General features: G+C 71.5%; 41 protein-coding genes and 1 pseudogene (1 of these 42 running past the window's edge). 22 read left to right on the forward strand and 20 right to left on the reverse strand.

Annotated features, from left to right (window positions below; genetic code table 11):
- Positions 1-59: 59 nt before the first annotated feature.
- From AB0389_RS26075 to AB0389_RS26105, 7 genes are all read right to left on the reverse strand, one after another.
- Positions 60-776 (reverse strand): ABC transporter ATP-binding protein, encoded by a 717-nt coding sequence (locus tag AB0389_RS26075; RefSeq protein ID WP_366397913.1) that lies wholly within the window; start codon positions 774-776, stop codon positions 60-62.
- Positions 773-1,789 carry an ABC transporter ATP-binding protein gene (locus AB0389_RS26080; RefSeq protein ID WP_366397914.1) on the reverse strand — a complete coding sequence of 339 codons (1,017 nt, stop codon included), beginning with the start codon at positions 1,787-1,789 and terminating at the stop codon, positions 773-775. Before AB0389_RS26080 ends, AB0389_RS26075 begins: the two co-directional genes overlap by 4 nt.
- Positions 1,790-1,794: 5 nt before the next feature.
- Positions 1,795-3,594, reverse strand: a complete 1,800-nt coding sequence (locus tag AB0389_RS26085; RefSeq protein ID WP_366397915.1) for a branched-chain amino acid ABC transporter permease — start codon at positions 3,592-3,594, stop codon at positions 1,795-1,797.
- A gap of 4 nt (positions 3,595-3,598) precedes the next feature.
- Positions 3,599-4,528, reverse strand: a complete 930-nt coding sequence (locus AB0389_RS26090; RefSeq protein ID WP_366397916.1) for a branched-chain amino acid ABC transporter permease — start codon at positions 4,526-4,528, stop codon at positions 3,599-3,601.
- A gap of 115 nt (positions 4,529-4,643) precedes the next feature.
- Positions 4,644-5,882: a branched-chain amino acid ABC transporter substrate-binding protein gene (locus tag AB0389_RS26095; protein ID WP_366397917.1), complete on the reverse strand. Its 1,239-nt coding sequence runs from the start codon at positions 5,880-5,882 to the stop codon at positions 4,644-4,646.
- A gap of 553 nt (positions 5,883-6,435) precedes the next feature.
- Positions 6,436-6,903 carry a hotdog fold thioesterase gene (locus AB0389_RS26100; RefSeq protein WP_366397918.1) on the reverse strand — a complete coding sequence of 156 codons (468 nt, stop codon included), beginning with the start codon at positions 6,901-6,903 and terminating at the stop codon, positions 6,436-6,438.
- Positions 6,904-6,983: 80 nt separating this feature from the next.
- Positions 6,984-9,290 (reverse strand): FdhF/YdeP family oxidoreductase, encoded by a 2,307-nt coding sequence (locus tag AB0389_RS26105; protein WP_366397919.1) that lies wholly within the window; start codon positions 9,288-9,290, stop codon positions 6,984-6,986.
- 198 nt (positions 9,291-9,488) lie between these two features.
- Here AB0389_RS26105 and polA point away from each other — a divergent pair, with 198 nt between their 5' ends.
- Positions 9,489-12,200, forward strand: coding sequence for a DNA polymerase I (polA, locus tag AB0389_RS26110; protein ID WP_366397920.1), 2,712 nt, complete (start codon positions 9,489-9,491; stop codon positions 12,198-12,200).
- A gap of 180 nt (positions 12,201-12,380) precedes the next feature.
- Entirely contained in the window at positions 12,381-14,120 is a 1,740-nt protein-coding gene (locus AB0389_RS26115) for a lytic transglycosylase domain-containing protein (RefSeq protein WP_366397921.1), read from the forward strand.
- 32 nt (positions 14,121-14,152) lie between these two features.
- On the opposite strand, the gene hrpB is transcribed toward AB0389_RS26115, so the two are convergent.
- Both hrpB and AB0389_RS26125 read right to left on the reverse strand, forming a co-directional pair.
- Positions 14,153-16,672, reverse strand: coding sequence for an ATP-dependent helicase HrpB (hrpB, locus tag AB0389_RS26120; RefSeq protein WP_366397922.1), 2,520 nt, complete (start codon positions 16,670-16,672; stop codon positions 14,153-14,155).
- Between the two features lie 71 nt (positions 16,673-16,743).
- Positions 16,744-17,571, reverse strand: coding sequence for a methyltransferase domain-containing protein (locus AB0389_RS26125; RefSeq protein WP_366397923.1), 828 nt, complete (start codon positions 17,569-17,571; stop codon positions 16,744-16,746).
- 333 nt (positions 17,572-17,904) lie between these two features.
- Between AB0389_RS26125 and rpsA the strand changes: the two genes are divergently transcribed.
- The 5 genes from rpsA to AB0389_RS26150 all read left to right on the forward strand — a co-directional run bounded on the left by rpsA (position 17,905) and on the right by AB0389_RS26150 (position 23,397).
- Positions 17,905-19,413, forward strand: coding sequence for a 30S ribosomal protein S1 (gene rpsA, locus AB0389_RS26130; RefSeq protein WP_114658664.1), 1,509 nt, complete (start codon positions 17,905-17,907; stop codon positions 19,411-19,413).
- 307 nt (positions 19,414-19,720) lie between these two features.
- On the forward strand, positions 19,721-21,250 hold the full coding sequence (locus AB0389_RS26135; protein WP_366397981.1) for an FAD-dependent oxidoreductase: 1,530 nt from the start codon (positions 19,721-19,723) through the stop codon (positions 21,248-21,250).
- A 91-nt stretch (positions 21,251-21,341) separates the two neighbouring features.
- Complete coding sequence (locus AB0389_RS26140; RefSeq protein ID WP_366397924.1) at positions 21,342-22,286, forward strand: PAC2 family protein; 945 nt, start codon at positions 21,342-21,344, stop codon at positions 22,284-22,286.
- A gap of 69 nt (positions 22,287-22,355) precedes the next feature.
- Positions 22,356-22,967: a dephospho-CoA kinase gene (coaE, locus tag AB0389_RS26145; RefSeq protein ID WP_366397925.1), complete on the forward strand. Its 612-nt coding sequence runs from the start codon at positions 22,356-22,358 to the stop codon at positions 22,965-22,967.
- A 49-nt stretch (positions 22,968-23,016) separates the two neighbouring features.
- Entirely contained in the window at positions 23,017-23,397 is a 381-nt protein-coding gene (locus AB0389_RS26150) for a tetratricopeptide repeat protein (protein ID WP_366397926.1), read from the forward strand.
- A 189-nt stretch (positions 23,398-23,586) separates the two neighbouring features.
- Here the strand turns inward: AB0389_RS26150 and AB0389_RS26155 are convergent.
- Positions 23,587-23,832: pseudogene (locus AB0389_RS26155) on the reverse strand (DUF6343 family protein); the annotation flags it as partial.
- A gap of 133 nt (positions 23,833-23,965) precedes the next feature.
- Here AB0389_RS26155 and AB0389_RS26160 point away from each other — a divergent pair.
- Positions 23,966-24,658, forward strand: a complete 693-nt coding sequence (locus tag AB0389_RS26160; RefSeq protein WP_366397927.1) for a methyltransferase domain-containing protein — start codon at positions 23,966-23,968, stop codon at positions 24,656-24,658.
- 67 nt (positions 24,659-24,725) lie between these two features.
- Here AB0389_RS26160 and AB0389_RS26165 read toward each other — a convergent pair whose 3' ends face one another.
- Entirely contained in the window at positions 24,726-25,067 is a 342-nt protein-coding gene (locus AB0389_RS26165; protein WP_366397928.1) for a hypothetical protein, read from the reverse strand.
- A gap of 257 nt (positions 25,068-25,324) precedes the next feature.
- Here AB0389_RS26165 and AB0389_RS26170 point away from each other — a divergent pair, with 257 nt between their 5' ends.
- From AB0389_RS26170 to AB0389_RS26185, 4 genes are all read left to right on the forward strand, one after another.
- Entirely contained in the window at positions 25,325-26,314 is a 990-nt protein-coding gene (locus tag AB0389_RS26170) for a slipin family protein (RefSeq protein ID WP_366397929.1), read from the forward strand.
- Between the two features lie 163 nt (positions 26,315-26,477).
- Positions 26,478-29,375, forward strand: coding sequence for a DEAD/DEAH box helicase (locus AB0389_RS26175; protein ID WP_366397930.1), 2,898 nt, complete (start codon positions 26,478-26,480; stop codon positions 29,373-29,375).
- The gene (locus AB0389_RS26180) at positions 29,372-30,655 is read left to right on the forward strand and encodes an SWIM zinc finger family protein (protein WP_366397931.1); all 1,284 of its coding nucleotides are present in this window, start codon (positions 29,372-29,374) and stop codon (positions 30,653-30,655) included. The genes AB0389_RS26175 and AB0389_RS26180 overlap by 4 nt, the downstream gene beginning before the upstream one ends.
- A 48-nt stretch (positions 30,656-30,703) precedes the next feature.
- Positions 30,704-33,190, forward strand: a complete 2,487-nt coding sequence (locus AB0389_RS26185; protein WP_366397932.1) for a tetratricopeptide repeat protein — start codon at positions 30,704-30,706, stop codon at positions 33,188-33,190.
- Between the two features lie 71 nt (positions 33,191-33,261).
- On the opposite strand, the gene AB0389_RS26190 is transcribed toward AB0389_RS26185, so the two are convergent.
- Both AB0389_RS26190 and AB0389_RS26195 read right to left on the reverse strand, forming a co-directional pair.
- Positions 33,262-35,052: a translation initiation factor 2 gene (locus AB0389_RS26190; RefSeq protein ID WP_366397933.1), complete on the reverse strand. Its 1,791-nt coding sequence runs from the start codon at positions 35,050-35,052 to the stop codon at positions 33,262-33,264.
- Positions 35,053-35,169: 117 nt separating this feature from the next.
- Positions 35,170-36,339: a S1 family peptidase gene (locus AB0389_RS26195; RefSeq protein ID WP_366397934.1), complete on the reverse strand. Its 1,170-nt coding sequence runs from the start codon at positions 36,337-36,339 to the stop codon at positions 35,170-35,172.
- A gap of 241 nt (positions 36,340-36,580) precedes the next feature.
- On the opposite strand from AB0389_RS26195, the gene AB0389_RS26200 reads away from it, so the two are divergent.
- Positions 36,581-37,312, forward strand: a complete 732-nt coding sequence (locus tag AB0389_RS26200) for a hypothetical protein (RefSeq protein WP_366397935.1) — start codon at positions 36,581-36,583, stop codon at positions 37,310-37,312.
- Positions 37,313-37,703: 391 nt separating this feature from the next.
- Here AB0389_RS26200 and AB0389_RS26205 read toward each other — a convergent pair whose 3' ends face one another.
- Positions 37,704-38,915 (reverse strand): pyridoxal phosphate-dependent aminotransferase, encoded by a 1,212-nt coding sequence (locus tag AB0389_RS26205; RefSeq protein WP_366397936.1) that lies wholly within the window; start codon positions 38,913-38,915, stop codon positions 37,704-37,706.
- Positions 38,916-39,001: 86 nt separating this feature from the next.
- Here AB0389_RS26205 and AB0389_RS26210 point away from each other — a divergent pair, with 86 nt between their 5' ends.
- The 3 genes from AB0389_RS26210 to AB0389_RS26220 all read left to right on the forward strand — a co-directional run bounded on the left by AB0389_RS26210 (position 39,002) and on the right by AB0389_RS26220 (position 43,102).
- Entirely contained in the window at positions 39,002-39,670 is a 669-nt protein-coding gene (locus tag AB0389_RS26210) for a helix-turn-helix domain-containing protein (protein ID WP_366397937.1), read from the forward strand.
- Between the two features lie 177 nt (positions 39,671-39,847).
- Positions 39,848-42,346: a SpoIIE family protein phosphatase gene (locus AB0389_RS26215; RefSeq protein WP_366397938.1), complete on the forward strand. Its 2,499-nt coding sequence runs from the start codon at positions 39,848-39,850 to the stop codon at positions 42,344-42,346.
- A 114-nt stretch (positions 42,347-42,460) separates the two neighbouring features.
- Positions 42,461-43,102, forward strand: coding sequence for a uridine kinase (locus AB0389_RS26220; RefSeq protein WP_366397939.1), 642 nt, complete (start codon positions 42,461-42,463; stop codon positions 43,100-43,102).
- 7 nt (positions 43,103-43,109) lie between these two features.
- On the opposite strand, the gene AB0389_RS26225 is transcribed toward AB0389_RS26220, so the two are convergent.
- The 4 genes from AB0389_RS26225 to AB0389_RS26240 form a co-directional block, all read right to left on the reverse strand.
- The gene (locus AB0389_RS26225) at positions 43,110-44,075 is read right to left on the reverse strand and encodes a PfkB family carbohydrate kinase (RefSeq protein WP_366397982.1); all 966 of its coding nucleotides are present in this window, start codon (positions 44,073-44,075) and stop codon (positions 43,110-43,112) included.
- Between the two features lie 71 nt (positions 44,076-44,146).
- The gene (locus AB0389_RS26230; RefSeq protein ID WP_366397940.1) at positions 44,147-45,085 is read right to left on the reverse strand and encodes a pseudouridine-5'-phosphate glycosidase; all 939 of its coding nucleotides are present in this window, start codon (positions 45,083-45,085) and stop codon (positions 44,147-44,149) included.
- A gap of 157 nt (positions 45,086-45,242) precedes the next feature.
- Complete coding sequence (locus tag AB0389_RS26235) at positions 45,243-45,794, reverse strand: methylated-DNA--[protein]-cysteine S-methyltransferase (RefSeq protein WP_366397941.1); 552 nt, start codon at positions 45,792-45,794, stop codon at positions 45,243-45,245.
- Positions 45,795-45,861: 67 nt separating this feature from the next.
- Complete coding sequence (locus tag AB0389_RS26240; RefSeq protein ID WP_366397942.1) at positions 45,862-46,734, reverse strand: glycerophosphodiester phosphodiesterase family protein; 873 nt, start codon at positions 46,732-46,734, stop codon at positions 45,862-45,864.
- A gap of 105 nt (positions 46,735-46,839) precedes the next feature.
- Between AB0389_RS26240 and AB0389_RS26245 the strand changes: the two genes are divergently transcribed.
- The 5 genes from AB0389_RS26245 to AB0389_RS26265 all read left to right on the forward strand — a co-directional run bounded on the left by AB0389_RS26245 (position 46,840) and on the right by AB0389_RS26265 (position 53,667).
- The gene (locus AB0389_RS26245) at positions 46,840-47,736 is read left to right on the forward strand and encodes an MHYT domain-containing protein (protein ID WP_366397943.1); all 897 of its coding nucleotides are present in this window, start codon (positions 46,840-46,842) and stop codon (positions 47,734-47,736) included.
- A gap of 51 nt (positions 47,737-47,787) precedes the next feature.
- On the forward strand, positions 47,788-49,917 hold the full coding sequence (gene uvrB / locus AB0389_RS26250; protein WP_366397944.1) for an excinuclease ABC subunit UvrB: 2,130 nt from the start codon (positions 47,788-47,790) through the stop codon (positions 49,915-49,917).
- 136 nt (positions 49,918-50,053) lie between these two features.
- Entirely contained in the window at positions 50,054-50,668 is a 615-nt protein-coding gene (locus AB0389_RS26255; protein ID WP_366397945.1) for a TerD family protein, read from the forward strand.
- Between the two features lie 116 nt (positions 50,669-50,784).
- On the forward strand, positions 50,785-52,605 hold the full coding sequence (locus AB0389_RS26260; protein ID WP_366397946.1) for a TerD family protein: 1,821 nt from the start codon (positions 50,785-50,787) through the stop codon (positions 52,603-52,605).
- A 69-nt stretch (positions 52,606-52,674) separates the two neighbouring features.
- Positions 52,675-53,667, forward strand: a complete 993-nt coding sequence (locus AB0389_RS26265; RefSeq protein ID WP_366397947.1) for a TerC family protein — start codon at positions 52,675-52,677, stop codon at positions 53,665-53,667.
- Between the two features lie 42 nt (positions 53,668-53,709).
- On the opposite strand, the gene AB0389_RS26270 is transcribed toward AB0389_RS26265, so the two are convergent.
- The gene (locus AB0389_RS26270) at positions 53,710-54,363 is read right to left on the reverse strand and encodes an MBL fold metallo-hydrolase (protein ID WP_366397948.1); all 654 of its coding nucleotides are present in this window, start codon (positions 54,361-54,363) and stop codon (positions 53,710-53,712) included.
- A 9-nt stretch (positions 54,364-54,372) separates the two neighbouring features.
- A complete protein-coding gene (locus AB0389_RS26275) occupies positions 54,373-55,059 on the reverse strand; it encodes a maleylpyruvate isomerase family mycothiol-dependent enzyme (protein ID WP_366397949.1) in 687 nt (228 codons plus the stop codon).
- Positions 55,060-55,317: 258 nt separating this feature from the next.
- Between AB0389_RS26275 and uvrA the strand changes: the two genes are divergently transcribed.
- Positions 55,318-57,671 carry the 5' portion of an excinuclease ABC subunit UvrA gene (uvrA, locus tag AB0389_RS26280; protein WP_366397950.1) on the forward strand. Its footprint extends 628 nt past the window's final position, so 2,354 of the gene's 2,982 nt are visible here — the first part of the coding sequence; the start codon lies at positions 55,318-55,320; its stop codon lies off the right edge, out of view.

Here is a 57,671-nt window from a genome sequence, read left to right on the forward strand (position 1 = left end):
GCCCGGTGCACCGCGTACGTACGCGGTGCACCGGGCCTCTTCCGTGTCGGCGCTAGCCGTCAGTCCTCGCCGAGGTACGCCTTGCGTACGGACTCGTCGTGGAGCAGGTCCTGGCCCGTGCCGGAGAGGACGATCTTGCCGATCTCCATGACATGGCCCTGGTCGGCGAGGGACAGGGCGGCCTGCGCGTTCTGTTCGACGAGCAGGATCGTCGTGCCGTCCGCCTTGAGCTCGGTGATGGTCTGCATGATCTTCTGCATCATGATCGGGGAGAGCCCCATGGAGGGCTCGTCGAGCATGAGCAGCTTGGGCTGGGACATGAGCGCGCGGCCCATCGCGAGCATCTGCTGCTCGCCGCCCGAGAGCGTGCCCGCCGCTTGCTTTCGGCGCTCTCCGAGGATCGGGAAGAGGTCGTAGGCGCGCTGGATGTCCTTCTCGATGCCGGCCTTGTCGGTCCGCAGGAACGCTCCGAGCTGGAGGTTCTCGGTGATCGTGAGGCGGGGGAAGATGTGCCGGCCCTCGGGGGAGTGGGCCAGGCCGAGCGCCACGATCTTGTGGGCGGGGACGGCGCCGAGGGGCTGTCCGTCGAAGGAGATCCGGCCCGCGGCGGGCTTGAGGAGCCCGGAGAGGGTGCGCAGGGTGGTGGTCTTGCCGGCGCCGTTGGTGCCGATCAGGGTGACGATCTGGCCGGCTTCGACGCTGAAGGAGATGCCCTTGACGGCCTCGATCTTGCCGTAGGCGACCTTGAGGTCCTCGACCTCCAGGAGCGCGGTCACTTGGAGTCTCCTTCCGAACCGGTGGTGCCGGTGGTGCCGGTAGTGCCAGTGGTGCTGGTGTCGTCCTTGGTGCTGGCCGAGGGTGCGTCGGCGGGTGCGTCGGCGGGCGGCTCGTCGGCCGTCTCGGCCGCTTCGGCCGCTGCGGCCTCGGCGGATGCCTCCGCCGCGTTCACCTCGGCGGCCTCCTCGGCTCCCGGGGCGCCCTCGAAGGGTGTGCCGAGGTAGGCGGCGACCACGCGTTCGTCGCCCTGGACGGTGGCGGGGCTGCCTTCGACGAGGACTTCGCCCTGGACGAGGCAGGCGACGCGGTCGCAGAGGTTGAAGATGAACCGCATGTCGTGCTCGATGACGAGGACGGCGATGCCCTGGTCGCGGATGGCGAAGATCAGCTCTTCCGCGGCGCGGGTTTCCTGCGGGTTCATGCCTGCGGTGGGTTCGTCGAGGAGCAGCAGGCCGGGTTCGCTGGCGAGGGCGCGGGCGATTTCGAGTTTGCGCTGTTCGCCGTACGGGAGGTTGCGTGCGAGGTGGTCGCGTTTGCCGGCGAGGCCGGTGAACTCGAGGAGTTCCATGGCGCGTTCCTCGGATGCGCGTTCGGCGCGTTTGAAGCTGGGGAGGCGCAGGAGTGCGGACCAGAGGCCTTCGTTGGTGCGGGTGTGGCGGCCGACGAGGACGTTTTCCAGGACGGTCATGTTGGCGAAGAGCCTGATGTTCTGGAAGGTGCGGGCGATGCCGGCTTGGGTGACGAGGTGGGATTTGTGGGGGAGCACCTTTCCTTTGTAGGAGACGGTGCCTTCGGTGGGGATGTAGAGGCCGGTGAGGCAGTTGAAGAAGGTGGTTTTGCCGGCGCCGTTGGGTCCGATGAGTCCGACGATCTCGCCGCTGTTGACGGTGAGTTCGACGTCGCGTACGGCGGTGAGTCCGCCGAAGCGCATGGTGACGCCGGAGGCGTGGAGTACGGGGTTTCCGGGGGTGCCGGTGGTTTCGGTGGTGGTGGTGATGGTGTCGGTGGTCATGTTGTTCACACCCCCGCCTTGCTGAGGCCGGTATCGCTCTTGGGCGTGTTTCCGGGGTCGGTCTGGTCGGCCGCGTGGAATTCGAGTTGCTTCCTGCGGTCGGCGATGAGGCCTTCGGGGCGGAATCGCATGAGGAGGACGAGTGCGATGCCGAAGAGGAGGAGTTGGTAGTCGGACATGAATTGGAGTTTGGCCGGGATGAGGTAGAGGAGGGAGGCGCCGATGAGGGGTCCGCTGACGGTGCCCATGCCGCCGAGGATGACGGCGGCGAGGAGGAAGGCCGAGTTCGGGGGGACCGCTTCGACGAATTTGAATTCGGTGGGGGTGACGGTGGTGGTGACGTGTGCTTGTACGGTGCCGGCCATGCCGGCGAGGGTGGCGCCGAGGGCGAAGGCGAGGAGTTTGAGCCGGAAGGCGTTGATGCCCATGGCGCGTGCGGCGGTTTCGTCCTCGCGGATGGCTACCCAGGCGCGGCCGATGCGGGATTGGTCGGAGCGGCGGAAGACGGTTACCACGATGATGGTGAAGATCAGCATCAGCAGGTAGTAGTTGGAGAATTTGCCGAGTTCGACGCCGAGGATGGTGTGGGATTCCCCGAGGTTGAATCCGAAGATTTCGAGTTCGGGGATGTTGGGGATGCCGTTGGGGCCGTTGGTGACGTTGGGGCCCGAGACGCCGTCCATGTTCTGTACGGCGAGGCGGAAGATTTCTCCGAAGCCGAGGGTGACGATGGCGAGGTAGTCGCCGTGGAGGCGGAGGGTGGGTGCGCCGATGACGATGCCGAAGACGAGTGAGGCGGCGGCTCCGGCGAGTACGGCTGCCCAGAAGGGGAGTTGGATGCCGATGGTGGAGGACGGTGATCCGGATACGAGGGCGGCGGTGTAGGCGCCGACGCCGAGGAAGGCGACGTATCCGAGGTCGAGGAGGCCTGCGAGGCCGACGACGACGTTGAGGCCGAGTGCCACGGTGGCGAAGATGAGGATGTTGGTGCCGATGGTGGCGTAGGCGTCGTTGGTCTGGGTGAACGGGAAGGTGAAGGCGGCGACGAAGGCCGCGGTCACGGTGACGTTCTTGTGTTTGGCGGTGTAGCTCGCGAGGCGGTGGTTGAGGCCGGTGCGGGCGAGTGCGGTGGCGCCGAAGCAGACGAGGAGCATGAAGCCGATGAAGAGTTCGGCGTACTCGGTGTCGATGCCGTAGGTGAAGACGAAGAGGCCGAGGCCGAAGGCGATCGCGATGATCACGATTTCGGCCCAGGAGGGGAGGGGTGCGGCGGGTTCGGGGGTGGGGGCTTTGAAGGTGTGGGTGAAGCGTTTCCAGGGGGTGGCCCGGTCGTCTTCGAGGGGGGTGTCGGCGGGGAGGCCGAGGGCGGCGATGAGGGTGGCGAGTGAGGTGAGGGCCGCGATCCAGCCGCCGGGTTCGAGGTTGGCGAGTCCGCCGAGGTTGGCGGCGATGGCGATGACCGCGTACCAGGTGGTGGCGAAGGTGCCGAGGGCGAGGAGGAGTACGGGGCTGTGCTTGCCGCCGGGGGTGAGCCAGTTGAGGCCGCGGATGCCGTGGGCGGAGAGGGTGAAGAGGAGGGTGAGGAGGGCTCCGGTGAGGGTGAGGACCTGGAGGCCGCCGGGGTAGCCGTTGACGGTGAGGTCGCCGGGGAATTCGGCGGTCCAGGTCCAGGCGAGGAAGGTGCTCGCGAGGGTGAGGAGGGCGCCGGCGGCGGTGGCTGTGCGGGCGGCGGTGGGGGGCAGGGGGATGATGCCGGTGGCCGGTCGCGGGGCGACGGGCGTGGTGGGGTGTTCGGTGGTGGTCATGTGGTCACGCCCTGTCCGCTACTCGTTGGCCGAGCAACCCCTGGGGTCGCAGCAGGAGGACGAGGATGAGGAGGACGAAGGCCCATACGTCCTTCCAGGCTCCGCCGCCGAGCTGGGACATGCCGGGGATGTTCTCGATGTAGGCGGTGGCCATGGCTTCGGCGACGCCGAGGACGAGGCCGCCGATCATGGCGCCGTAGATGTTGCCGATGCCGCCGAGTACGGCGGCGGTGAAGGCTTTGAGTCCGGCGATGAAGCCCATGCGGAAGTCGATGTTGCCGTAGCGCAGGCCGTGTGCGACGGCGGCGATGGCGGCGAAGGCGGCACCGATGGCGAAGGCGGTGACGATGATGCGGTCGGTGTTGATGCCCATGAGCTTGGCTGTGTCGGGGTCCTGCGAGGTGGCCTGCATGGCGCGGCCGGTGCGGGTCTTGGAGACGAAGACGCCGAGGGCGATCATGCAGACGGGGGCGGCGACGAGGAGGAAGAGGTCGCCGCGGCCGATGGTGAAGGCGCCGAGGTCGATGCGGCCGCCTTCGAATTCGGGGAAGGGGCGGGCTTTCTTGGCGTTGGGGTAGAAGGCCCAGATGGCTTGCTGGAGTGCGATGGAGAGGCCGATCGCGGTGATGAGCGGGGCCAGCCGGGGTGCGCCGCGCAGGGGCCGGTAGGCGAAGCGTTCCGCGCCCATGGCGACGAGTACGGAGCAGGCCATGGCCATGAGGATCATGACCGGGAGTGCGACGAAGAGGCTGGTGCCGGACGGCAGGATGAGGAATGCGGTCAGCGCGCCGAAGCCGCCGATCATGAATATCTCGCCGTGGGCGAAGTTGATGAGCTGGACTATGCCATAGACCATCGTGTAACCGATTGCGATGAGTCCGTACAGCGCGCCGAGTAGCAGGCCGTTGGCAAGTTGCTGCGGCAGATCGTTCACCGCGGGGCCTCCGTTGTGGGTGTCGTCAGATATACGGCCGCGCGGGGGGCGCTGTGGCGCCCCCCGCGCGGTCATGGGTGTACAGGTGTGTACGGGGTGGTCCGGGTGGGCCGGGTCAGCCCTTGAACTCGCCTACCTCGACGGCGACGTGCTTGCCGTTCTTGACTTCGTAGAGGGAGAGCTGCTTGTTGGTGGTGTCGCCGAATTCGTCGAAGCCGACCTTGCCGGAGACGCCGTCGAAGGAGACGTTCTGCATGGCTTCGACGATCTGGCCGCGGGCTTCCTTGCTGGCGGGAAGCTTGCCGTCGTTCTTCTCGGCGACGGCCTTGATGGCCTGGATGACGGCCCAGGTGGAGTCGTAGGCGTAGCCGCCGTAGGCCTCGTAGGCGTCCTTGTAGCCGGCGGCCTCGTAGTCGGCGATGAACTTCTTCGCGGTGTCGAGGGTTTCCAGGGGGGCGCCGACGGAGCTGGCGAGGTCGCCTTCGGCGTTCTTCTTGGCGAGGTTGATGTATTCGGCGCTGAAGAGTGCGTCGCCGCCGACGGTGGGGATCTTGGCGCCGGCGTTCTTGATCTGGCTGGCGAGCGGGCCGCCGGCGGGGTATTCGCCGCCGTAGTAGACGAAGTCGGCCTTGGCGTTGGCGACCTTGCTGGCGACGGCGGAGAAGTCCTTGTCCTCGGGGTTGATGTGGTCGGTGCCGACCACGGTGCCGCCGAGTTTCTTGAATTCCTTGGTGAAGGTGGCGGCGAGGCCGGCTCCGTAGGTCTTCTTGTCGTCGATGACGTAGACCTTTTTGAGCTTCTTCTTCTCGTACATGTACTGCGCGGCGAACGGGCCCTGGACGGCGTCGGTCGTGGCGGTACGGAAGTACGTCTTGAAGTCGCGCTTCTTGGTGCCGCTCTCCCAGGCCTGGCCCTGGGTGAGGGAGGGGTTGGTGGTGGCGGGTGAGACGACGACGAGGCCGGCGCTCTCGAAGACGGCCTGCATGGACTGGCCGACGCTGGAGTTGAGCGGGCCGACGACGCCGAGGACCTTGTCGTTGCCGACGAACTTGGTGGCGTTCTGCTGGCCGGTGGCTGCCTGGGCGACGTCGTCGAGGGCCTCCAGCTTGAAGGTCACGCCGGGGACTTCTTTGTTCTTGTTGGCGGTCTTGATGGCGAGGTCGGCGGAGTTCTTGATGCCCTGGCCGAGTGCGGAGAGGTCGCCGGACAGTGGTGCGTCGAGGCCGATGACGACGGTGGTGTCGCCGTCGCCGCTGCTGCCGCCGTCGCTGTCGTCGCGGGAGCCGCAGGCCGACAGCGTGAGGGCCCCTGCGGTGACCGCGGTGGTGATGATGAACAAGGAACGGTGACGCACGAACTGTCCTTTCCCCGGGCACGGCGTTCCTGACTGGGACGCCGGGTCGCGCCGGAACCGGACGGGAAGACAGTCCGGTGGCGCGGTGACTGGGCGTGACTCTAAGCGCAGTCACAGGGAGCGGGGAGCCGTGGGGACATGATGTGACTGTCTTGTTATGCCAGGGCCAACGGAGACTGGCCACGGGGGGCCGGATATGGCTTTTCTCCGCTTTCCGAATTGACCGCATAGTGAGAACCCGCAGTTCCGCTAAGGGACTTGCGGGTTTTTGGTACTGACGTGGCCGAACGGGCAGGTTGGAGCGTCAATGCGGGCAGCGGGGGTGTGGTGGTGTGCCCGGCGTCTGGATTCCCGTTCACACCGATGTTACGTAGAGTGACGTCGGGCGTGATGTGGGAGGTGTGGTGTGGGGCCGGGGCTGCCTTCCCGGACCGGGGCTTGGAGGGCACGTTAGGTGGTGTGTCCGGTGCGGACAAGAGGGTGGCCCGGCGCACACGGCGCCGGGCCCGTTTCTTGAGGTTTGTTTGAGGTTTGGGCGGTTCCGGGCGTGCCGTTACTTCTCCGTGCCGGGGGCGTCGCGCAGCAGGCAGGTGAGCCGGGCGGTGCAGATCCGCTTGTCCTGCTCGTCCATGATGACGATCTCGTAGGTGGCGGTGGAGCGCCCCAAGTGGACGGGGGTGGCGATGCCCGTGACGAGTCCGCTGCGGGCGCCGCGGTGGTGGGTGCAGTTGAGGTCCACGCCCACGGCGATCTTGCCGATGCCGCCGTGGAGCATCGCGCCGATGGAGCCGAGTGTCTCGGCGAGGACGGCGGACGCGCCGCCGTGCAGCAGTCCGTACGGCTGGGTGTTGCCCTCGACGGGCAGGGTGGCGACGATCCGGTGCACGGAGGCCTCGATGACGTGCATGCCCATGCGGGTGCCCAGGTGGCCGGCGGAGAAGAGTGAGACCAGATCGATGCCGTGTGCGGCGTACTCGTCGATGATCTCCTGCGGGAACTTGACGGTGGACTGCTCACCCATGGGTCCGGCTCCGTTGTGTTGTCGTGAGTGTGTTGTGTGTGCCTTCCTGCTTATCAGATGGCTGAGCGAACGCTTGGTCCTCAGTGCTTGTCCGTGCCGCGCTCGCCCGGTTCGAAGCGGATGACGACGGATTTGCTCGCGGGGGTGTTGCTGGTGTCGGCCGTGGCGCCGAGGGGGACGAGCACATTGGTCTCGGGGTAGTACGCGGCGGCGCAGCCGCGCGCGGTGGGGTAGTGGACGACGCGGAAGCCGGGGGCGCGGCGCTCGACGCCGTCCTTCCACTCGCTGACGAGATCGGTGTACGAGCCGTCGGCGAGGCCGAGTTCGGCGGCGTCGTCCGCGTTGACGAGGACGATCCGGCGGCCGCCCTTGATGCCGCGGTAGCGGTCGTCGAGTCCGTAGATGGTGGTGTTGTACTGGTCGTGCGAGCGCAGGGTCTGGAGCAGCAGCCGGCCTTCGGGCAGTGCTGGGAACTCGACGGGCGCGGCGGTGAAGTTGGCCTTGCCGGTGGCGGTGGGGAAGCGGCGTTCGTCGCGTGGCGCGTGGGGCAGGGCGAAGCCGCCGGGGTGTGCCACGCGTGCGTTGAAGTCCTCGAAGCCGGGGATGACGCGGGCGATCCGGTCGCGGATGGTCGCGTAGTCGTTCTCGAAGTCCTCCCAGGGGGTGCGGGAGGCGGGGCCGAGGGTGGCGCGGGCGAGGCGGGCGACGATGGCGGGTTCGGACAGGAGGTGGGGGCTGGCCGGCGGCAGGTTGCCCCTGGAGGCATGCACCATGCCCATGGAGTCCTCGACGGTGACGACCTGCCGGCCGCCGGCCTGGATGTCCTTGTCGGTGCGGCCCAGGGTGGGCAGGATCAGGGCGCGGGTGCCGGTCACGGCGTGCGAGCGGTTGAGTTTGGTGGAGACGTGCACGGTGAGGCGGGCGCGGCGCATGGCGGTTTCGGTGACGGTGGTGTCCGGGGTGGCGGCGACGAAGTTGCCGCCCATGGCGAAGAAGACCTTGGCCTTGCCGTCGCGCAGGGCTTCTATGGACCGTACGACGTCGTAGCCGTGGTGGCGCGGTGAGGTGATGCCGAATTCGCGGTCGAGTGCGTCGAGGAACGCGGGGGCGGGGCGTTCGAAGATGCCCATGGTGCGGTCGCCCTGGACGTTGGAGTGTCCGCGTACGGGGCAGACGCCGGCGCCGGGGCGGCCGATGTTGCCGCGCAGGAGGAGGAAGTTGACGACTTCGCGGATGGTCGGCACGGAGTGTTTGTGCTGGGTGAGGCCCATGGCCCAGCAGACGATGGTGCGCCGCGATGCGAGGACCAGGGCGAGGGCCTCTTCGATTTCGGCGCGCTCCAGGCCGGTGGCGGCGAGGGTTTCGTCCCAGTCGGCTTCGCGGGCGGCGGCGGCGAACGCGGTGTAGCCGTGGGTGTGTTCGGTGATGAAGGTGTCGTCGACGGCGCCGGGTGTCTCCAGGATGAGGCGGTTGAGCAGCCGGAAGAGGGCTTGGTCGCCGCCTATGCGGATCTGGAGGAAGAGGTCGTTGAGGGCGGTGCCTTTGAGCATGCCCTGCGGGGTCTGGGGGTTCTTGAAGCGTTCGAGGCCGGCTTCGGGCAGGGGGTTGACCGAGATGATTTTCGCGCCGGCGGCTTTGGCCTTCTCCAGTGCGGAGAGCATCCGGGGGTGGTTGGTGCCGGGGTTCTGTCCGGCGACGATGATCAGATCGGCCTGGTGGAGGTCTTCGAGGGAGACGCTGCCCTTGCCGATGCCGATGGTCTCCGAGAGTGCGGAGCCGGATGACTCGTGGCACATGTTGGAGCAGTCGGGGAGGTTGTTCGTGCCGAATTCGCGGGCGAGGAGCTGGAGCAGGAAGGCCGCTTCGTTGCTGGTGCGTCCTGAGGTGTAGAAGAGGGCCTCGTCGGGGGAGTCGAGGGCGGTCAGCTCTTCCGCGATGATCGCGAAGGCGCGGTCCCAGCCGATCGGTTCGTAGTGGTCGCTCCCGGTGCCGTCGGGGCCGCGGTCCAGCAGCATGGGCTGGGTGATCCGGCCCTGCTGGCCGAGCCAGTAGCCGCTGCGGGTGGCGAGGTCGGAGACGGGGTGTGCGGCGAAGAACTCGGGGGTGACGCGGCGCAGGGTGGCTTCCTCGGCGACGGCCTTGGCGCCGTTCTCGCAGAATTCCGCGGTGTGGCGGTGGTCGCCCTCGGGCCAGGCGCAGCCGGGGCAGTCGAAGCCGTTCTTCTGGTTGACCTTGAGGAGGGTGCCTGCGGTGCGCCGCAGGCCCATCTGGCGTTGGGCGATCTGGAGGGTGTGGACGATGGCGGGGAGTCCCGCGGCGGCGTGCTGGGGGGCGGTGACCTCGGGTGCGTCCTGGACGGGGTCCCCGGTGGGGGGTTTGGTCGCCATCGCGTTCTCCTTGGGGCCTGGGGGCGTTTCCCGCGCGTTGTCGAATTGGGGTACGTATCCGATCCTGTCACGCACCTCCGACATTCGCGGGTGGGGCCGGGGCGTGGTGGGCCGGGGCGCGGTGGGCCGGGCGGTGGTGGCCGGGGGCGGGCCGTCGGCCGGTCGGGATTGTCAGTGGGGCGTGGCAGGATCGGGTACGTGGCTGAGACAGCATCGAAGAAGACCGCAGACAACCGTCCCCGCCTGCTCCTCATGGACGGGCACTCCTTGGCGTACCGGGCGTTCTTCGCGCTGCCCGTGGAGAACTTCACGACCGCCTCAGGGCAGCCGACGAACGCCATCTACGGCTTCGCGTCGATGCTGGCGAACACGTTGCGCGACGAGGCGCCCACGCATTTCGCCGTCGCGTTCGACGTGTCGCGCAAGACGTGGCGGTCGGAGGAGTTCCCGGAGTACAAGGCGAACCGTTCGAAGACGCCCGACGAGTTCAAGGGGCAGGTCGAGCTGATCGGTGAGCTGCTGGACGCGATGCGCGCGGACCGGTTCGCGGTCGACGGCTTCGAGGCGGACGACGTGATCGCGACGCTCGCCACGCAGGCGGAGGCGGCGGGGTTCGAGGTGCTGATCGTCACCGGGGACCGTGACTCGTTCCAGTTGATCAGTGAGCACACGACGGTGCTGTATCCGACCAAGGGTGTTTCGGAGCTGACGCGCTTCACTCCGGAGAAGGTGCGGGAGAAGTACGGGCTGACGCCCGCGCAGTATCCGGACTTCGCGGCCCTGCGCGGCGATCCGTCGGACAATCTTCCGGGTATCCCGGGGGTGGGGGAGAAGACCGCCGCGAAGTGGATCAACCAGTTCGGTTCGTTCGACGAGCTGGTGGCGCGCGCGGAGGAGGTCAAGGGCAAGGCCGGGCAGAACTTCCGGGACCATCTGGAGTCGGTGAAGCTCAACCGCCGGCTGACCGAGATGGTGCGCGATGTCGAGCTGCCCAGGACGCCGCAGGACCTGGCACGCGTCCCGTACGACCGGGCGGCGGTGACCGGTGTGCTGGAGGTGCTGGAGATCCGCAACCCGAGCCTGCGGGAACGGCTGCTCGCGGTGGATCCGGGCAAGGCCGAGGACGAGGCTCCGGCGCCGGCGGCCGGGGTGGAGCTGGACGGCGCGGTCCTGGGCTCCGGTGAGCTGGCGCCCTGGCTGGCGGAGCACGGCGGGCAGCCGCTGGGGGTGGCCCTGGTGGACACCTGGTCGCTGGGGGCCGGGAGCGTCAATGAGGTCGCCCTCGCGGCGGCCGGTGGCGCGGCGGCCTGGTTCGACCCGACGCGGCTGGACGAGGCGGACGAGCGGGCGTTCGCGGCGTGGCTCGCGGATCCGGAGCGTCCCAAGGTCATGCACAACGCCAAGGGCGCCATGCGGGTCGCCCCGGAGCAGGGCTGGCGGGTCGGCGGCGTCACGATGGACACCGCGCTCGCCGCCTATCTGGTCAAGCCGGGGCGCCGCTCGTTCGCGCTCGACGCCCTGGCCGTCGAGTACCTGGGCCGTGAGCTGGCTCCGGCGCCGGCAGCCGACGGGCAGCTGGCGTTCGGCACCGACGAGCAGGCCGAGGCCGAGTCGCTGATGGTCCAGGCCCGTGCGGTTCTCGATCTCGGTGCGGCGTTCACCGAACGGCTGGGCGAGGTGGGCGCCACGGAGCTGCTCCACGAGGTGGAGCTGCCCACCTCCGTCCTGCTGTCCCGGCTGGAGCGGCACGGGATCGCCGCCGACCGCGCACATCTGGAGGCTATGGAGCAGCAGTTCGCGGGCGCGGTGCAGCAGGCCGTGAAGGAGGCGCACGCGGCGGTCGGGCACGAGTTCAACCTCGGCTCGCCCAAGCAGCTCCAGGAAGTCCTCTTCGGTGAGCTGGGCCTGCCGCGGACGAAGAAGACGAAGACCGGCTATACGACGGACGCCGACGCGCTGGCCTGGCTGGCCGCGCAGACCGAGCACGAGCTGCCGGTCATCATGCTGCGCCACCGTGAGCAGGCGAAGCTGCGGGTCACTGTCGAGGGTCTGATCAAGTCGGTCGCGGCGGACGGCCGTATCCACACCACCTTCAACCAGACGGTGGCGGCGACGGGCCGGCTCTCCTCCACGGACCCCAACCTCCAGAACATCCCGGTCCGTACGGACGAGGGCCGGGCCATCCGGCGTGGTTTCGTCGTCGGCGCGGGTTACGAGTCGCTGATGACGGCGGACTACAGCCAGATCGAGCTGCGGGTGATGGCCCATCTCTCCGAGGACGCGGGGCTGATCGAGGCGTTCGCCTCCGGTGAGGATCTGCACACCACGGTCGCCTCGCAGGTGTTCGGGGTGGCGAAGTCCGCCGTGGATCCGGAGATGCGCCGCAAGATCAAGGCGATGTCGTACGGACTGGCCTACGGGCTCTCGGCGTTCGGGCTCTCCCAGCAGCTGAACATCGAGGCGGCGGAGGCCCGTGGGCTGATGGACACCTTCTTCGAGCGGTTCGGCGGGGTCAGGGACTATCTCCAGCGCGCCGTGGTGGAGGCCAGGGCCACGGGGTACACGGAGACGATGCTCGGGCGCCGCCGCTATCTGCCCGATCTCAACAGCGACAACCGGCAGCGCCGTGAGATGGCCGAGCGGATGGCGCTCAACGCGCCCATCCAGGGCACCGCCGCGGACATCGTCAAGGTCGCCATGCTCAAGGTCGACCGGGCGATGACGGAGGCGGGGCTGGCCTCCCGGATGCTGCTCCAGGTCCACGACGAAATCGTGCTGGAGATCGCCCCGGGCGAGCGCGACCGGGTGGAGGAGCTGCTCCGCCGCGAGATGGCGGGCGCGGTCGAGCTGCGCGCCCCGCTGGATGTGTCGGTGGGCGTCGGCCCGGACTGGGAGTCCGCGGCCCACTGACCGGAAATCGCCTTGCGGGAGGCCCGTGTTCCGACGGGCTTCCCGCGACCGGGCGAACCGGAGGTGGCGAACTGGTGAAACCGCGGGACGGACCGGTGTGCCGGGGTGGGGAGTTGACATAGGGTCGTTTGTGTCCTCGCGCGGGGAGGGCGACCAGCCACCATGGGGAGGGGCCAGACTATGGCAGCGCTATTCGGCAGCCGACTGCGCAGAGGAGCGACCACCACCGCGGTGGCCGCCGTGGCGATCGCGGCGCTGTCCGCGTCGCAGGCGCCCGGCGCCGTTCCGGTGGATGTGGGTGACTCCCGCGCGGCCGACGTCACCCCGCCGCCCGGCACCTCGGTGTCCGGCAACTCGTCGTACTACACGGAGCTTCCGCCGCTCAAGACGCCGGCCAAGCCGGGCACGTCCATAGACCCGCAGGGCGCGGGCGCGGGTACGGCCGTGGGGGAGGCGGAGGCGGGCATACCGGCCACGCTGCTCTCCGCGTACCAGCGGGCGGAACAGACCCTCAGCGAGACCAAGCCGGGCTGCAATCTGCCCTGGCAGCTGCTCGCCGCGATCGGCAAAGTCGAGTCGGGCCATGCGCGCGGCGGCGAGGTCGACGACAACGGCACCACGCGGGCGCCGATCCTCGGCCCGGTCCTCAACGGTGTCGGCTTCGCCAACATCTCCGACACCGACAACGGCGAGTTCGACGGCGACAAGGTCCACGACCGGGCCGTCGGCCCCATGCAGTTCATCCCGTCGACCTGGCAGACCTGGGGCCAGGACGGCAACGGGGACGGCCGCAAGGACCCCAACAACGTGTACGACGCGGCGCTGGCCGCCGCGTACTACCTGTGCGCCGGCGACCGCGACCTGTCCATCGACAAGTACCTCCACCAGGCGATCCTGGGCTACAACCACTCGCGGGAGTACCTGAACACGGTCCTGTCCTGGCTGGAGTACTACCGCAACGGCTCGCACGAGGTCCCCGACAGCTCCGGTACGACCCCGGTCACCACCGGCCCCACCGCCCCGGTCTCCCCGTCGCCCACCCCGTCGCCGAGCACCCCCGGCACCACGCCGAAGCCGAGCGGCTCACCGAGCACCAGCCCCTCGCCCTCCAAGCCTGCCAAGCCTTCCAAGCCCGGTGGCTCCACCGGCAGTCCGAAGCCCACCGTGCCGGGCGGCGGTACGACCACCCCCTCGCCGGGTGACTCCGGCACCCCCACCACCCCCGCCCCGACCCCCGTGGCCACCCGGATCGAGAAGACCGGTCCTGGCACGTTCAGCGCGGTCGCCGGCACCCGCTTCGCCGATCGGGCCGCCGTGCGCGCCAAGGACGCGGCGGGCAAGCCCGTCGCCAAGACGGTCGTACGGTTCGAGATCCTCGGGGACACGGACGCCCGCTTCGTCTCGGGCTCGGCCACCGCGATCGCCGTCACCGGCGTCGACGGCACGGCGACCGCCCCGGCCGTCCAGGCGGGCGAGCGGACGGGCGACTTCACCATCCGGGCCATCCCCATCGTCTCCGGGGTCGCCTCCCTCGACTACACCGCGACCGTCACGGCCCGCCAGGCCGACGCGCTCGTCAGGACCACCACCGGCGAGCAGACGGCCGCGCCCGGCGCGGAGTTCGCCGACCGGATCGAGGTCAGGGCCACCTACAAGGGCGCCGCCGTGGCCGGACTCGCGGTGACCGCGGCCATGATCACCTCCACGGCGGACGCCACGACGCCCGCCGCCGGACCGTACTTCAAGGACGCGGCCGGCGAGCCGCTGCGCAAGCTCACCGGCCTCACGACCGACGCCGACGGGGTGCTCCAGCTCCCGAAGATCTTCGCCGACGACACGGCGGGCACGTACCTGCTCCGCCTCGAAACGGCGGGCGGCGCGACGCTGACCATCGAGCTGACGGTCGCGGCGGCCGCCTGAGCCGACAGCCCGCGGACCCGTCCGCGCGGTGGTCAGCGCCGGTTGTTGAGACGGCGCGTGGCCACCGCCGTCGACGGGTCCTCCGGCCACGGATGGCGGGGGTAACGGCCGCGCAGCTCCGCCCGTACGGCCCGGTAGCCGTCCTGCCAGAACGACGCCAGATCCGCCGTCACCGCCGCCGGACGCCCGGCCGGCGACAGCAGATGCACGAGCACCGGGACGCCGGCGGTGCCCGCCACCCGAGGGGTTTCCCGCAGCCCGAACAGCTCCTGGAGCTTCACGGCCAGCACCGGCTGCGGGCCGCCGTACTCCACCCGTACCCGCGACCCGCTGGGCACCTCGATCCGCTCCGGGGCCAGCTCGTCCAGCCGCGCCGCCTCGCCGGACGCCCACGGCAGCAGCCGGCGCAGCGCCTGCCCCGCGTCCAGCCGGCCCAGATCGGCGCGGCGGCGGGCCCGCGACAGCTCCGGCTCCAGCCACGCGTCCGGGCGGTCGAGCAGCGCGGCGTCCGAGACGTCCGGCCAGCCGCCGCCCAGCTCCCGGTGGAGGAAACCGAGCCGCTCGCGCAGCTCCCGTGCGTCCCGCGTCCAGCGCAGCAGGTCAGGCCCCTCGCGGCGCAGCCCGTCCAGCAGGGCCGCCCGTACCAGCTCAGGAGCGGGCGATTTCAGGGCGCGGGCGGCGAGTTCGACCGCGCCCAGCCGCTCCACCCGCCGGGCCACGACATCGCCGTCCTCCCAGCGGACCTCCTCGCCCGCCACCCGGAGCCGGCCGGCGGCAGAGCGCGCCGTGTCCTCGTCGATGACCGCCGCGAGCCGGATCCGCGCGGAGACGGCGGTGGCCGGCCGGTCGGCGACCGCGACCGCCAGCCAGGGCGCGCCGCGCAGCGCGGACCCGTCGGCCACCTCGGCTCCGGTGCCCGACACCATCAGATACGTGCCCGCGCCGCGCGCCCGCGCCACCCGCTCGGGGAAGGCGAGCGCGGCGATCAGCCCGGCCGCCGCGTCGTCCGATCCGCCGCCGCCCTCTCCACCTGCGGCGCCGCCGCTCGTCACCGCGGACGTCAGCCTCCTTACCTCCTGGCGCCAGCGCGCCGCGTACGCGTCCCCACCGCGCCGGGCCGCGCGCCACGCCGCCGCCAGATCGTCCCCGTACGACCTCGGCGGTTCCTCGCTCAGCAGTGCCACCACCTCGGCCGCCCGCCGCGCGCCCACCTCGGGGGCGCCGTCCAGCAGTGCCCGTGCGAGCCGGGGGTGCAGCCCGATGCCGGCCATCCGCGTGCCGCGTGCCGTCACCCGCCCGTCCGTGTCCACCGCGCCGATGGCCGTCAGTACGGAGCGCGCGGCGGCCAGCGCGCCGGCCGGGGGCGGGTCGAGCAGGGCGAGTCCCGCCGCCGAGGGGTCGCCCCAGCAGGCGGCCTGGAGTGCGAACGCGGCCAGATCCGCGACTTTGATCTCGGGGGAGGGGAAGCGGACCAGCCGGTCGTTCTCTCCCTGTGACCAGCAGCGGTACACGGTCCCTGGCGCCTCGCGGCCGGCCCGTCCGGCCCGCTGCCCGGCGCCCGCCTGGGACACCCGTACGGTCGCGAGGGCGCTCAGCCCGCGCGCGTGGTCGGTACGGGGCTCCCGGGCCAGGCCCGCGTCCACCACGATCCGTACGCCGGGCACCGTCAGGCTCGACTCCGCGACGGCGGTGGCCAGCACCACCCGGCGGCCCTCGGCCGACCCGGCGAGCACCGCGTCCTGTACGGCGGCGGGCGCCCTGCCGTGCACCTGGAGCACCTCGGCGGCCACGTCCCCCAACTGCCCGGCGACCCGGCCGATCTCGCCGACGCCGGGCAGGAAGCAGAGCACATCGCCGTCGCGCTCGGCCAGCGCGCGCCGCACGACCGACGCCACATGCGTCAGCAGCGCCGGATCCACCCGCATGCCGTGCGGCGGCCGTACGGGGGTGACGGGCGGCGCCCACACGGTCTCCACCGGGTACGACACGCCGTGCGCCGCCACCACGGGCGCGTCGTCCAGCAGCCGCGCCCAGCCCTCAGCGTCGGTGGTCGCGGACGCCGCGACGAGCCGCAGCTCGGGCCGGAGCGCGGCGCGGACGTCCAGCAGGAAGGCCGCGACGGTGTCCGCGTCGAGATGCCGCTCGTGGCACTCGTCGAGGATGACCACATCGACCCCGGTCAGCTCCTGGTCGCGCTGGAGCCGCTGGAGCAGTACGCCGGTGGTCACCACCTCCACCACCGTCGCGCGCCCCACGACGCGCTCCCCGCGCACGGTGAAGCCGACGCGCTCCCCGGCGCGTTCGCCGAGGAGCCAGGCCATCCGGCGGGCCGCCGCGCGCGCCGCGATCCGGCGCGGCTCGGCGACGATCACGCGCCGTACGGGACGGTCCGCCGGGCCGAGGAGCCCGGCGAGCACCAGCGGTACGAGCGTCGTCTTGCCCGTCCCTGGCGGCGCGCACAGCACCGCGCACCCGTGTGCTTCGAGGGCCCGCTCCAGTGCGGGGACGGCGGTGCGTACGGGGAGGCCGGCGAGGACGTCATGGCGGATCACCCGTTCAGTGTCCGCCACGGACGCCCGGTGCCCGGGGCCGCTCGGTCCCGGTCAGTCCCGTTCAGTCCCGGTCAGTCGCGTTCGCAGACGAAGATCGCCGTCCCCGGGATCAGCGTCCCGCGCAGCGGCGACCAGCCGCCCCACTCCTGGGTGTTCCACGCCGGCCACTCGGGCTCCACCAGGTCGACCAGCCGGAAGCCGCCCGCCACCAGGTCGCGCACCCGGTCGCCGAGCGTCCTGTGGTGCTCCACGTAGACCGCGTTACCCCGCTCGTCCTGCTCGACGTAGGGGGTGCGGTCGAAGTAGGAGGACGCGGCCGTCAGGCCCTCGGGCCCCGGTTCGTCGGGGAACGCCCAGCGGACCGGGTGGGTGACGGAGAAGACCCAGCGGCCGCCGGGCCGCAGCACCCGCCGTACCTCGCGGAACACCCGCACCGGATCGGCGACGAAGGGGATGGCGCCGTAGGCGGAGCAGGCCAGGTCGAAGGAGCCGTCCGCGAAGGGCAGCGCGCCGGCGTCCGCCTGGATCAGGGGGAACGTCAGCGAGCGGCCGTCGGCGATGCGCAGCGCGTGCTGGAGCTGGCGGTGCGAGAGGTCGAGCGCCACCGGGCGTGCGCCCTGCGCGGCCAGCCAGCGCGAGCACTGCGCGGCGCCGGCCCCGATCTCCAGGACGTCGAGACCGCTCAGCGACTCCTGGGGGCCGAGGAGGGCGGCCTCCACCTCGTCCAGCCCTTCCGGGCACCAGACGAAGCGGTCGTCGCCGAGGAAGGTGCCGTGCTCGTTCTGGTAGTCGTCCGCGTTCCTGTCCCACCATCCTCGGTTGGCGCGGCTGCTCTCCGTGGCACCGGAGTCGCGGCGGGTTGCTTCGGCCTCGGCCGGGGATTCCTGCTCTTGGATCATCGTGTCCGTCGTCGTAGTCTGCGAGGAGTCGTCGCGGAGCCCTGTGGCCTCAGCGAACGCTGATTGTGCCGGGTATGAGAGGTTCAACCCCGGGTGTGCGCCTTCGCGCATTGACCGTGCCCGGCTGCCCCCGTATGCTAAAGGTTGCGCTGCGGGCTTGCGCGCCTCAGACGTAGCAGCCGCGCTCGCATCTGTGTATCCCTCGGTTGTCGAGGCGCTTTCCCTTTGTCCGGGGCGGCGCTTCCTTGGCTGTCCGGCTTCTACAGGTGGCGATACGGGCTCCCGGCGTAGCAGTACCTACGACTCACTGTCCGCACCGGAGCCCTTTCCCACATGACGAGCAGCACCGAGACCACCGCCACCACTCCGCAGGTTGCGGTCAACGACATCGGTAACGAGGAAGCCTTCCTCGCCGCGATCGACGAGACGATCAAGTACTTCAACGACGGCGACATCGTGGATGGCGTCATCGTGAAGGTCGACCGGGACGAGGTCCTGCTCGACATCGGTTACAAGACCGAAGGCGTCATCCCGTCCCGCGAGCTTTCGATCAAGCACGACGTCGACCCCAATGAGGTCGTCAAGGTCGGCGACGAGATCGAAGCCCTTGTTCTCCAGAAGGAGGACAAGGAAGGCCGCCTGATCCTCTCGAAGAAGCGCGCCCAGTACGAGCGCGCCTGGGGCACGATCGAGAAGATCAAGGAAGAGGACGGAATCGTCACCGGTACCGTCATCGAGGTGGTCAAGGGTGGTCTCATCCTCGACATCGGCCTCCGTGGCTTCCTGCCGGCCTCCCTCGTCGAGATGCGCCGCGTCCGCGACCTCCAGCCCTACGTGGGCAAGGAGCTCGAGGCCAAGATCATCGAGCTGGACAAGAACCGCAACAACGTGGTCCTGTCCCGCCGTGCCTGGCTGGAGCAGACCCAGAGCGAGGTCCGCCAGACCTTCCTCACGACCCTGCAGAAGGGCCAGGTCCGCTCCGGCGTCGTCTCCTCGATCGTCAACTTCGGTGCGTTCGTGGACCTCGGCGGCGTCGACGGTCTCGTGCACGTCTCCGAGCTGTCCTGGAAGCACATCGACCACCCCTCCGAGGTTGTCGAGGTCGGCCAGGAAGTCACCGTCGAGGTTCTCGACGTCGACATGGACCGCGAGCGTGTCTCCCTGTCGCTCAAGGCGACGCAGGAAGACCCGTGGCAGCAGTTCGCCCGGACGCACCAGATCGGTCAGGTCGTCCCGGGTAAGGTCACCAAGCTCGTTCCCTTCGGCGCGTTCGTCCGTGTCGACGAGGGCATCGAGGGTCTGGTCCACATCTCCGAGCTGGCCGAGCGCCACGTGGAGATCCCGGAGCAGGTCGTCCAGGTCAACGACGAGATCTTCGTCAAGGTCATCGACATCGACCTGGAGCGCCGCCGCATCAGCCTCTCGCTGAAGCAGGCCAACGAGTCCTTCGGCAACGACCCGGCCTCGGTCGAGTTCGACCCGACGCTCTACGGCATGGCCGCGTCCTACGACGACCAGGGCAACTACATCTACCCCGAGGGCTTCGACCCCGAGACCAACGACTGGCTCGAGGGCTTCGAGACCCAGCGCGAGGCGTGGGAGGGCCAGTACGCCGAGGCGCAGTCGCGCTTCGAGCAGCACCAGGCCCAGGTCATCAAGTCCCGCGAGGCCGACGAGGCCGCTGCCGCCGAGGGTGCTGCCGCACCCGCCGCCGGTGGCAGTGCTCCCGCCGCCTCCGGTGGTGGCTCGTACTCCTCGGAGTCCGACGACAACTCCGGCGCCCTGGCGTCGGACGAGGCGCTTGCCGCGCTGCGTGAGAAGCTGGCCGGCGGCCAGAGCTGACGCTCCGGCTCGCTCCGCGTAAGCGGTAGCGGTAGCTGAGTCGTACGTAAGGCCCGTCCCCTCAGGGGGGCGGGCCTTACGCGTGTCCGCGCACGAGTGGCCCCGGGGGAGCGTCCCTGGGGTGAGCGGAGGGCAACGTGGAGGACACACAGGTATCTGACGGTCCGTAACACGTCATTGTCAGGATCCCGGCACACCTGAAGTCGGGAAGGGGTACCGGGACATGAGCCAAGCGCCTGACAGCACCACGGGCACCAGCCGCCGCGGTTTTCTGCGCCAGGTGGGCGCCACGGGAGGGGCGGGCGCGATGCTCGCCACCATGGGGGCCCTGGGCCTCGCCCCCACCGCCGAGGCCGCGAGCCGCGAACCCGAGTTCCACGCGCCCAGGACCGGGGACTTCACCCTCACCGGCAGGGGCGCGGCCAAGGTCGTCATCGTCGGCGGCGGCATAGCGGGCCTGACCACCGCGTACGAACTCGGCAAGGCGGGCTACGACTGTACGGTCCTGGAGGCCAGGGACCGCACCGGCGGCCGCAACTTCACCGTACGCGGCGGGGACACGAACCTCGACGCGTACGGCAACCGGCAGACCGCCCGGTTCACCGACGGCCAGTACCTCAACGCGGGCCCCGCCCGGATCCCGCAGTGGATGATCACCATGGACTACTGCCGTGAACTGGGCGTCCCCGTCGAGGTCTTCACCAACGCCAACGCCAACGCGTACATATACAACGAGAAGGCCGGGATGACGGCCCCGGCGCGCTACCGCACCGCCAAGGCCGATGTGTACGGCTATGTCTCCGAGCTGCTCGCCAAGGCCACCGACAGGGGCGCGCTCGACGAGGAACTCACCGCCGACGACCGGGAACGGCTCCTCGAATTCCTCAAGGGCTTCGGGGACATCGGCGCCAAGCTGTCGTACAGCGGCAGCGCGCGCCGCGGTTACCTCGTCGACCCGGGCGCAGCCGGCACACCGGGCGTGCGGCTGGGGCCGGTGCCCGCCGCGTCGGAGGTCTTCGCCAGCGGGGTCGGCCGGTACTTCTCGTTCGAATTCGGCTATGACCAGGCGATGCTGATGTTCCAGCCGGTCGGCGGCATGGACCGGATACCCGCGGCGCTGACCAGGGCGGTCGGCGCCCGGCGGATCCTGACCGGCGCGGTCGTCCAGCGGATCACCGACAGGGCCGCCGGGGTGAGCGTCTCGTACACGCACGGCGGCCGGGTACGGACCATCGACGCGGACTACTGCGTGGCCGCTCTGCCGCCCAACATCCTCGCGCAGACCCGGCACAACCTCGGCGCGGCCGTCCAGAGCGCGCTGGAGGCGTGCAGGCCGGTCTCGGCGGGCAAGATCGGCCTCGAATACCGCAGCCGCTGGTGGGAGAGCGACCACCGGATATACGGCGGCATCACCGAGACGGATCTCGACCTCGCCCACATCTGGTATCCGTCGCACGGGCATCACGGCCGGCGCGGCGTGCTCGTCGGCTACTACAACACCGGTACGGCGGCCGACACGTACGCCCGGCTCACACCCAGTGAGCGGGAGGCGCGGGCGGTGGCGCAGGGGGTGCGGATCCATGGCGCGAAGTACCGGAGCGAACTCGCCTCGTCCTTCTCCCAGCACTGGCGGCAGACCCCCTATCTGGAGGCGGCCTGGCACTCCCTGGCCGGCGGACCCGACGCGGCCGTCTTCGACCCGCTCAACAAGCCCGCCGGCCGCGTCCACTTCACCGGCGACTACCTGTCGTACGCCGACGCCTGGCAGCACGGGGCCTTCACCTCCGCCCGCAGGACCGTCACGGCGCTGCACGCGCGGGTCCTCGGCGGGGCGTGAGCCGCAGGGCCGGGTTAGCACCGTGGGGCGCGGGGAATGCTCGCGCTCCGTGGTGCGTTCTCTCGTGAGAACACGAGGAGGAGCGGTAACCGTGCTTGATCCGCAGGGTTTGTACGAATGGGAGCCCAAGGGCCTCGCCGTCGTCGACATGGCACTGGCGCAGGAGTCGGCGGGCCTGGTCATGCTGTACCACTTCGACGGCTACATCGACGCGGGGGAGACGGGCGACCAGATCGTCGAGAACCTGCTGGAGTCACTGCCCCACCAGGTGGTGGCCCGCTTCGACCACGACCGGCTGGTCGACTACCGCGCACGGCGTCCGCTGCTCACCTTCCGCCGCGACCGCTGGACCGCCTTCGAGACACCGGCGCTGGAGGTCCGGCTCGTACAGGACGCCACCGGAGCGCCGTTCCTGCTGCTGTCGGGACCGGAGCCGGACGTGGAGTGGGAGCGCTTCGCGCTGGCCGTCCGGCAGATCGTGGAGCGTCTCGGGGTGCGGCTGTCCGTCAACTTCCACGGCATCCCGATGGGCGTTCCGCACACGCGGCCCGTGGGCATCACACCGCACGGCAACCGTACGGATCTCATGCCGGGCCACCGCAGCCCCTTCGAAGAGGCGCAGGTCCCCGGCAGCGCCGAGTCGCTCGTCGAGTACCGGCTGATAGAGGCGGGCCACGATGTCCTCGGTGTCGCGGCGCACGTCCCGCACTATGTCGCGAGGTCCTCGTACCCGGACGCGGCGCTGACCGCGCTGGAGGCGATCACCGCGGCGACGGGCCTGGTGCTGCCGAGCGTCGCGCACTCGCTCCGTACGGAGGCGCAGCGCACCCAGACCGAGATCGAGCGGCAGCTGGGCGAGGGCGACGAGGATTTGGTCACGATGGTGCAGGGGCTTGAGCACCAGTACGACGCGGTCGCCGGCGCCGAGACGCGCGGCAATCTGGTCGCGGAGCCGACGGAGCTGCCGTCGGCCGACGAGATCGGCCGGGAGTTCGAGAAGTTCCTCGCGGAGCGGGAGGGCGACGGCGGTCTCTGACCGCGCGCCCGCGGGGGTACGGACGGGGTGTACGGGGGTGTACGGGCGGGTCCTGGTTAGGCTGGGGCCATGCTGAGGCTGGGACTTACGGGCGGAATCGGTGCGGGCAAGAGCGAAGTGTCCAGGCTCCTGGCCGGTTACGGCGCGGTGCTGATCGATTCCGATCGGATCGCGCGGGAAGTGGTGGAGCCCGGGACGCCCGGACTGGCCGCCGTGGTCGCCGAGTTCGGCCCGGGCGTGCTGACGGACAGCGGCGCCCTCGACCGCCCGAAACTCGGCGGGATCGTCTTCGGCGACCACGACCGGCTGCGCTCCCTCAACGCGATCGTGCACCCGCTGGTCCGGGCCCGCTCCGCCGAGCTGGAGTCGGCGGCGGGGCCCGGGGCGATCGTGGTGCACGATGTGCCGCTGCTCGTCGAGAACGGGATGTCGGCCCTCTTCGACCTGGTGCTCGTCGTGGACGCCGCACCGGAGACCCAGATCGAGCGGCTGGTGCGGCTGCGGGGGATGACGGAGTCCGAGGCGCGGGAGCGGATGGCCGCGCAGGCGACCCGTGAGGAGCGCCGGGCCGCCGCGGATCTCGTCATCGACAACGACGGTCCCCTGGAGCGTCTGGAGCCGAGGGTCCGCGCGATCTGGCGGGACCTGCTCGACCGTGCGGCGAGCACCCCGGGGGAATAGCTTCGCCGGATCCGGCGTTGAACGCCCGCAGCTAGGGAAGGATGCGATCGTGCCAGAGAGTCCGGAAACCCACGTCATCGACTATCGCGCGGCCGAACAACTGCTGGCCGCACGGGATCCGCGCGGGGCTGTGAAGCTGCTGGACTCGGTCATCGGAGCCCACCCGGAGAACACGGCGGCCCGGCTGCTGCGCGCCCGCGCGTTCTTCGCCGCCGCCCAGCTGCGCCCCGCCGAGCTCGAATTCGAGCTGGTCCTGGAGCGGGAGCCGGACAACGCCTTCGCGCACTTCGCCCTTGCCCGTACGTTCGAGCGCTCGGGCCGGCCCGAGCTGGCCAAGCGGCACTTCAGGCTGGCGGCGGCGCTGGATCCCAAGCCGGAGTACCTGAAGGCGGCGCGCTTCGACCTCGACGGAACCGGCGCCGGGGACTGAGCCGCCGGCTCAGCGCCCGCTGCCCGCAGTCCGCCCGCCCGCCGTCCGCCCGCCCGCAGTTCGCCCGCCCGCCGCGCCTCCGCGCCGGGGTATGTGCGCGCGAGCGCGGCCCGTACGGTTGCGCAGCTGACGGAGCCGGTCGCGTTCCCGCTCGCGGTTCTCCTCAAGGACCACGTTCCGGCCGTGCCCCGGCGGATACGGCGGGACGTCGGGGCCCGGCTGGAAACGCGGGCCCTGGCGGATCCGCCGCAGCACCACGGCGAGGTCGGTCACGACGATCAGCGCGAGCACCCCGCAGGCCAGCGCCCACCAGGTCTGCCCGGCCACCGCGAACGCCGCCGTACCGCCGGCGGTCCAGAGCAGCCCCCACACGCTCAGCCAGAAGCGCATCCGCAGCGCGCTGCGCGCGGTCACCGGTTCGCTTCCCGTACGCATGGCACATGCACCTCCCGTCCGCCATATATATCCACTATGTACCCGCTGGGCGTGTCTGTTATCCGGACCGCGATTGGCGTGATATCGCCATCGCGCGGCGGAACGGTGGTCCGATCGCGCACGTTTGCCGTACATGAGCACTCAGAAGCGTGTGGGATGTGAGGGCACCGGGCCGGGGGCGATCACCCCGGACGGCTGCGCCGTCGATCTTTACTCCCGGCTCTCCGTGGGCCGGGAGCCCGATGTCATCGCGGCGGCCGTCCCGCCGGGGGCGTCGCTGCTGGAGCTGGGCAGTGGCGCGGGCCGGGTCACACACGCGCTGATCGAGCGCGGCTTCGCGGTGACGGCGGTGGACGAGTCCGCCGAGATGCTGGAGCGGATCCGGGGCGCCCGTACGGTACGGAGCCCGATCGAGACGCTGGAGCTGGACGAGACGTTCGATGTGGTGATGCTCGCGTCCTACCTGGTCCACTTCGGTGAACACCGGGTGCGGGACGCCCTGTTGCGCACCTGCCGCCGGCATGTCGCCGACGACGGGTGTGTGCTGATCCAGCGCGAGGGCCTGGACTGGCACACGGCGGTGCCCTGGGAGCGGGTCGACGAGGCGGCCGGCTGCACGGTACGGATGGTGTCGTGCGAGCCGGTGGGGGACGGGGTGGACTCCCTGCGCGTCGAGTACGTCTTCCCGGACGCGACCTGGACGCAGACGTTCCGCTCGCGTGTGCTGACGAAGGAGGCGTTCGAGGGGTATCTCGGCGAGGCGGGGCTGGCGGTCGACGCGTATCTCACGGACGACGGCACCTGGGTGCGGGCCGTACCGAAGTAGCGGCCCAGGAGCACTCCAGGAGCATTCACAGGAGCCCACCGGTCCCGGGAGCGGGTATCAGCGCACCTCAGTGCACCAGGGTGTAACTGCGCCACGCCCGGGCGCCGGGGGCGATCACGTCGGATGTCGCCGTGGGGATGTAGACCGTGTTCCGTCCCGCGCAGTCGCGGGACGGGTACATCACGAGATCGACGCGGGTGCGGTTCGTGACCTTGACCGCGCCCGCCGCGGCGAACCGGTGACAGCCCCTGACCGGCGGGCTGTCCACCTGGACCTGGCGCTTGTCGGCCGTCTCGTAGGCGATGGTGCCCAGCCCTGTCCGGTCCAGCGCGGAGCAGCCGGTGGCGCCGGTGAGAGCGAGGAGGGCCGCGGTGGTCAGGGCGAGGCGCCGGTGATCGATCACGGACATGGGCGGCCTCGTCTCTGCGGAAGCGGACGTACGGGCGGGGCGTACGGCGGCGGGCGGGTGGGTGCGCCCGGCGCTGGCCACACTGCCCGATCCGGGGAACGGCGGCACCCGGTGCGCGGCCGGGCGGGCTACTGAGAGGGCTGCGGAGCGGGCCTGTGACGCCCCGCGTCTCCTTCTTGTGTCACGCCTCTCGCCCCGGGGTCATCCAAGGCATACCGTGGTAATAGCACCATCGGTCCGGCGTCTGGGGGCCCATCATGGCCGAGGAACTGGTCATCGCGATCGTCGCGGTGATATGCGCGTGCGCGCTGTACGCGATGGCGGCCGCCCGGGTCGTCAAACAGTACGAGCGAGGCGTGGTCTTCCGCCTCGGACGGCTGCGGGAGGGCATCCGGGGGCCGGGATTCACCACGGTCGTCCCCTTCGTGGACAAGCTGCGCAAGGTCAATATGCAGATCGTGACGATGCCGGTGCCCGCACAGGACGGCATCACCCGGGACAACGTCACGGTGCGCGTCGACGCGGTGATCTACTTCAAGGTCGTGGACGCGGCCGACGCGGTGATCCGGGTGGAGGACTACCGGTTCGCCGTCTCGCAGATGGCACAGACCTCCCTGCGGTCGATCATCGGCAAGAGCGATCTCGACGACCTGCTGTCGAACAGGGAGAAGCTCAACCAGGGGCTGGAGCTGATGATCGACAGCCCGTCCATCGGCTGGGGCGTACAGATCGACCGGGTCGAGATCAAGGACGTCTCGCTGCCGGAGACGATGAAACGGTCCATGGCACGGCAGGCGGAGGCGGACCGGGAGCGCCGCGCCCGTGTCATCAACGCGGACGCCGAACTCCAGGCGTCGAAGAAGCTCGCCGAAGCGGCCAAACAGATGTCCGGCCAGCCCGCCGCGCTCCAGCTGAGGCTGTTGCAGACGGTGGTCGCCGTCGCCGCCGAGAAGAACTCGACGCTCGTTCTGCCGTTCCCCGTCGAGCTGCTCCGGTTCCTGGAACGGGCCACGCCCGCCGAGGCCGTACAGGCTGTCCAGACGGTCTCCGGAGCCGTCCAGGCGGCTCCTGCCGCCGCCGCGGAACCGGCCGCCGCGGAACCGGCCGGCGCCTCGCTCGCCCCGTCCGCCGCCGCGGAGCCCGCCCCGCCCGCCGTCGCGGAGTCCGCCCCGCCGGTGGCGGAGGCCGAGTCCCCCGTCGTGGCCGACAGCCCCGGCAAGCGCGAGCCCGTGCCCCATCGAGGCTGAACCCCGCGCCGTAACCCCGTACAGCACAGCGCCCGGCCCGGCTCTCCCGGCCGGGCGCCGTGCTGTCCGCCGGGCGATCGAGGCCGACTGTCAGACCCCCCGCCTAGACTCGCAGAAGTAGTCGGATCCAGCGGCGATCCCAGGTGGGAGGGGATGAACGGCCATGACGCAATTCCCGCACGACCTCGCTCCGGCGTCCGCGCCCTCGCCCGCTCTCGTGCGGTGTGCGGCGGTCTTCCTGCCCGCCGGGCTGCCCCGGGAGGGGCGGGTCGCCTTCTGGTCCCCGGGGGACGATCCGCCGCCGGCGGCGGACCGGGAGCTGACGGTCGTACGGCGCCACGGGGCCGGGGTGCGGCGGCGCACGGTGCCCGCCGTGCTGCTCTCCGTGACCGACGCGGTCCCGTTGCTGGCCCGTGCCCGGCACGACAGATCCGCGCATCCCGCCGCCGCGTGCTGGGGCGCCGCCGCGCTGCACGCGCTCCAGCTCACCGCGCGCGGCCGGCTGCTCCCCGGCCTCACCGCCTCCGACCACGACGCCTGGCGGGCCGGACCGCTCGACGCCGACGACATCGCGCAGCTCAGAGCCATCGCCGCCGCCATGCCGCCCGAGGCGCACGCCGTACCGCTCCCGGCGGAGCGCCCGCTCCAGCTGCCCGACCCCGAAGCGCTCGTGCGGGCGTTCCTGGACGCCGTGGCCGACTCCCTGCCGCGCACCCCGGCCGCCGCGCACGCCGCGGGCGCCCCGTTCGCGGCCCGCGCCGGGCAGCATCTGCCCGGGGCCAGGACCTGGGCGGCCGAGGCGGCGGCCGGCATGGACGCGGGCGTGCGGGTCTCGCTGCGGCTCGACCTGTCCGCGTACGAGCTGTTCGACCACGAGGAGTCGGCGGCGCGGACGGCGACACCGCCCGGACCGGAACCGGTGGACGGGGACACCGCGCGGCGCGCCGGGGCCGCCCTCGTACAGATCCACAGCCTGGCCGACCCCACCCTGGTCATCGACGCCACGGCCCTGTGGGCCGGCGAGGGGGCCGAGACCTTCGGGCCGCGCGCCCGGATCGACGCCATGCTCGCGCTGCGGCGCGCGGCCCGCGTCTGGACGCCGCTCGCCCGGCTGCTGGAGCGCGACGTCCCCGACGCGCTGCCGCTCTCCGAGGATGAGCTGTACGAGCTGCTCGGCCCGGGAGCCGCCCGGCTGGCCGCCGCGGGCGTCGCCGTGCACTGGCCCCGGGAGCTGGCCCGTACGCTGACCGCCGCCGCGGTGGTCCGTCCCGCGCCCGGCTCCGCGACGGACGGCACGCTCTTCTTCGACAGCGCCGAACTGCTGAAGTTCAACTGGCAGCTGGCGCTCGACGGGGATCCCCTCACGGAGGGGGAGATGGACGCGCTCGCCGAGGCGCACCGCCCGATCGTGCGGCTGCGTGACCGGTGGGTGGTGGTCGACCCCGCCCTCGTCCGTAAGGCGCGCAAGCGCGAACTGGGCCTGCTGGAGCCGGTCGACGCGCTGGCGGTGGCCCTCACCGGCACCGCCGACGTGGACGGCGAGACGGTGGAGGCCGTGCCGACGGGCGCGCTCGCGGTCCTGCGCGACCGGCTCGTCACCGGCCCCGCCGCCGTTCCCCAGCCGCCCGCCCTCGCCGCCACCCTCCGGGACTACCAACTGCGCGGGCTCGCCTGGCTCGACCTGATGACCTCGCTCGGCCTCGGCGGCTGCCTCGCGGACGACATGGGCCTGGGAAAGACCATCACGCTCATCGCCCTGCACCTGCACCGCGCCCGGCCGGCACCGACCCTCGTCGTCTGCCCCGCCTCCCTCCTCGGTAACTGGCAGAGGGAGATCACCCGCTTCGCGCCGGGCGTCCCCGTGCACCGCTACCACGGCACCGGGCGCACCCTCGACGGCGTCACGGACGGCTTCGTCCTCACCACGTACGGCACGATGCGCGGCAGCGCCGAAGCCCTGGCCGGCCACGCCTGGGGCATGGTCGTCGCCGACGAGGCACAGCACGTGAAGAACCCGTTCTCCTCCACCGCCAAGGCGCTGCGCACCATCCCGGCGCCCGCCAGGATCGCGCTCACCGGCACCCCCGTGGAGAACAACCTCTCCGAGCTGTGGGCCCTGCTCGACTGGACCACGCCCGGACTGCTCGGTCCCCTCAAGGCGTTCCGGGCCCGTCACGCACGCGTCGTGGAGAACGTGGAGAACGCCAAGAGCGCCGACATCAAGGACGTCGCGAACGAGGAGGCGGTGGAGCGGCTGGCCCGGCTGGTCAGACCGTTCCTGCTGCGCAGGAGGAAGTCCGACCCCGGCATCGTGCCCGAGCTGCCCCCGAAGACCGAGACCGACCGTCCCGTCGCCCTCACCCGCGAACAGGCTTCCCTGTACGAGGCGGTCGTCCGCGAGACGATGGCGGCCATCGCGGAGGCCGAGGGCATCGCGCGCCGCGGCCTGGTGATGAAACTGCTCACGGCCCTCAAACAGATCTGCAACCACCCCGCGCAGTATCTGAAGGAGGACACGGCCCGGCTCACCGGCCGCTCCGGCAAGCTCGCCCTCCTCGACGAGCTGCTCGACACGATCCTCGCCGAGGACGGCTCGGTCCTGATCTTCACCCAGTACGTGGCGATGGCGCGGCTGCTCTCCGCCCACCTCACGGCCCGCGCGATCCCCTCCCAGCTCCTGCACGGCGGCACGCCCGTCCAGGAGCGCGAGCGCATGGTGGACCGGTTCCAGTCCGGCGAGGCCCCGGTCTTCGTCCTCTCGCTGAAGGCGGCAGGCACCGGCCTCAACCTGACCAGGGCCGGCCATGTCGTCCACTTCGACCGCTGGTGGAACCCGGCGGTGGAGGAGCAGGCCACGGACCGCGCCTACCGCATCGGCCAGACGCAGCCCGTGCAGGTCCACCGGCTGATCGCGGAGGGCACGGTCGAGGACCGGATCGCCGAGATGCTCGCCTCCAAGCGGGCGCTGGCCGACGCCGTCCTCGGCTCGGGCGAGGCCGCCCTCACCGAACTGACCGACCGTGAACTGCGCGACCTCGTCTCCCTGCGGAGGACGTCATGACGACACCGCGCGTGCCGCGCGCCCTCCGCGGTACCCGCACCGCCCGTGTCCCCCGGCACGACGACCGCCGCCGTACGTTCCCCGCGCTGCCGCCGCGCCCCGGCACACAGGGCGAGTTCGCCGCCACCTGGTGGGGCAACGCCTGGGTGGAGTCCATGGAGGAGACCGCACTCGACGCCGCCCGGCTCCAGCGCGGCCGGGCCTACGCGGGCAGCGGCCATGTCGACGCGATCACGGTCACCCCCGGCCGCGTCACGGCGTACGTCCACGGCTCCCGGCCCCGCCCGTACCGCACGGAGATCCGGCTGCGCACCCTCGGCGACGCGGGCTGGGAGGAGCTCCTCGACGCGGCGGCGGACCGCCCCGACCACATCGCCGCCCTCCTCGACAAGGACATGCCGCACACCCTCGCCGCCGCCGCCGACCTGCTGCCCACCGCCGGCGACCTCACCCCGGACTGCTCCTGCCCCGACGACGGCTACCCCTGCAAACACGCCGCCGCGCTCTGCTACCAGACGGCCAGGCTCCTGGACGAGGACCCGTTCGTCCTCTTCCTGATGCGGGGCCGCGGCGAACACGAGGTACTCGCCGACCTCACCCGGCGCAGTCTCACCCGCGCGGCCACCGAACGGGCCGCGAGCCCGCCGCCGATGCCCACGGTCCCGGCGGCGCGGGCGTTCGCGCCGCGCGCCCGGCCGGCGCTGCCACCCCCGTTCCCCGTCCCCGCGCAGCCCGGCCGCCCGCCCTCCTACCCGCAGGTGAGCGGCGCGCCCGACCCGCTCGCGCTCGACCTCCTCGCCAGTGAGGCGGCGGCCCGCGCGCACACCTTCCTCACCACCGGACTCGACCCCGTCGGCGCGCTCACCCCCTGGCAGGACGCGGTGCGCCTGGCCGCCGCGCACCCCGGTTCCGGGCTGACCGCCTCCACGCGCGCGCTCTACCGGGATCTGGCCGCCGCGCTCGACCGCACCCCCACGGACCTGGCCCGCGCGGTGGCGGCCTGGCGCCAGGGTGGACCGGCGGGCCTCGCCGCGCTGGAAGACCCCTGGGACCCGCCCGCGGGCCCCTTCGACCGGGCCAGGCCCGCGCTCGTCGCCGCGGACTTCCCGCACTTCAGGCCCTGGCGGAACAGGCTCTCCACCGGGTCCCTCCAGCTCCGGTTCGGCCGCGACGCGCTCTGGTACGGATACGAGTCGGACCGCGACCGCGAGGACTGGTGGCCGCGCGGCACCCCCGACACCGACCCGGTGGGCGCACTCGCCGCCCTGCTGGGGAGGTGACCGGTAAGGTCAGGACGTCCGTACTGTTCAGCGGTCGAAGGGGGCCCGGTGGGAGCCGAGTTGGCCATGGCGGTGATGACGGCGGTGCTCCAGCAGGTGGCGACGGACGGCTGGACGCGCGCTCGTGACGGGATGGTGGGCATCGTCCGGCGATGGCGCTCCGGGGCCCCGGACTCGCCGGACTCCCTCGAATCCGAGCTGGAGTCGGCGCGGACCGCGCTCGCCGAGGCCCGGCGGCGGAACGACGACGCGACCGCCGACCGCCTGATCGCCGACTGGAGCGACCGGCTGCTGCGCGACCTCGGGACGGACCCGGGCGCCGAGCCCGAACTGCGCGCCCTGCTGGACGAAGTGGCGCCCGGCGCGGTGACGTTCAACGGAGAGGTCAGCGCGGGGTCCGCGATCCAGGCGGCGGAGATCGGCACCCTGAACCAGCATCTCCACTTCCACGGCCGGGGCGCGGGTCCGGGAGCGGGTCCGGGCGCGGATCCGGACGGCGAGCAGCCGGTCCCGCCGTCCATGACGCACCCTCAGCTGCCGATGGAAGAGCCTCCGTTCGAGAACCGGGACACACAGCGGACCCGGGTGCTGAGAGCCATCGACGAACGCGGCGAAGCCCCGCTCGTCAGCCCGCTGACCGTCGTGCTCACCGGCGTGGCCGGCATCGGCAAGACCGCACTGGCCGTCCGGCTCGCCTGGGAACTCGCCCCCCGATTCCCCGCCGGGACCATCTACGTCGATCTCGACCAGTGGCGCACCGAGGGCACCATCGACGTCGAGGCCGTGCTGCGGCACCAGCTCCGCCGCCTCGGCGTGGCCGAGGACTGGCTGCCGGCGGAGTACCCCGCCCTGGTCGAGCGGTACGAGGAGAAGACGCGCGGCGCGCGTATGGCGCTCGTCCTCGACAACGTATGGTCCGACAACGAGATCGCCACCCTGCTGCCGGCCTCCGCCGACGCGCTCGTCCTCATCACCGGACAGCGGCGGCTGCCCCTGCTGGAAACGCGGGGCGCGATCGGCCTCGCCCTCGGACCGCTCTCCTCGGCGCACAGTGCCGCGATGCTCCGGAAGATCGTGACCGATGTGACCGGTGTGACCGACGGGCAGCCGCACGAGTCCGCCGAGACCGTGGCCGCGCTCGCCCGGCTCTGCGACGGATTCCCCGCCGCCCTGCGCGCCGCGGGCACCCTGCTCCACCTGCACCGGCACCGAAGTGTCGAACGGCTTGTCGCGGATCTCACCTCCCAGCTTCATGAGAGGGGCCTGCCCGTGGTGGAAGCGGTCTGGAACGCCAGTTACGGAGAACTGCCCGCGCCCGCCGCCCGGCTCTACCGGCTGCTGCCGGGGCACCCCGGCTACGACATCACGGTGGAGGCCGCCGCCGCGCTCCTCGGGACCGGGCGGTACGACGCGGAGGACGCGGTCGAGGCTCTCGCCGGGGCCGGGCTGCTGGCCGTATCACCAACGGCGTCCGAGCGGCGCGGCCGGACCCGGTTCCGGCTGCACGGACTGCTGCGCTCCCACGCCGCGCGCTGCGCCGACCGGCACGGCGACCGGGCCGAGACGGAGGAGGCGCTGCGCCGGCTCCTCGTCTGGTACCGGCGGCAGGCGGAGCGGGCCGACCGTGCCATACAGGCGGACCGGATGCGCCTCGCCGATCCCGTACCGGAGCTGCCGTACGCGCCCGATCAGGCCTTCGCGGACGAGGCGGGCGCTCGGGGCTGGCTCGACACGGAACGCAAGGCGCTCTACGGATGGGTGCGGATCGCGGCCGACCTGGGCGAGGACACCCACGCCTGGGCGCTCTGCGAACCGCTGTGGAAGCACTACGAGGACCACGGCAATCACGACGACGCGATCCGGGCGTACACGGCCGGCCGGGACGCCGCCGAGCGCGCGGAGCGGCCCGACGCGCTGATCCGGCTGCGCTGCCAGCTGGCGCAGGCGCTCTGGCGAGCGGGCAGGGCGCCGGAGGCGGACAGCGAGACGGAGCAGGCGGTACGCGCCGCCGCGGCGGCCGTCCCCGGCACCAGACTCCAGGCGTCGGCGCTGGAGTTCCGGGGCAAGTTCCTCGCCTGGCGCGGTGAGCCCGACCGGGCCGTCACCTACTTCCGGCAGTCCCGCGACATCCATGGCGCGCTGCTCCCGGTCCCGAACACCTACGGCGTTCTGCTCCAGGGCTTTCTGCTCGGCCGGGCCCTGCGCTCCGCGGGCCGGCTGTCCGAGGCGGAGGCGGAGCTGGACCGCGCGCTGCTCCTGGCGCGCGAGGGCCGCCACGACCGGTTGACCGCCCGGTGCCTGGCCGAACTCGGCCGGATCCACCGTGCGCTGGGCCGCACCGACCGGGCTGTGGCCGCGCTGACGGAGGCGGCCGGTGTGGAGCGGCACAGGGACGCCACCTACGACGAGGCGCGGCTCCACGGGGAGCTCGCCGAGCTGGCTGAGGCGAACGGCGACGCGCTCGCGGCGGAGCGGCATCGGACGCGGGTGCGCGAGCTGCGGGAAGGCGCGGGGGCCGCGCCGGAGGGTCACTGAGCACGCTGCCTGGCGGGCCGCTGACCGACAGATGCTGGCCGACAGCCGCTGGCCGGGCGGCCGGGCGGCCGTCAGATTTCCGCGTCGCCGATCGCCGCGTCCGCCGCGCCCGCCAGCATGACCGCAACCCGCCGTCCGCCCACCACACAGTCGAGCGTCACGGGCAGCACCGGGCCGGGTCCGGCCGGGCCGCCCGGGTGGGTCTCCAGCCAGTCGTGGACACCACAGAGCACGGCGGCGGGATCGACCCGTACCAGCGGCTCGCCCCGGGGCGGCTCGGCGGCGGAGATCCGTACGGAGAGCAGGTCCGCGCCCTCGGCGTGCGGTGACGCGCGACGGCGCAGGACGCAGTGATCGTGCGCGAGCACCGCGGCGGCGGTCCGGCAGCCGGGCAACTCCGCCAGGATATGCGCGGTCCACGTGGCCACGGTCCAGCCCGGTGCCGGCGCCGGTACGTACGCGGGCGCCGCCGACCGCGCGCGCCGGACGACGATGCCGGCGCTGCGCATCTCGTTCAGCGTCGAGAAACCGTCCTCCGCCATCACATGGCCGCCGTGCGGCCCGCCGTCCAGCGGATAGCGCGCCACCGAGACCGTGTTCCCCGCCGTGCCGACCCGCACGCCGAGCGCGGTCGGCCGCCGCGCCGCGATCCGGGGCACCGGCAGCGGCCTGACGGCGGGCGGTCCGGGGTACGGGTCGAGCCCGAGCAGCGCGTAACAGCGGGCCCGCAGCCGCTCCAGCGAGCGTCCCTGCTCGGCGAAGGCGCCCGCCGCGAGCGCGACGGAGTCCCCCGGCCGGTATCCGGCGACCGCGGCGTCGAGCTGGTCCTCGGCCGGGGCGTCGTCCGACCAGTGGGGCGCGTGGGAGAGGAGTCCGGCCATGGGGCTGGCGGGGATCAGCTCCGTACCGCCGTCGTAGCAGCCGATCACCGGCCGGTCCTGGGCCGCGGCGTAGAGCGCGGTGGAGCCGTGGTCGGTCAGCACGCAGTCGGCGGCGACGAGAACCGCGGCCCACTCCTCGTACGGCCGCGCCACCAGCAGCCCGGCGTCCGGCGCGGGCGCGAGCCACTGCCGCAGCGCGAACTCGCCGAGGTCGCTGTGGACATTGGGATGGGCGACCAGCGCCACCTGATAGGCGTCGTAGGGCAGTTCGGCGGTCAGCCGCCGGGGCAGCCGGGGCCGGCGCGCCAGCAGAGACTCCGGTCCCCAGGTCGACACCACGGCCACCAGCCGTCTGCCTCCGGTCCCCAGCGCGTCGCGGTACGCCTCCCGGCGCGGCCCGGACGCCAGGATCCGGTCCAGCGTCGGATCCCCCACGACCGCCGCGCGCTCCGCCACTGCGGGCGACTCCCTGGCGAGCGCGGCCAACTGGTCGGGGTGCGCGAGGGCGTGCAGCGCCGCCAGCGGAGCTCCGTCGCGCAGCAGCTGGCGCGGATGCAGCCCCGATGCCGAGTCGCCCTCGGAGGTGTGCGGCAGCCGCTTGTTGAAACCCGCCCCGTGCGGCAGCAGCACCAGCGGTCCCGGCAGCTCGTCCAGCGGCCCGTTCGGACTCGCCGCCACCACCAGATCGTGCCCGCCCCGTACGGCCCGCTCCCAGGGAACGGTCCTGGCCCCGGCCCCGTCGAGCGCGGCGAGCGCGTCCGTACCGAAGTCCGACCCGGGCACCAGCGTGAAGCGGGGCCGCACCCGGGGGTCCCCGGCGAACACGGGCAGCGCGTCGAGCAGCCGGTTCAACGCGGTGGCGGACCGCACGGCGTACAGCACGGTGCGCTGGTCGGTGGCCGCTCCGGGGGTGCGGCCGGCCGTGCCGTGTTCCCCAACTGCCCATGCGGCTGAGGGCCCGTACGGTGGCTCCGGCGACATGCTGGAGATCGTAGCCCGTACGCGTTCGACCGGGCCCCGCCCGGCGCACGACGCGGCCGGGGCCGGGGGTGGCGGTACCCCCGGCCCCGGCGCTGGACACCTGTGGCCCGGATGAGGTCAGGCGGTGTGCAGGGTCAGGCCGTAGCGGCTGAGGATCGGCTTGATCGGCTGGTAGAACGTGTTCCCGCCGGTGGAGCAGTTTCCGCTGGCGCCGGAGGTGATGCCCTGCGCCTGGTCTCCGGTGATGAACGAGCCGCCGGAGTCGCCGCCCTCCGCGCAGGCGCTGGTCTGGGTCAGGCTGTAGACGAGCTGGCCGTTGCCGTAGTTGACCGTGATGTTCTTGCCCTGGAGAGTGCCGCAGCGCCAGTGGGTCGTGGAGCCGGAGCGGCAGATGTAGGCGCCGACCGGGGCCTCGTTGGAGCCGCGGACGAGCGCGTCGGAGACGGTGCCCCAGCCGAGGACGACCGGGACGGTCCACCAGCCGCTGCCGACGTTGACCCAGGCGTAGTCGTTGCCGGGGAAGGTCGAGCCCTGGAAGTTGCCGATGTACGAGTTGTCCCAGCCCCTGACCTGGGCGCCGGTGGAGCCGCAGTGGCCGGCGGTGACGAAGCCGCCGTACACGGAGAAGCCAATGGAACAGCGGACATTGCCGGTGTAGTAGGGGTCGCCGCCGACGGTACCCGCGGCGGTGGTGGTCACGGCCTCGGCGGTCTCCTCGACCGTGACGGGGCCGGCCTGCCGGGCGCGGGCCAGGAAGGCGCGGACATCGTTGTCGTCACGCTGGTCCGCGACGACGGACACCACGACCTTGTTGGTCTGCTCGTTCACGCCCCAGCTGCTGACTCCGTCGGGCACGGAGGCGGCCAGCGTGTCGATCTTCTTCTTGACCGCGTCGAGCTGCTTCGCGCTGTGCTCGACCAGTTGTACGGTCGCGCCGGTCGCGCGTACGGCGGCGGCCGTCCGCTCGCTGGTGACCGCGACGGTCAGCGTGTCGCTCTCCGAGTCGTACCAGGAACCGCCGTACGACGAGCCCGCCGCGCGTACGGCCTTCTTCTCGACCGCGGTCGCGGTCTTGGTCGCGGCGATCCGGTCTCTGGCCTGGCCGGCGGTGAGGCCCAGGTCCTTCTGCATGGCGGTCAGGAGCCCGGCGGAGGCCGGCGCCTCGGCCGTGGTGGAGGTGGCGGGGGAGGAGGGCGCGGCGACGGCGGGGGCGAGTCCGGCGGTCGCCCAGGTGCCGACGAGGAGGAGTGCGGACAGGCCGGTGCGTATGGCAGTCGTGCGTTGCATGGGGTGGGCCCTTCTTGTTCCAACGAGGTGGGGGTGGAACAGCACGTACCGGAGAGCGCCCTTGGGCACTTTCAGGCGGGAGCGTAGCGAAGGAACCTTGGCAGGTCCATACCAATTGCAAGGGTGCGATCGCGTCAACTGCCGTTTCCGGCAGGGCGATCGGGGCGAACGATTCAGACAGATGATCTGTTGGTTGGATAATTGTTCGATGGCTGGTGTGTGACCTTGTTAGGGTCCACACATGGCGAAGCTCAATCAGATCATCGCAGTCGAGAAGGGCGTCAAGTCCAAGGCGCACCAGGACCTGACGGCAGTTCAGCACGGGCTCCAGAAGCCGGCGCTGCTGGCCGGTATCTCCCGTACGTATCAGGCCAAGGACGAGGAGGGGGAGCAACTCCCTCCCGAGTCCACCCGCGTTCAGGTTCAGGCCGAGGATGTCCTGAAGGAGACCGCCAGGACCCTGACCCGGCTGTTCGATGTGACCGCCACCAAGGACTGGGCGAACTGCTCGGCGCGCGCGGATGTCACCGTCGACGGCCGGGTGCTCCTGGGCGATGTGCCGGTGGCGTATCTGCTCTTCCTGGAGAAGCAGCTGACGGAGCTCAACGCCTTCGTCCGCAAGCTCCCGGTGCTGGACGCGTCGGAGTCCTGGAGCCAGGATCCGTCGACGGACGCGTGGAAGACGGAGGCGGTACGGACCCTCCGTACGAAGAAGGTCCCCCGCAACCATGTGAAGGCGGAGGCCACCGAGAAGCACCCGGCGCAGGTCGAGGTGTACTACGAGGACATACCGGTCGGCTACTGGACCACGGTGAAGTTCAGCGGCGCCCTGCCCGCCCGCCGGGTGAACGAGCTGCTGGACCGCGTCGAGAGGCTTCAGCAGGCGGTGAAGTTCGCGCGCGAGGAGGCCAACGGCGCCGAGGTCACCGACCAGCGGGTGGGGGACGCGGTGTTCGGCTACCTGTTCGGGTAGCCTCAATGATTCCCCGGCCGCCTGTTCTCAAGTGTGAGCCGGGGTGCGCGAGGAGCGCAGGCTGAAACTGAAGCTTGTCGTGAAGGCGCGGTCTGTCCTTGAGGCGACCGCGTTCAATCTCAGACTATTGCTCCAGACTCAGCATTCGCCGCCGATCGCCGGAACGAACGGGCTCGGGCCCCGGACGTCGAAATACCGGTTCAAGTCCGGTCTGCGCAGCTCGATGCGCGGTGGTCCAAAGGCAGGACGCGGCGACTTCATGACTGCCCCGGGTTCTTAAACGCTCCGGCGTGCGACATGGGTGGCATTTCAGGGCCCGGAGGCCGGCTACGCCTCCGGGTCCGCTCCTTTTCGGCGGTCACCCCGTCTCCGCGTCCGTACGCGGCGGCCGTCACTGCCGGTATCCGCTCAGGAAGCGGCCGATCCGGCTGATCGCCGCGTCGAGATCGTCCGCGTACGGGAGCGTCAGGATCCGGAAGTGGTCGGGGCGCGGCCAGTTGAAGCCCGTTCCCTGGACCACCTGGATCTTCTCGCGCAGCAGCAGGTCCAGGACGAACCGTTCGTCGTCGTGGATCTTGTGGACCTTGGGGTCGAGCCGGGGGAAGGCGTACAGCGCGCCCTTCGGCTTGACGCACGAGACGCCGGGGATCTCGTTGAGCTTCTCCCAGGCCCGGTCGCGCTGCTCGTGCAGCCTGCCGCCGGGTGCGACGAGTTCCTTGATGGACTGCCGGCCACCGAGCGCGGCCTGAATGGCGTACTGGGCGGGCGCGTTGGGGCACAGCCGCATCGAGGCGAGCATCGTCAGCCCTTCGAGGTAGCTGCGGGCGTGCTGCTTGGGGCCGGTGACGACCAGCCAGCCCGAGCGGAATCCGGCCACGCGGTACGTCTTGGAGAGCCCGCTGAACGTCAGGACGACCAGGTCGGGCGCGAGGGCCGCGGCGGTGTGGTGGACGGCGTCGTCGTAGACGATCTGGTCGTACATCTCGTCGGCGAACACCATGAGCCCGTGGCGGCGGGCGAGATCGAGGATGCCCTCGATGATCTCGCGCGGGTAGACGGCGCCGGTGGGGTTGTTGGGGTTGATGATCACGACGGCCTTGGTGCGGTCGGTGATCTTCGCCGCCATGTCGTCCAGATCCGGGTACCACTCCGCCGACTCGTCGCAGAGATAGTGCACGGCCCGGCCGCCGGCCATCGTGGTGACCGCGGTCCAGAGCGGGAAGTCGGGGGCCGGGATGAGGACTTCGTCGCCGTCCTCCAGCAGGGCCTGCACGGACATGGCGATCAGCTCGGAGGCGCCGTTGCCGAGGAAGATGTCGTCGACGGTGACCTCGGTCAGCCCCAGGGTCTGGTAGCGCTGGGCGACGGCGCGGCGCGCGGAGAGGATGCCGCGCGAGTCCGTGTAGCCGTGTGCCTGGGGCAGCATCCGGATCATGTCCTGGACGATCTCCTCCGGCGCCTCGAACCCGAAGAGCGCCGGGTTGCCGGTGTTGAGGCGCAGGACGCTGTGGCCGGCCTCCTCCAGGGCGTCGGCGTGCTCGATCACCGGGCCGCGGATCTCGTAGCAGACCTCGTTGAGCTTGCTCGACTGCCGGAATTCCATGCGGTGGCCTCCCAGACCTTGTTGCGATACTTGGTTTTACCAAGTGCGAGCTTGGAAAGTCCAACGATATGTCTAGACTGAGTCGCATGCCACGCCGTCGAAGCTACGACCAGTACTGTGCCGCCGCCCGCGCCCTCGATGCCGTGGGTGACCGCTGGACCCTGCTGATCGTCAGGGAACTGCTGGCGGGCCCCCGCCGCTACACCGATCTGCACGCCGATCTGCCGGGTGTCAGTACCGATGTCCTCGCGTCCCGGCTGAAGGATATGGAACGGGACGAACTGGCCACGCGCCGCAAGCTGCCGCCGCCCGCCGCCGCGTACGTGTACGAGCTCACCGAGCGGGGGCGCGGGCTGCTGCCGGTCCTCGGGGCCCTGGCGGAGTGGGGCGCGCCCGCGCTGAGCGAGCGCCGGCCGACCGACGCCGTACGGGCGCACTGGTTCGCCGTACCGCTGCTGCGGGCGCTCTCGGGGCCGGGCGGGCATGTTGATGAGCCGGCGGATGAGCCGTCGGGTGTGCTGGAGGTCCGGCTCGACGAGGGGGTGTTCCATATGCGGCTCGGTGGCGGCCCGGACGCCGGGGAGCGGGTGTACGGAGACGGTCCTGCCGAGCGTCCCGACGCCTGCCTCGTGCTGGATTCGGTGGCCTGCCGCGAGCTGAGCGACGGTTCGCTGACGGTCGCGGACGGGGTGCGGGCGGGGCGGATCGAGGTGTCGGGTGAAGGGGTGCTCGCCAAGGCGCTGCGCGGGGAGTGAGCGGGGGCCGGTGGCGGCGTGTCGCCGTTTCCGGCGAGGAGAAAAGGGGAAGATTCACCCCTGATGTCACATTTAAAGACGTTCGTATCGACCGTGTTCGTGTCGATCGCGTTCGACGCGGTCGCACCGAGGGGATCGATGGGATCGACGGTGGCCCACAGGGTGGGATGAGCGACGATGACGCGACCGCAGGCACCCACGGGGGCGGACACCGCCTCGGCGGTCATCGACGCGCGGGGTGTCGTGGCGCGGTGGAGCGACGGCGCCCGCGCCCTGCTCGGCTACGGCCCGGCGGAGATCGTACGGCGCCCCGCCCGTACGCTCCTCGCCGGTGACGGCTCCGGTGACGGCTCCGGTGGTGACACGGGTGACGGCTCCGCCCGCGCCCGCGTCGACGAAGCCCTGCGCGCCCTGGACACGTCGTCCCGGTGGAGCGGTACGGCGACACTGCGGCACCGCGACGGATCAGCCCGGGACGTACCGCTGCTCGCCCACCGCCGCACCGCGCGCGACGGCGCCGCCGAGTGGTTCGTCGTCTCGCGTCCCGACCGCTCGGCCCTCGGCCCCGGGGCGGACGGCCTGGACGAGGAGCTGCTGGAGCAGTCCTTCGTACAGTCCCCGTGCACGGAGGGGATCTACGACACGCTGCTGCGTGTCCGGCGCCTGAGCGACAGCATGCAGGGGCTGCTCGGCCTGTCGGAGGACGAGGTGCGCGGGCTGCGGCCGACGGAGATCGTTCCCGGCCGCGTGGCCGAGGACACCGAACGGCAGATGCGCCGGGTACTGGAGACGGGGCGGCCGGAGCAGCTGGAGCTCTCCGCGCGCGTCCCCGGTATCCCCGATCACACCCGACGCCTCTTCCTGTCGCTCTCCATCGCCCCGCTGCGCGACGCCGCCGGCGGGATCCGGGGCGTGATCGTGGCGGCGCACGACAGGACCCGGCAGTACCTCACCCGGCAGCGGCTGCTGCTGGTCAACGAGGCCAGCTCCCGGATCGGCACCACCCTCGACATCGGGCGCACCGCGCAGGAGCTGGCCGATGTCGCGGTCCCCGTGCTCGCCGACTTCGTCACCGTCGATCTGCTGCCCACCGTCAGCGACGGCGGCGAACCGCTCCCCGGTCCGCTCACCGGCGACGTCACGCTGCGCCGCGTCGGCGCGGCATCCGTGCTGGAGGGCTGTCCGGAACTGGTGGTGCCGCTGGGGGAGAGCGGTGTCTATCCCGCCTCGTCACCGGCCGCCGAGGCCCTGCGCACCCGGCGGCCGATCCTGGAGACGGTGACGGACCCCGGTATGGCGCGCTGGGAGAAGCAGGCCCCGGGCCGGGCCGCCAAGATGCGGGCGTTCGGGTTCCACTCCACGATGGCCGTCGCCCTCAGCGCCCGCGGCACCACGCTCGGGGTGGCCACCTTCTCCCGTCACCAGCGGCCGGAACCCTTCGAACAGGACGATCTGCTGCTCGCCGAGGAGCTGACGGCGCGGGCCGCCGTCTGCGTCGACAACGCCCGCCGCTACACCCGCGAACGCGGGATCGCCCTCGCCCTCCAGCGCAGCCTGCTCCCGACCGCCCTGCCCGAACACGCCGCCGTCGAGGTCGCCTTCCGGTATCTGCCGACCGACACGGGGGCCGGGGTGGGCGGCGACTGGTTCGATGTGATCCCGCTGTCCGGCTCGCGTGTCGCCCTGGTCGTGGGCGATGTGGTCGGGCACGGCGTCCAGGCGTCCGCGACGATGGGCCGGCTCCGTACGGCCGTCCGCACCCTGGCCGATGTCGACCTCCCCCCGGACGAACTGCTCACCCACCTCGACGACCTCGTCACCCATCTCTCCGCGGAGGCCGAAGCCGCGTCCGAGCAGCGCCAGGACGCCGAGCGCGAGACCAGCGGGGACGTCGGCGCGACCTGCCTCTACGCGGTCTACGACCCGGTCTCCCGCCGCTGCTCGGTGGCGCGCGCCGGACATCCGGAGCCCGCCGTGGTCAGCCCCGACGGGACCGTGACCTTTCTCGACGTGCCCGCGGGACCGCCGCTCGGGCTGGGCGGACTGCCGTTCGAAGCGGCCGAGGTGCGGCTGGCGGAGGGCAGCCTGCTGGCCCTCTACACCAATGGCCTGATCGCGTCCCGCGAGCGCGCGCCCGACGAGTCGCTGTCCGCGCTGCGCGACGCCCTGGCCCGGCCCGCCGCCCCGCTGGAGGAGATCTGCGACACCGTACTGGCCTCGCTGCTGCCCGGCAGGCCGGCCGACGATGTGGCCCTGCTGCTCGCCCGGACGCGCGCGCTCGGCGCGGACCAGGTGGTCACCTGGGAGCTGGCCTGCGATCCCGCCATCGTGGCGGAGGCCCGCAGAAACGTCTCCGCCCAACTGGCCGCGTGGGGGCTGGAGGAGGCCGTCTTCACCACGGAACTGGTGGTCAGCGAGCTGGTCACGAACGCGATCCGGTACGGGGTGGCGCCCATTCAGCTCCGGCTGATCCACGACGGCAGCCTGATCTGCGAGGTCTCCGACGGCAGCAACACCGCGCCGCACCTGCGCCGGGCGCGGGTGTCCGACGAGGGCGGGCGCGGCCTGATGCTGGTGGCCCAGCTGACCCAGAGCTGGGGGACGCGACAGGGGGAGGGCGGTAAGACGATCTGGGCGGAACAGACGCTTCCGGTGGAAGCCGCCGATCTGCTCTGAGCGATGTGGTGGGGGAGTGCTGAGCGGTGCCGGGTTCTGAAGCGATGCCCGGTACTGAGCGATGCCGGCCGGATATCTCCACAACTGACCGGGCGTATGAGCGACGATGACCGGGTGCGATTCGAAGCGATCACCTGGGAGCGGCTGACCGACGCGCTCGCCGAGCGGGTGCTGAAGTCCGGTCCCGCGGACGGCGGTTCCTGGACGCGTGTCGCCGTCGACGGCGCGCCGGCCGCGGGGACCGGCGGCATGGCCGGCGCGCTCGCCGACGCGCTGCGGCTGCGCGGCCGTTCGGTGCTGGTCGTCGGCGTGGCCGGCTTCCTGCGGCCCGCGTCGCTGCGGTACGAGTACGGGCGCGAGGACCCCGACACGTACTACAGCGGCTGGTTCGACACGGGCGCGCTCTGGCGGGAGGTCTTCGGGCCGCTGGATCCCGGCGGTACGGGTCTGGTCCTGCCCGACCTCTGGGACCCGGCCGGCGACCGGGCGACCCGCAGCCCGCGCGTGGCACTCCCGCCGGACGGGGTGCTGGTGCTGCACGGGCCGCTGCTGATGGGCCACTGGTTCCCCTTCGATCTCACGGTCCATCTGCGGCTCTCGCCGGCCGCGCTCCGGCGCCGTACCGAGGCCGGCGAGCAGTGGACGCTCCCGGCGTTCGAACGGTACGAGGCCGAGGTGGACCCGGCGCGGGCCGCCGACGTGGTCGTACGGGCCGACGACCCGCGCCACCCGGCCTGGGGCGGCCCGCAGGGGTAGAGGGCAGTCAGGAAGGGTAGGCGGGGCGCCCGCCCGGGTCGGCTCTCACCTCTGCGGGCGCCCGCCCGGGCCGGCTCTCACCCGGGGCCGGCTCCCACCCCTGCGGGCGCCCGCCCGGGAGGGTGACCGCGTGCGCCCCCGCGCGGCAGCCCTCCGCCGCCGCGCTCGCGGGGGACGCGCCCGCGAGGAGGGCGGCCAGATAGGTGCCGGTGAAGGCGTCGCCCGCGCCCGTCGAGTCGACGGCGCGGGCCGGGACCGGAGGCAGCCGTGCCGTGACGGCGCCCGCGCGCGCCACCAGCGCCCCGGCGTCGCCGAGCGTGACCACCGCGAGCGGGACCCGGCGGCTCAGCTCGGCGGCGGCCACCGCCGGGTCGGACCGGCCGGTGAGGAGTCTCGCCTCGTCCGCGTTGGGGAGAAGCGTTTCCGCGCCCTCGACGGCGGTCAGGAAGCGGTGTACGCCCCACTCCTCGATGAACCCCGCGGAAGCGGGATCCACGCTCACCGGAATGCCCCGCTCCGAAGCCGACTCCATCGCCGCCGCGGCCAGCCCGCGGCTCGAGTCGGCGAAGAACAGATAACCGGAGAGATGGAGCCGGCCGACACCGTCCAGCAGGGACGGCGACCAGTCCGCCGGCGTCAGACACAGGGTGGCGCCGCTGTCGGTGAGCAGCGTGCGTTCGGCGGCGGCGTCGACCAGGCAGATCACCGTACCGGTCGGCTGCCGCTCGTCGCGGACGAGCCGGGCCCGTACCCCTGCGCGCCGCAGCCGCTCCCCGTGCCAGTCGTGGGCGTCCGCGCCCACCCGCGCCAGCAGCCGTACGTCCGCGCAGCCGGCGCGCGCGGCCCAGCACGCCGCGTTGGCCCCGGCGCCGCCCGGCATCGTACGGATCTCGGCCGCCGTGTCCGTACCGTGGGCGAGCGGCGTACGGTAGCGCGCCACGACGTCCGTGACCACGTCGCCGACGACGAGCAGCGCGCCGCCCTCGCTCCCGGGGGTGCCGCCCGCGCGGGCGACGCCTCCAGGGGCGCCACCGGGGGCGCCGCTCACCGGGCCGCCGCGGTCCGCGCGACGGCGATCCGCGCCGCCAGCCGTACGTTGCCGCGCACCGCCGCGAGGTTTGCCTCCAGGGACGCGCCGCCGGTCCGCCGCATCAGCTGGTCCAGCAGGAACGGGGTGACGGCCTGCCCGCCGATGCCCCGCTCCCGGCACGCTTCGAGCGCCTCCGCCAGTACCCGGTCGTGCAGCGCCGGATCCAACTGCTCCGCTTCCGGCACGGGGTTGGCCACGATGACCGCCGACTCCGGGCCGCCGAGCGCGTCCTGCGCGGCCGTCACCGCCGCGGCCTCCTCGGGGGTGTGGACCGTCCAGTCGACCGGCTCGCCCGACGAGGCGAGATAGAAGCCGGGGAAGCGGTCCGTTCCGTAGCCGAGGACCGTGACGCCCAGGGTCTCCAGCCGCTGGAGCGTCGCCGGTACGTCGAGGATCGACTTCACGCCCGCGCAGACGACCGTGATCCGGGTCCGCGCCAGCAGCCGCAGATCCGCCGACTCGTCCTGGGTGTCGGTCCAGCCGCGGTGGACCCCGCCCAGACCGCCGGTGGCGAAGACCCGGATCCCGGCCCGCGCCGCCAGGAACGCCGTCGCGGAGACGGTCGTCGCCCCGCTGGCACCGGACGCGAGCGCGGGTGCCAGATCCCGGTGGCCCAGCTTCCGTACGGAACCGTCCTCGGCGATCCGCTCCAGCTCGTCCTTGACCAGGCCCACCCTGGGCCGGCCGTCCAGCACGGCCACCGTGGCGGGCACGGCGCCCCCTGCCCGTACGAGCGCCTCCAGCTCCTCCGCGACCGCCAGATTGCGCGGTCGCGGCAGTCCGTGCGCGATGATCGTCGACTCCAGGGCGACCACGGGACGGCCCGCGGCGAGCGCCTCACGTACCTCGGGGGACAGGTCGGGTGCGGTGCGGTGCGATGTGGTGTCTGGCATGTCCCCATCCCTGGCACGCGGGGCGCCCGCGCAAACGTCTCCGCGCGAACGTCCGGCGTGCGACGTCCGCGTGTGAACGCCCTTGCCCAGAGGGTCAGTACGCCGTCCAGCGTGATCACCGCCGCGGCCACCTCGCGCGCGCCGAGCAGCTGAGCCGTCAGAACAAGGGCTCGGGATGCACTCCCTCCAGCGCCAGCAGCCGCCGCTTCGTCTCCAGGCCGCCACCGAATCCGCCGAGCCCGCCGCCGCTCTCCACCACCCGGTGGCACGCCACGACCACCGGCAGCGGATTGGAACCCATCGCGGCGCCCACCGCCTGCGCGGCGCCGGGCCGGCCCACTCGCGCGGCCAGCTCGCCGTACCCGACCACCGCGCCGTACGGCACGCCCACGGCCAGCTCCCGCAGCACCTGCCGGTTGAAACCAGAGGAGAGCGACCAGTCCAGCGGCAGCCCGAAGTCCCGCAGTTCGCCCGCGAAGTACGCGGACAGCTCGCGTATCGCCCCGGCCAGCCGGCCCGACGCCGACTCGACCGGCTCGGCGCCCAGCCGGGTCCGCAGCCCGTCGAGCGCCTTCTCCCGCACGGGGCCGTCGGCGTGGAAGACCACGCTCACCAGCCCCCGCTCCGTCGCGGCCAGCAGCAGCGGCCCGATGGAACTCGGCACGACGGCCCACTCGACCGACGGCCGTGACTCCCCGTACTCGTTCATGCCACCACGGTACGGTCCACCACTGACAACGGGCCCCCGCCCCGACCGGCAACGGGCCCGGCCCGGCTCAGCCCACCGCCTCCCGCACCACGTCGGGCCGGTTGGTGATGATCCCGTCCACGCCCATGTCCGCGACCCGCACCGCGCCCGCCGCGTCGTCGACGGTCCAGGTGCTGACCGCGAGCGGCTTGCCGTGCGGGCCCTTCAGCCGGTGCGCCGCTGCGACGTACGCGCCGGTCAGCGAGGTGTGCGCCGGGTTGATCTGGTCCGCGAACGCCGCGTACGCGGGCAGCTCGGTCACCGCCGGTGAGCCGAGGAACCCCGTCGTGATGTCCGGCCGCCGCGTGTGCACCGTACGGACGCTGTCCGCGCCGAAGCTCTGCACGACGAGCCGCCGCGTGACGTGCGCCCGGTCCAGCCAGCCCTCCTCGCGCAGCACCCGCAGGATGTCCCCCTCGATGCCCGGATACCGCTCGGGCCCCTTGATCTCCAGCAGCAGATTCTGCCGGTTGGCCTCGACGGCGCGCAGATAGCGCCCGAGCGTCGGCACGCGCGCGCCCGTCCACTCGGGGCCGAACCAGCCGCCCGCGTCCAGCCGCGCGATCTCCGCCGCCGTGAAGTCACCGACCCGCCAGGGCGCCCGGTCGGGGAAGACCCGCTCCGCGTCCGTGGTCCGGCGCAGCGTCTCGTCGTGGATCACGACCAGCTCGCCGTCCTTGGTGCGCTGGACATCGTTCTCCACCCAGTCGATGCCGAGGGCAGCCGCCGTGTCGACGGCCGCGAGCGTGTTCTCCGGCGCGTACGCGGAGGCGCCGCGATGGGCGATGACCAGCGGAACGGTGATGGCGGAAGGGGCGGGAGAGGTACCCGCCGGAGCCGCGGCGGCGCTCGGCGCCAGGAGCACGAGGGAACCCAGTAACGCGAGTGAGGCAAACGTCATATCGACAAGTCTCCAGGCATCTGTTTGATTCGTGCGTCTGCCGTCCTACCCTCCCGGAACCAGCGCATCCGTACAGTTAGGCACAAGGGGCGAAGGGCACAGACTATGCAGGGCACCATCGACGGATTCAGTTATGGCCTCGTCACACCCGTGGCGGCCTTTCTCATGGCCTGCCTCGGCGCTGCGCTCGGCCTGCGCTGCACCGCGAGATCCCTGCGCACCTGCCGTCCCTGGAAACCCGGCGGACTCGCGCTCGGCGCCGCCACGATCGGCTCCGGCGTCTGGACCATGCACTTCATCGCGATGACGGGGTTCACCGTCGCCGAGGCCCGGATCGGCTACGACGGGCCGACGACCTTCGCCAGCCTGGCCGTGGGCATCGTCATGGTCGGGATCGGGATCTTCATCGTCGGCTACCGGGGCTCGACCCCGATGGCGCTGGGCACCGGCGGCACGATCATCGGCCTCGGCATCGCGACCATGCACTACCTCGGTATGGCCGGGCTGCGGGTGGACGGGCGCGTCGACTACGACACCGGGATCGTCACCCTCTCCGTACTGATCGCCGTCGTCGCGGCGACGGCAGCCCTGTGGGTCATCGTCTCGTACCGCGGCCTGATGGCGAGCGTGGCCGCCAGCCTGGTGATGGGCTTCGCCGCCACCGGCATGCACTACACGGGCATGGCCGCCGTCCATGTCCATCTGGCCGAGAACGTCGGCGCGCCGGGCGGCGAACCCGCCGCCGAGCTGCTTCTGCCGATGCTGCTCGGCCCGGCGGTCTTCCTGCTGCTGTCCGCGGTGGCGATGCTGTTCGACCCCCTCATGGTGACCGGCGGCCGCAAGCGCGGTCGCGCCGCCAAGGCCGCCGCCGACCCCTGCGGGAGCGTCGGCGTCCCCGCCCAGCGGATGCGCCCGTCCTCGCCCCGCCGCGACCTCGCCGACCGGGCCGCCGCCCGCTCGGGACGGGCCCGCCGAGGCTCCCCGGACCTCCACGACTGGTGACCGGCCGGTCGCGGGGACCCGGCTGTCAGTGGGGAGCCGTACGGTGGATCCATGCGGCCCGTTTCCAAGATCGAACGTACGGTGGCGCCTTTCGAGGTCGTCAGCTCCTACCAGCCCAGCGGCGACCAGCCGACGGCCATCGCCGACCTGGAGCGGCGTGTCCGCGCGGGTGAGAAGGATGTCGTCCTGCTCGGTGCGACCGGCACGGGAAAGTCGGCGACGACCGCCTGGATGATCGAGAAGCTCCAGCGCCCCACCCTGGTGATGGCGCCCAACAAGACGCTCGCCGCCCAGCTGGCGAACGAGTTCCGGGAGCTGCTCCCCAACAACGCCGTCGAGTACTTCGTCTCGTACTACGACTACTACCAGCCCGAGGCGTACGTCCCCCAGTCGGACACCTACATCGAGAAGGACTCCTCCGTCAACGAGGAGGTGGAGCGGCTGCGCCACTCGGCGACGAACTCCCTGCTCACCCGCCGCGACGTGATCGTCGTCGCCTCCGTCTCCTGCATCTACGGCCTCGGTACACCCCAGGAGTACGTCGACCGCATGGTGCCGCTCAAGGTCGGCGCCGAGCTGGACCGCGACCAGCTGCTGCGCCGCTTCGTCGACATCCAGTACACGCGCAACGACCTGGCGTTCACCCGGGGCACCTTCCGGGTCCGCGGCGACACCATCGAGATCTTCCCGGTCTACGAGGAGCTGGCCGTCCGGATCGAGATGTTCGGGGACGAGATCGAGGCGCTCTCCACGCTCCACCCGCTCACCGGCGAGGTCATCAGTGACGACCGGGAGCTGTACATCTTCCCGGCCAGCCACTACGTGGCCGGACCCGAGCGGCTGGAGAAGGCGGTCAACGGGATCGAGCACGAGCTGGAGACCCGGCTGGCCGAGCTGGACAAGCAGGGCAAGCTGCTGGAGTCCCAGCGGCTGCGCATGCGCACGACGTACGACATCGAGATGATGCGCCAGATCGGCTCCTGCTCCGGCATCGAGAACTACTCGATGCACTTCGACGACCGGGATCCCGGCTCCCCGCCCAACACCCTCCTCGACTACTTCCCCGAGGACTTCCTGCTGGTCATCGACGAGTCGCATGTCACGGTGCCGCAGATCGGCGCGATGTACGAGGGCGACGCCTCCCGCAAGCGCACCCTGGTCGACCACGGCTTCCGGCTGCCGTCGGCTCTCGACAACCGGCCGCTGAGGTGGGAGGAGTTCCAGGAGCGGATCGGCCAGACCGTCTATCTCTCGGCCACCCCGGGAGCCTACGAACTGTCCCGCTCCGACGGCTTCGTGGAGCAGATCATCCGGCCCACCGGGCTCGTCGACCCGGAGGTCGTCGTCAAGCCCACCGAGGGCCAGATCGACGACCTGGTGCACGAGATCCGCGAGCGCACCGCCAAGGACGAACGCGTCCTGGTGACCACCCTCACCAAGAAGATGGCCGAGGACCTCACCGACTACTTCCTGGAGCTGGGCATCCAGGTGCGCTATCTGCACAGCGACGTCGACACCCTGCGCCGGATCGAGCTGCTGCGCGAGCTGCGCGCCGGCGAGTACGACGTCCTCGTCGGCATCAACCTCCTGAGGGAGGGCCTCGACCTCCCCGAGGTCTCGCTCGTCGCCATCCTCGACGCCGACAAGCAGGGCTTCCTGCGCTCCGGCACCTCACTGATCCAGACCATCGGCCGGGCCGCGCGCAATGTGTCGGGCCAGGTCCATATGTACGCGGACAGGATCACCCCGGCGATGGAGAAGGCCATCGACGAGACGAACCGCCGGCGGGAGAAGCAGACCGCGTACAACACCGAACGCGGGATCGATCCCCAGCCGCTCCGCAAGAAGATCAACGACATCGTCGCGACCATCGCGCGCGAGGAGGTCGACACCGAGGCACTGCTCGGCACGGGCTACCGCAAGGGGAAGGACGGCAAGCCCGGCAGAGCGCCGGTGCCCGCGCTCGCCACCCGGACCGCGAAGGGCGCGAAGGGCGGCGGAACGGGGGCGGTGGTCACCGACCGGCCCGCCGCCGAACTGGCCGGGATCATCGAGGAGATGACCGACCGGATGCGTGCCGCCGCCGCCGAATTGCAGTTCGAGGTGGCCGCCCGGCTGCGCGACGAAGTCGGCGAGCTGAAGAAGGAATTGCGGCAGATGAGAGAGGCGGGACTGGCCTGACACACCGGGACATCCGGTGTGTTGCAAGACCGACACAGATGCCGTGGGGGCCTGCTGCGGAGTCCGCGTCGCTGCGTAGGGTGCTTCGCAACCGCATACGGACGGTTGCGGGGGACCATTCGAAAGGGGACAGCGCGTGGCTGACGTATCCAAGGGCAGTGCGCCCGGGGGGCCCGGGGTCAATCTGACCAAGGGGCAGGCCATCAGCCTGGAGAAGAAGGGCGGCGGCACCCTGACCGCGGTGCGGATGGGGCTCGGCTGGCAGGCCGCGCCCCGCCGGGGGCTGTTCGGCTCCCGTACGCGCGAGATCGACCTCGACGCCTCGGCGGTGCTCTTCGCCGACAAGGAGCCGGTCGACGTGGTCTTCTTCCGCCATCTCGTCAGCGACGACGGCTCGGTGAAGCACACCGGGGACAATCTGGTCGGCGGCGCGGGACAGGGCGGCGACGACGAGGCGATCCTCGTCGATCTGGAGCGCGTCCCCGTCCATGTCGACCAGATCGTCTTCACGGTGAACTCGTTCACCGGCCAGACGTTCCAGGAGGTCCAGAACGCGTTCTGCCGCATCGTCGACGAGACGAACGGCCAGGAGCTGGCCCGCTACACCCTGGACGGCGGCGGCCAGTACACGGCGCAGATCATGGCGAAGGTCAGCCGCTCGGGCGCGGGCTGGCGGATGACGGCCCTGGGCAACGCGGCCAACGGCCGTACGTTCCAGGACCTGATGCCGGCGATCCTGCCGCAGTTGTAGGCACACCGGCCGCACACCATCCCGGCGCGGTCCCCGGCACGGCCCACGGCCGCCGGGGGCCGCGCCGGCGCGACCGCGCCTTCACCACCACCACTGCTGACGAGGAGACAGAGCCCATGACGGCCGAGCTGGTCCGGGGGCAGAACCATCCGCTGCCCGACACCCGGCTGGAGATACGGGTGACGGCCGGCGCCCCCGTCCTGGGCTGCGTCACGCTCGGCGACGAGCACGGCACCACCCCGGACGCCGGCTGGACCGCGCATCCCGGCTCGCCCACCCTGCCCGGTGTCGAGGTCTCCCGCCAGGCCGCCGCCGCGCTGCGCTTCCACATCGACCTGGCGGCCCTGCCCGAACAGGCCCAGCTGGTACGGGTGGTGCTCGCGCTCCCCGAGAGCGCCGCCGGACCCGCCCGCTTCGGCGGAGCCGCCGCACCCTACGCCGCGGTCACCTCCACCGACGGCGCGGAGATCGCCGACTTCACCCTCACCGGACTGGACGCCGAGTCCGCCGTCATCGCGCTGGAGCTGTACCGCCGCCAGGGCGCCTGGAAGGTGCGGGCCGTCGGCCAGGGGTACGCGGGCGGCCTCGCCGAACTCCTCGCCGACCAGGGGCTGCCGCGTGCGGGGGAGACCGCCGCCGGCATCCAGGAGGCGGTCGCCCGGCACCTGGCCGGGGCCGTACAGGCACCCGCTGCCCCCGCACCCGCCCCCGGAGCTGTGAACTACACCCACCCGAACCGCCGCCGCACCGCGCCCGCCGCCGCCCCGGCTCCAGCACCGGAACCCGCTCCGGCCGGTGAGCCGCCCCGGCCCGTCGCGGGCGACGCCACCGGCTGGACCATGGACGAGCGCCTCTACAACCAGGTCTGGGGCATGTTCGAGGACCTGGCCCGTACGGTCGCCGCGTACCGCAGCGCGATGGACTTCGCCCGGTCCCGGCTGGACCGGGAGCTGGACCAGGCCCTCGCCGACCCCCGCCGGCGGGTCGGCGCGGAGGCCGACGCGGCCCGTGCCGAAGCCCGGGGCAGACACGACGAACTGGCCGAGCGGGCCCGCGCCGTCCTCGACCGCGATCTCGACCGGCTCACCGCGGAGTCCGAGGTCGTCGAACCGGCGCTTCCGCCGGCCTACGCGCGCTGGGACAGCCCCGTCTGGCACGCCTACCGCCCGCCCCGGGAGATCCCGATGGCGCTGCGCCTCGGCGATGTCCATCTGCCCGAGCGCCCCGGTCTGCGGATCCCGATGCTCATCAGGCTGCCGCTGGAGCGCGGGCTGTGGGTCGACAGCGGCCGGTCGGGCTCCGCGGCGGCCCCGGCGGACGACGGGCCCCGGCCGGGCCCGTCGGCCATGGACACGGCGGTCACGCATGCCACGCGCCTTCTCGCGGTCTACCCGCCCGGTGAATTCACCGTCCATGTGATCGACCCGGCCGGTTCGGCGACCGCCGCGCTGGCCCCGCTGACCGCTTCCGGCGTGCTCGACGGGCCGCCCGCCGCCGGTGCGGCGGGCGTGGCGTCGGTCCTCGCCAGGCTCACCCAGCGGGTGGATCTGGTGCAGATGGCGGTGCGCGGAGGCGCCGCCGGGGCGCTGCCGCCGGGGCTGGACATCGCCGAGCAGCTGCTGATCATCAATGACTTTCCGCACGGTTTCGACGACCGCGCGGTGACGCAGCTGCGTTACCTCGCCGACGAGGGCCCCTCGGTCGGCGTGCACCTGATGATGGTCGCGGACCGCGAGGACGCCGCCGGTTACGGTCCGGTGCTGGATCCTCTCTGGCGCTCCCTGCTGCGGATCACCCCGCTGCCCGACGATCATCTGGCGGATCCCTGGGTTGGTCATACGTGGACATATGAGACGCTTGGCGTGCCGCCCGGGAGCCGCGTGATGCGCCAGGTGCTGGGACAGGTGGTGGATGCCCGCCGCTCTTGGCGTCGCTGACCTGCGAATTTTGTAGTCCCTTACCTTTTTCTTTACCATTTCTTGGGTTTTGCTGTTACTGTTCTCGGCGTGGACGTTTCTCTGAACTTGTGGGTGCTGACCATCCTTGGTCTGTGCGCCCTGATCGCTGTCGACTTCTTCATCGGGCGCAAGCCCCATGACGTGTCGATGAAGGAAGCCGGCATCTGGACCGTCGTCTGGATCGCCCTTGCCGCGCTGTTCGGCCTCGGCCTGATGGTGTTCGGCACGGGCCAGGCCGCCGGCGAGTTCTTCGCGGGCTTCATCACCGAGAAGTCGCTCAGCGTCGACAACCTCTTCGTCTTCGTTCTGATCATGGCGAAGTTCTCGGTGCCGTCGCAGCTCCAGCAGCGCGTGCTGCTCATCGGAGTGCTGATAGCCCTTGTCCTGCGGGCGGGGTTCATCGCGGCGGGCGCCGCGATCATCGCGAGCTTCTCATGGGTCTTCTTCATCTTCGGCGCGTTCCTGATCTACACCGCCTGGAAGCTCATCCAGGAGGCGCGCTCCGACGACGAGGAGGAGGAGTTCGAGGAGAACCGCCTGCTGAAGTCCGTCGAACGGCGCTTCGGGGTGGCCGACCGCTACCACGGCACCAAGCTCTTCATCCAGGCCAACGGCAAGCGCATCATGACCCCGCTGATGGTGGTCATGCTCGCCATCGGCACCACGGACGTGCTGTTCGCGCTGGACTCCATCCCGGCGATCTTCGGACTCACCCAGGACCCGTACATCGTCTTCACCGCCAACGCCTTCGCGCTGATGGGACTGCGCCAGCTCTACTTCCTCATCGGCGGGCTGCTGCGGAAGCTGGTGCACCTCAGCTACGGCCTGTCGGTGATCCTCGGCTTCATCGGGGTGAAGCTGGTGCTGCACGCGCTGCACGAGACCGGGGTGCATGTCCCCGTGATCTCCACACCGGTCTCGCTGGCCGTCATCTGCGGTGTGCTGGTCATCACCACCATCACCAGCCTGATCGCTTCCAAGAAGCAGGCGGAGCGCGAGGCGGCCGAGGCCGCCGACGGCAAGGACAACATCCAGGTCTGAGCGGCCGGGCGCCGGCGGGGCCGACCAGCCGCGCGCCCGCCGCTACCAGCCGCGCGCCCGCCACTCCGCCAGGTGCGGGCGCTCGGCGCCGAGGGTGGAGTCGTTGCCGTGGCCGGGGTAGATCCACGCCTCGTCCGGGAGGGTTCCGAAGATCTTCGTTTCGAGGCCGTCCATCAGACTGGCGAACTCGACCGGGCCCCCGGTCCGCCCCGGACCGCCGGGGAAGAGGCAGTCGCCGGTGAAGACATGCGGGTGGCCGAACGGGTCGTCGTAGACCAGCGCGATGGAGCCGGGCGTGTGGCCCACCAGATGCACGGCACGCAGCGCGATCTCGCCGACGCGGATCGTGTCCCCGTCCTCGACCGCGACATCGGTCGCCACGGGGATGCCCTCGGCGTCGTACCGCCCGGCGTAGGTGCGGGCGCCGGTGGCCGCCACGACCTCCGCCAGCGCCCCCCAGTGGTCGCCATGACGGTGGGTGGTGACGACGGACGCGATGCCGTCGTCACCGATCAGGGTCAGCAGGGTCGCGGCGCCATGGGCCGCGTCGATCAGCAGCTGCTCGCCGGTGGCCCGGCAGCGCAGCAGATAGGCGTTGTTCTCCATCGGCCCGACGGCCACCTTGGAGATGATCAGGGCGGACAGCTCGTGCACGTCCGCCGGTCCGCCGACCTTCACCGCTCCGCTGTACGTCATACGGTCAGCCTATAGCGGGGGGATGGCCGGAAGGGCGCCGCCCGGGAGGTCGAGCGCGGCCCCGTCACGCCGTCCCGCCAGCCATCCCAGCAGCTCGGGGGCGGGGCCGGAGACGGCGAGCGGCGCTCCCTCGGTGCCGCCGGTGTGCCAGGTGCTGCCGTCCGGCGCCGTCAGTGTCAGCGGCGGCAGGCCGGGGCTACCGGTGAAGCGCTCGGCCAGGAAGCCGATCTCGCGCCCGGTGAAGTCCGCCGGGAGATCTTCGAGGTCGCGGCCGATCCCCAGATCGACATGGTGCAGCTCGATCTCGATCCAGCGGCGGAACGGGACGCGGGAGGCGACGTCCGTGACGCCGTTGCGCAGCGCGACCGTCCGGCCCCAGTCGGCGGTGCGCGCGGCGGTGCGCTGGAACAGGTCCGCGCTGTGCCGTACGTCGGCGAGCTGGACCGCGAGGGGCCGCGGCGCGTCCCGCTCGATGTCCGCGTCGCGGGTCGCGGCGTCCGGATACATCGGCCGGCCTCCGAGCACGTTCGCCAGAGCGTCCGCGTTACGGGCGAGATGCGCCAGCACATGACCGCGGCTCCAGCCCGGCAGCCGTGACGGCGCGGCGGCGTCCGCGTTGTCCAGTGTGGCGACCGCGTCGAGCAGCCGATCCGTCGCTTTCCGTACAGATGCCAGGTCCTGCTCATGATCGGTCATGGCGCGACGATAACGCGGCCACTCGATCGGGTGAAGGTGGCTGGGAGCCGCCGTAAATCGAATGTACGTGCTATAGGCTCGGAAGAGGCATCCTGGCATAGAGGCAATGCCGTCCGGCGTTCCACCACCGGACCCTCCGAGCCGGGCATTCACACCGCCCGGCCCGCGATTCATCCGTCCCGGCGACCCCCGAGATCCGGACCCCACGGTCCGGAGGGGGCTCCGCCCCTGCTCTTCTCCAGAAAGGTGCGGACCGGCGTGGCCGACCGTCTCATCGTCCGTGGCGCGCGCGAGCACAATCTCAAGAACGTCTCGCTCGACCTCCCCCGTGACTCACTCATCGTCTTCACCGGGCTCTCCGGGTCGGGCAAGTCCTCCCTCGCGTTCGACACGATCTTCGCCGAGGGGCAGCGCCGGTACGTGGAGTCGCTCTCCTCGTACGCCCGGCAGTTCCTCGGCCAGATGGACAAGCCCGACGTCGACTTCATCGAGGGGCTCTCCCCGGCCGTCTCCATCGACCAGAAGTCGACCTCCCGCAACCCGCGCTCGACGGTCGGCACCATCACCGAGGTCTACGACTACCTCCGGCTGCTCTTCGCCCGGATCGGCAAGCCGCACTGCCCCGAGTGCTCCCGGCCGATCTCCCGGCAGTCGCCGCAGGCCATCGTGGACCGGGTGCTCGAACTGCCCGAGGGCAGCCGCTTCCAGGTCCTCTCGCCGCTGGTGCGCGAGCGCAAGGGCGAGTTCGTCGACCTCTTCTCCGACCTCCAGACCAAGGGGTACAGCCGGGCCAGGGTCGACGGGCAGACCATCCAGCTCACCGAGCCGCCCGCGCTCAAGAAGCAGGAGAAGCACACCATCGAGGTGGTCGTCGACCGCCTCACGGTCAAGGACAGCGCCAAGCGCCGGCTCACCGACTCCGTCGAGACCGCCCTCGGGCTCTCCGGCGGCATGGTCGTGCTCGACTTCGTCGACCTCCCCGAGGACGACCCCGAGCGCGAGCGGATGTACTCCGAGCATCTGTACTGCCCGTACGACGATCTCTCCTTCGAGGAGCTGGAGCCCCGCTCCTTCTCCTTCAACTCGCCCTTCGGCGCCTGCACCGACTGCACCGGCATCGGGACGCGCATGGAGGTCGACCCGGAGCTGATCGTCCCCGACGAGGACAAGTCCCTCGACGAGGGCGCGATCCACCCCTGGTCCCACGGCCACACCAAGGAGTACTTCGGGCGGCTGATCGGCGGTCTCGCGCAGGCCCTCGGCTTCCGTACGGACATCCCGTGGGCCGGCCTGCCCCAGCGCGCCAAGAAGGCCCTGCTGTACGGCCACAAGACCCAGGTCGAGGTCCGCTACCGGAACCGGTACGGGCGCGAGCGCGCCTACACCACCCCCGCCTTCGAAGGCGCGGTCACCTTCGTCAAGCGCCGCCACACCGAGGCCGAGAGCGACACCAGCCGCGAGCGCTTCGAGGGCTACATGCGCGAAGTGCCCTGCCCGGCCTGCGAGGGCACCCGGCTCAAGCCGATCGTCCTCGCGGTCACGGTCATGGAGAAGTCCATCGCCGAGGTCTCCGCGCTGTCGATCAGCGAATGCGCCGACTTCCTCGGCCGGCTCACACTGAACGCGCGCGACAAGAAGATCGCCGAGCGCGTGCTCAAGGAGGTCAACGAACGGCTGAGGTTCCTGGTCGACGTCGGCCTCGACTACCTCTCGCTGAACCGCGCGGCGGGCACGCTCTCCGGCGGCGAGGCGCAGCGCATCAGGCTCGCCACCCAGATCGGCTCGGGACTGGTCGGCGTGCTCTACGTGCTGGACGAGCCGTCCATCGGTCTGCACCAGCGCGACAACCACCGGCTCATCGAGACCCTGGTGCGGCTCCGGGACATGGGCAACACCCTGATCGTCGTCGAGCACGACGAGGACACCATCAAGGTGGCCGACTGGGTGGTCGACATCGGCCCCGGCGCGGGGGAGCACGGCGGCAGGGTCGTGCACTCGGGCCCCTTGAAGGGGCTGCTGGCCAACAAGGAGTCGATGACCGGCCAGTACCTCTCCGGCAAGCGGTCCATCCCGACCCCGGACATCCGCAGGCCCGTCGACCAGGGCCGCCGGCTCACCGTGCACGGCGCCCGGGAGAACAACCTGCGGGACATCGACGTATCGTTCCCGCTCGGAGTGTTCACGGCGGTCACGGGGGTCTCCGGATCCGGCAAGTCGACCCTGGTCAACGACATCCTCTACACGCACCTGGCGCGCGAGCTGAACGGCGCCAAGTCCGTCCCCGGCCGGCACACCCGGGTCGACGGCGACGATCTCGTCGACAAGGTCGTGCACGTCGACCAGTCGCCCATCGGCCGCACCCCCCGGTCCAACCCGGCCACGTACACCGGTGTCTTCGACCATGTCCGCAAGCTCTTCGCGGAGACGATGGAGGCCAAGGTCCGCGGCTACCTCCCCGGACGCTTCTCCTTCAACGTCAAGGGCGGCCGCTGCGAGAACTGCTCGGGCGACGGCACGATCAAGATCGAGATGAACTTCCTGCCGGACGTCTACGTCCCGTGCGAGGTGTGCCACGGCGCCCGCTACAACCGGGAGACCCTGGAGGTCCACTA

The organism is Streptomyces sp. NPDC093109, assembly GCF_040701725.1.
Classification (GTDB): domain Bacteria; phylum Actinomycetota; class Actinomycetes; order Streptomycetales; family Streptomycetaceae; genus Streptomyces.

Bases quoted from the DNA above. Each gene is read 5' to 3' on its own strand.
- uvrB (WP_366397944.1), top strand. From the start codon at position 47,788: ATGCGGCCCGTTTCCAAGATCGAACGTACGGTGGCGCCTTTCGAGGTC.
- AB0389_RS26105 (WP_366397919.1), bottom strand. From the start codon at position 9,290: ATGGCGACCAAACCCCCCACCGGGGACCCCGTCCAGGACGCACCCGAG.
- AB0389_RS26115 (WP_366397921.1), top strand. From the start codon at position 12,381: ATGGCAGCGCTATTCGGCAGCCGACTGCGCAGAGGAGCGACCACCACC.
- AB0389_RS26080 (WP_366397914.1), bottom strand. From the start codon at position 1,789: ATGACCACCGACACCATCACCACCACCACCGAAACCACCGGCACCCCC.
- AB0389_RS26235 (WP_366397941.1), bottom strand. From the start codon at position 45,794: ATGAACGAGTACGGGGAGTCACGGCCGTCGGTCGAGTGGGCCGTCGTG.
- AB0389_RS26240 (WP_366397942.1), bottom strand. From the start codon at position 46,734: ATGACGTTTGCCTCACTCGCGTTACTGGGTTCCCTCGTGCTCCTGGCG.
- AB0389_RS26125 (WP_366397923.1), bottom strand. From the start codon at position 17,571: ATGATCCAAGAGCAGGAATCCCCGGCCGAGGCCGAAGCAACCCGCCGC.
- AB0389_RS26170 (WP_366397929.1), top strand. From the start codon at position 25,325: ATGGCCGAGGAACTGGTCATCGCGATCGTCGCGGTGATATGCGCGTGC.
- AB0389_RS26100 (WP_366397918.1), bottom strand. From the start codon at position 6,903: ATGGGTGAGCAGTCCACCGTCAAGTTCCCGCAGGAGATCATCGACGAG.
- AB0389_RS26230 (WP_366397940.1), bottom strand. From the start codon at position 45,085: ATGCCAGACACCACATCGCACCGCACCGCACCCGACCTGTCCCCCGAG.
- AB0389_RS26270 (WP_366397948.1), bottom strand. From the start codon at position 54,363: ATGACGTACAGCGGAGCGGTGAAGGTCGGCGGACCGGCGGACGTGCAC.
- coaE (WP_366397925.1), top strand. From the start codon at position 22,356: ATGCTGAGGCTGGGACTTACGGGCGGAATCGGTGCGGGCAAGAGCGAA.
- rpsA (WP_114658664.1), top strand. From the start codon at position 17,905: ATGACGAGCAGCACCGAGACCACCGCCACCACTCCGCAGGTTGCGGTC.
- AB0389_RS26200 (WP_366397935.1), top strand. From the start codon at position 36,581: ATGGCGAAGCTCAATCAGATCATCGCAGTCGAGAAGGGCGTCAAGTCC.
- AB0389_RS26205 (WP_366397936.1), bottom strand. From the start codon at position 38,915: ATGGAATTCCGGCAGTCGAGCAAGCTCAACGAGGTCTGCTACGAGATC.
- AB0389_RS26135 (WP_366397981.1), top strand. From the start codon at position 19,721: ATGCTCGCCACCATGGGGGCCCTGGGCCTCGCCCCCACCGCCGAGGCC.
- AB0389_RS26165 (WP_366397928.1), bottom strand. From the start codon at position 25,067: ATGTCCGTGATCGATCACCGGCGCCTCGCCCTGACCACCGCGGCCCTC.
- AB0389_RS26195 (WP_366397934.1), bottom strand. From the start codon at position 36,339: ATGCAACGCACGACTGCCATACGCACCGGCCTGTCCGCACTCCTCCTC.
- AB0389_RS26275 (WP_366397949.1), bottom strand. From the start codon at position 55,059: ATGACCGATCATGAGCAGGACCTGGCATCTGTACGGAAAGCGACGGAT.
- AB0389_RS26245 (WP_366397943.1), top strand. From the start codon at position 46,840: ATGCAGGGCACCATCGACGGATTCAGTTATGGCCTCGTCACACCCGTG.
- AB0389_RS26190 (WP_366397933.1), bottom strand. From the start codon at position 35,052: ATGTCGCCGGAGCCACCGTACGGGCCCTCAGCCGCATGGGCAGTTGGG.
- AB0389_RS26180 (WP_366397931.1), top strand. From the start codon at position 29,372: ATGACGACACCGCGCGTGCCGCGCGCCCTCCGCGGTACCCGCACCGCC.
- AB0389_RS26175 (WP_366397930.1), top strand. From the start codon at position 26,478: ATGACGCAATTCCCGCACGACCTCGCTCCGGCGTCCGCGCCCTCGCCC.
- AB0389_RS26210 (WP_366397937.1), top strand. From the start codon at position 39,002: ATGCCACGCCGTCGAAGCTACGACCAGTACTGTGCCGCCGCCCGCGCC.
- AB0389_RS26260 (WP_366397946.1), top strand. From the start codon at position 50,785: ATGACGGCCGAGCTGGTCCGGGGGCAGAACCATCCGCTGCCCGACACC.
- AB0389_RS26160 (WP_366397927.1), top strand. From the start codon at position 23,966: ATGAGCACTCAGAAGCGTGTGGGATGTGAGGGCACCGGGCCGGGGGCG.
- AB0389_RS26215 (WP_366397938.1), top strand. From the start codon at position 39,848: ATGACGCGACCGCAGGCACCCACGGGGGCGGACACCGCCTCGGCGGTC.
- AB0389_RS26085 (WP_366397915.1), bottom strand. From the start codon at position 3,594: ATGACCACCACCGAACACCCCACCACGCCCGTCGCCCCGCGACCGGCC.